Below are 51,443 nucleotides of genomic sequence, written 5' to 3'. Positions count from 1 at the left end.
ATTACATTTTTCTACGTTTTCTTTCTTTCTTCAATAAGGATAATTCTCTACTTGTTTGCCCGGCAACAGATGTATTTTCATCAGCTCTTCTAATTAAATAAGGCATAACATCACGTACAGGTCCAAATGGCAGATATTTAGCTACATTGTATCCATTGGCAGCCAAGTTATAAGATATATGATCACTCATACCGTACAACTGCCCAAACCAAATATGAGTATTATTCTTGGCAATCCCTCTATCCTGCATCAGCTGCATTAATCGGTAACAACTTTCTTCATTGTGTGTACCCGAAAATATTGAAAGTGTATCTAAATGATCAATCATATAAGCAACAGTAGCATTAAAATTATCATCAGTTTCTTGCTTTGTTTTACAAATTGGAGAAGTATAGCCCTTTTCTTTTGCTCGATCATTTTCCTTTTCCATATAAGCACCACGCACAACTTTCATACCTACTAAAAATCCATCATTTATGGCACGTTCATGCAATGACTTTAAATATTGCAAACGATCCCATCTATATGTTTGTAGGGTGTTAAAAACAATACGCTTTTTTTTATTGTACTTACGCATCATGTCTTCAGCCAAATTATCTGCGGCATCTTGCATCCAACTTTCTTCCCCGTCAATTAATAAAGAAACCTCTAAATCATGTGCTTTCTTACATACCTTATCAAATCTATTAATCACACGTTGCCATTCTGCCTCTTCGGCTTCCGTTAGTGTTTTCTTTTCACTAATTTTTTGATAAAGAGCAAAACGACCAAAACCTGTTGGTTTAAAAACAGCATACGGTATAGCCTCTTTCTCTTTTACAAAATCCAAAATCGTCAAAATAATTTCTGTAGCCGTATCAAATGGATCTTCTTCTTCTTTGCCTTCAACAGAATAATCAAGTACCGAACATACTCCTTTCTCCCACATACGATCTACGACCGGCAAACAATCACGCTCATTTACCCCACCACAGAAATGATCAAAAACAGTAGCTCTAATTAAACTTTCAACCGGCAAATGCGCTTTAAATGCAAAATTGGTAATCACAGAACCCATTTTCACCAAAGGTTCATTGGAAATCATTTTAAAAAGAAAGTAAGCTCTTTCTAATTCTGAATCCGTTTTTAAGGCAAATGCAGTTGCAGTATTTTCAAAAATTTGGTCCATTCTTTATAATTTCTATAACGATCAAATATAATCACAGAATTTATAATCCTAAGACTAAAAATAACCTTTATTTTGCGGTAGAATTGCAAACACAAAAAGCCATATTTTCAATGGATTCTATAATTTCAGATTCTTACGCAGTACATTTTAATGAAGCAGCTTTTAAAGCTTTAAATGCTCATTTAGCCGATAAAAAATATTCTATAGTTTTTATTCTGGTTGATGAGAACACCCACGAACTTTGTTTGCCTAACTTCATGGCAGAAATCAACGGGGAATATCAATTTGAAATTATTGAAATAGAATCAGGCGAGATTAATAAAAATATTGAAACCTGTGTTGGTGTCTGGGAAGCTTTATCAGAATTAGGAGCCGACCGTAAAAGCGTTATGATCAACTTAGGAGGCGGAGTTCTAACGGATATGGGCGGATTTATAGCTTCAACTTTTAAAAGAAGCATAGACTTTATTAACGTACCCACTACCCTACTATCTATGGTTGATGCTTCTGTTGGCGGCAAAACCGGCGTAGACCTTGGTACTTTAAAAAATCAAATAGGCGTCATAAACCAACCGGTAATGGTACTTGTAGTTCCTAATTTTCTTGACACACTCGAAAAAAGACAAGTAATTAGTGGTTTTGCCGAAATGCTAAAACACGGACTCATTCAAAATTACAGCTATTGGGAAGCATTGAAAAAAGCTGAAAGTTTAGAGGATATGAAAAATCATATTCTTTCATCAATTCAAATAAAGAATGAAGTCGTATTACAAGATCCTACGGAACAGAACATACGCAAAATTTTAAATTACGGACATACACTTGGTCACGCCATAGAATCATACTTTCTAGAGAGTGAAGCTAAAGAAATGCTATTGCATGGCGAAGCAATTGCCGTAGGTATGATTCTAGAAGGATATTTATCTCATAAACTACTTAATTTACCTAAAGAAGTTTTAGATGATATTAAATCTACTTTTTTAGAAAGATATGATAAAGTTGAGTTTTCGGATATTGATATTGAGAGTATTTTAAAGTTAATGAAATACGATAAGAAAAATTCTCACGGAAAAGTAAACTTTGTACTCTTAAAAGCTATTGGTGAACCAGTAGTTGATGTTGAAATTCCTATTGAATTATTCACTGAAGCATTCGCTTACTACAAAGTTTAAAAACTTCACCTACTAAAAAGAGCACTTTCACAACTCTATTATATGAGATGTAAGTATAATGACTAGTTTAGTTATAGATAATTACAACTCACTATAAATAAAATAGTTATGACAAGACGCCTTATCGATTACCGTAAATTAGACCACCAATTAGCTGCCCTTTTAATAGAAACATACCCTCACGGATATGGTGATGAAGATATCATTTCATTCAAAAACATCAAAGGAGATTTTGTAGAAGCTGTTGAAATTAAAACCGACAACACTTTATACCTAGTTAAAATAAGCAAAAGCCTTTCTAACTTCATAGCAAACTTTGAAGAAAACATTGAAAAAGAGCTAGAATCAAAAACTCCGGAAGAAGTTATGAATTCAGAAGATATGACCAAAGCTCTTTATCTTAATTTTGAAACAGAAACCGAAGAGGAGCTCGATTAATTAAAGTAACGCTCTTGCAGAATATTTTCGTGGTGTTTTTGATGTCCGCTAATTACTAAGCCCAAAGCAGCAACTGACCATGGAATACCACTGGCAGTACCTACACGTCTAAGGTTTTCATCTTGCATTGCATCAAACAAACTTATGGATGCATCACGAACAGAAAGGTATTCTGCTAAAATATCTTCCTTTGTACGTTGATTAGCTTTACTCTCTAAAACAAAGATATCATGATCAAAACCCGGTAAAGGGGTTTTGTCATTTCTAGATATTCTAAACGCTCTATACTGAAACACTCGTTCCGTATCAATTAAATGAACCAAAACTTCGGCAACAGTCCACTTTCCTTCTCCGTAGCTTAATAAAAATTGTTCATCGGTTAAACCATGCACTAAGTCTTCAATACTTTTTCTACCTTTTAATAAAGCAGATTTTAGTTCTTCTTGCTCATCAAGAGTTTTTAAATAAGCACTATAAAAATATTGTAATTCGTCTTCTTGTAAATCTTTAACCGTCATTCTAAAAACTTAAATATTATCAATCAAAAAAGCCCAATCATAAAATATAACCGGGCTTTTTTTTAACTTAGTTAATTAATCTTATTTATAACTCATTAAAAATAGTATGCATCAAACGTTTTTTATCGTTGAAGCTTTCTTCTAATGAAATCATTGTTTCTGTTCTACTAATACCATCTATATCATCAATTTTAAAGATAATGTTTTTAGCATGCGTAGTATCTTTTGCTCTAATTTTACAGAATATATTGAATTTACCTGTAGTTATATGAGCTATGGTTACATTAGGTATTTGATTTAAACGCTCCAACACAAATTTTGTTTGGTGAGTTTTTTCAAGAAAAATACCAACGTAGGCTATAAAAGCATAACCCAGCTTTACATAATCTAAAGTAAGCGAAGAACCTTTAATAATCCCTGCTTCTTCCATTTTCTTTACTCTTACGTGTACCGTACCGGCAGATATAAGAAGTTTCTTTGCAATATCAGTAAAAGGAGTTCTGGTGTTGTCAATCAACATATCCAGAATTTGGTGGTCTATTTCGTCTAATTTGACTTTACCCATAGTTGTACAATTTTTGCCAAAAATAAAAAATAATCACATTAAACTCATTGAATCTTCATTTTTTTTAATGAAACCGTAAACAATTTCATTATTTCAAAGAAATTAGATAACAAAAATCACACAAGTAGATTCAACAAATGATGACTTTTTAGCCATTCTACATCTGTTTCATCATTGCAATTCAAGGTTTTATGCCCAAATATCTCTGCGGGTTCTTTTTCAAACATATGCAAACCTGGCACAAACTCAAGTTGACCTTCATTTAATATCTCTTTATATTGTATAGCCGCAATCTCGCCCTTTGTCAACTTGTTAGCAGCAAAATTTGAATTAAAAACTAAAATATCTACATATTGTTTTCCATTTTCCGGTATAGCTTCATAATCCGTTACCGTATATTCCTTAATTTGATTATATGTTATAGTTTGCAAAGCTTTTAACAATGCTTTGAAAATATAACCTCTAGTTATCTCTCTATTATAATCATCTTTAAAGTGACCAGCTTCAAATAATATTGTTGGCGTTTTCTTCATTTGAAATGCGTCACCAACACAATTGGCATTGAACCCATCATCATATCGCCCAATCTGCCCAGGAATTTCATCTTGTAACGTACTATTCATTGCAGCAATCAGTTGCATACTAATTTCACGTGAAGGTGAATTGTTACGTTCAACATCAAAAGCTGGTGCCAAAAAAGAAACCGTTGCCGGTTTATTAGTGTTGCCTACATTAAATATAGTTCTTTGATCATGTAGATTAAAACAAAAATCAGGTTTGAAATCTTCATATACTCTTTTCAACACACGACTTTCAGGTTGCGTTAGTTCTTGTGCATCTCTATTCAGGTCAATTCTATTTGCATTGACCCTTGTATAGACACGAGCACCATCAGGATTAAGAATGGGGATTATTTTTATAGTACATGCTTGCAAAATTTCATTTACTTCAGAATTTTCATTTTTCAAATAACTCAATAAGTCAATTACAGCTTTAGTAGTTGTAGATTCATTTCCATGCATTTGAGACCACATTAAAATACGCTGAGATCCTTTTCCAAACTCAATACTTTTAATAGACTCACTGCGTACAGATTTACCTTCTACTTTAATTTTAAAATCATTAGGCAGCGCATCTAAAAATTCATTTAGGTGGTCGTAATTAATATATCGTCCAGAAATTTCTGAAACACAAATTTGATTATACATCAATTCTTTCATTGTCAAACATCTTTTATAAAACACAAAAATACTACAGGTAAAGTTTACAATTGTAAACATTAGTTTGTTTAATGATGTAACATTGTTACGGCTCATTGATTACAATTTTAACAAATTACAATATAGATAGTTTAAATAATTATATATCAAGTTATTAAATAAAATAATATAAAGTAAATATTTAACAAATAAGTAATATATAGTAGCAATAAATATTGAAATTAATAATTCTTAATTAAAGAATATATTAACTTTGTAAACATGCTTGACCCCTCTTCTTTTCTTACAAGATTAAAGACAATTTTAGTACACAACGAACTTTCATCTGCTGCGTTTGCAGATTTAATTGATGTACAACGATCTAGTATTTCTCATCTATTAAACGGAAGAAACAAACCTAGTTTAGAATTCATCATGAAGGTAAACGACGCTTTTCCTGAGGTTGATTTGCAATGGTTACTATATGGTAAAGGAAGCTATCCTAAAACTAAAACCAACCCTACTTCCTATCCTAAAATAACCAAAACAGAAAGAGGACAAAAAAGTAAAGACAGAAACTTGGAACGCATAATTATGTTTTATAGTGACGGCACTTTCAAAACATATACCGAATTTTAAGACGAATTTGACAAAACACTATTCTTCTCTTTTTATATCTACTTGATTCCTATTTTCATTATTTTGCAGTATGATGAAAAATATAATTTCTACTATGGCACTATGCCTAATACTTGGGTCATGCTATGAACCTGAACGTGATTGTGAAAAATACAAGACCGGTTCATTTAAGTTTACATATGAAGTTGGTTACACAACTAAAGAAGGAAGGTTTACAAGAACCGAAGATTACAGTGTAGACTACTATGAAAACAAAATAGATAGCGCCACAGTTCGCTGGTTCAATGATTGCGAATTCGTTTTACAAGATATTAATAGCAAGGTAGCCATACATTATAAAATTATTAGCACAACAGATTCCTCATACACCTTTCAATACAAAAGCGCCGTAAAGGACCCTAACAAAAAATTAATAGTAAAAACCGGAACCGCAATTAAGACCAACTAACCATGTTCGAAATTTTCTCTAATCCAGACGCCTGGATTGCATTGCTTACCTTGACTTTTCTTGAAATTGTTTTAGGTATTGACAATATCATTTTCATCTCTATAGCAGCAGGTAAATTAGATCCCACACAACGAAAAAAAGCAACAAATATAGGTTTGGTACTGGCAATGGTTATGCGTATTATTTTATTATTTGGCATAACCCTCCTCACTTCAATGAAAAAGCCATTCTGGGTATTTGATAGTGAATGGATTACCGGTGGAATAAGCGGACAAGGAATTATACTCTTTCTAGGCGGCTTATTCCTACTATACAAGAGCACCAAGGAGATACATGAAAAAGTTGAAGACAGAGGTCACGACGAAAGGGAGGTAAAAAAGGCCAGGTCCACTTCATTGACCAATGCCATACTTCAGATAACAGTTATCAATATTGTATTTTCATTTGATTCTATACTTACTGCAATAGGTATGACTAACGGAATTTCACCAAACCCAAACGATGCACTTGTTTTAATGATAGTTGCAGTAGTCATCTCTGTTGTTATTATGATGTTGTTCGCAAACCCTGTGGGTGAGTTTGTTAACAGACACCCTTCTATACAAATACTAGGTTTATCTTTTTTAATATTAATTGGCTTCATGTTAATTGCAGAATCAGCACATTTATGCCATTTAATAGTTTTTGGTAATGAAGTTGGCACAATACCAAAGGGCTACTTATACTTTTCAATAGCATTCTCGCTAATGGTAGAGTTCTTTGATTTACGAATGAAAAAGAACAAGAAACCTATAACAGAAACAGAAGACTAACACTCTAATATAATTCCAATAAAAAAACCGATCAAGCAAATGCTCAATCGGTTTTTTTATTTGCAAAACTGACTATAGCAATAAATCTAAAGTCAGTTTTATTCGATTAGACTAATCTAATTTGGTCTATCAAAGGAAACACTCGGATTAGCCTCTTTTTGTTCTTTAAACAAGCGCTGTTGCTGTTTAACCGTCATGGTACTACCATCATGACTCCACCCTGGAGGTCCAAATATGTACATCAATTTATGACTTAATTTCTTTGACTTCTTAGTGTCTGCCCAAATATCCTTAAACTCGTGAGTAAGAATAACTATAGGGTTATTAGAGTTAGGGGCATGAATTACACCAAATTTTACATCAATATTTTCATCATACTCTTTCCATGTACCAAAGATTTTATCAAAGAAATTTAAGAATCCGCCGTGGTTTTTATCCAGATACTCAACGTTTTGTGCGTGGTGCACTTGGTGCATGGTATGAGTATTAAATATTTTCTCAATAAATCCCATTTTAGGAACATACTGCGAATGCAATTGAAATTGCCAGAAAGACTCAATAGCCAAACAAACAACCACCATTTCTACAGGGAAGCCGATTATTGGCATCCAAACATAGAAAAAAGGCTTATAAAGTAACGTAAACCACCCATTACGGATAGCAGTACCTAAATTAAAGTTATCTGATGAATGGTGAACAATATGAGCCGCCCATAAAATTCTAATCTCATGATTAGCCCTATGAAACCAATAGTAGGTAAAATCATCTGCCAATTGACAAAGCAACCACACATACCAAGCATACCCAAAAGATTCATAACCCATAATATTGGTTCTTACACCATCTACCATTGGATTAAACAATTCGTAAGCATATTCAAAAAGAACTACTAATAAAATTACTTTAAGCAAAGGACCAATAATTGCTGATCCAATTCCCATAACACTACTTGCCGCAAAATCTTTCCAGTCATAAAGATCATCATCTCCATGAGTTTTGCTGTAGGTTAATTCTAATAAAATAAAGGCAATAAAAGCTGGTGCGCCATACACCAGAGGGTTAGTGAAATCCATTAAATAATTTATTTTTTGTAAAGGTAGTTATAAAACCAATTATTCTTAGAATTTGTCTAATCTTAACATTCTATCTAACAATAAGACTTCTCAATAATTAAACAGATTATTTAGTTTTTATTTTTAAGTATAGCGTTTTGTTCTTGTAATAGTTTTTCCATACTAGAAAGCAAAGCGATATTTTTAGGAGTTTTCACCTCTTTATTTTCAGGATCTTCGGACTTCTCTTTAAATCTATTTATAAATTTCACCATAACAAATATGGTAAACGCTATAATTCCAAAATCAATTAAAGATTCAATAAGCTCCCCATAACCAATTGCAACTTCTTCTACCGATTCTGAGGCTTCACGAAGAACCCATTTTTTATTCGACAGATTTACATCATCGGTCAATAATGAAAGTGGCGGCATTATTATTGCCGAAACAATTGTACTTACCACTTTATTAAAAGCTGTACCAATAATAATACCTACAGCCAAATCTATCATATTGCCTTTTATGGCGAAATTCTTGAACTCTTGGAAAAATTTTTTCATAATAAAGGTTAATCAAATAAAGTTGGTTCATCAGCAGAAGCACCATCTTCACCTTTAGACTTTTCGGTTTCTTCACCAGACGCAACAGACTCTTCATCTACGACTTCCATATTTTCTACTTCCTCAGGAACTTCTGATTGGTAAGGTAAAGGGTCTAGAAGATTTATATTTTTAACCTTTTCTGTAATGAATTGATTGCCTAAAGCTTTAATTCCTTTAATCGATATAAATCCTTCAACATCAACTGATTCATTTTCCTTTGCCTCCTTGCCTCTAGGTTTAGGAAATTCAATTTCAACCATTGGCTTCCAATCTGTAGAAACAAGTTCTAAATATGATTTTGGATGCTCAGAGATAAATAGCTCTTCTTTGTTTTCGTTTTCTATTAAAAACCTTTTGATATAATAGCGCTCTTTTTCACCTTCCCAATATATAGCCGAAATAGGCTTTTCAGGTATCCATTTCTCCAACACTATCATGTCATCATCAAAATGAGAAGTCAGTACCGGTAAAAATGTTTTTACGACTCCTTTTTGATTGATCACTAAGATTAAGTCATCACCTTTAAACTCGCCAAGCAATTCCCCTCTACCATCTACGTTCAATCTACGAACAACATCATCAAACCAAATTTTTCTAGGCTTAAGCGTAGATACTCCTTTTTCTTTTAACTCAATTCTTTTAACAGAGTACTTGGTGACAATATTCCCTTTAGACGCCCTACCCTTAATTAGCACATCTGAAAAGTCAATATCCCATTTCAACTTCTTAATACTACCCACCTGACGAAGTAAAACCGTGATTACTTCAGCTTCCCCATTAGGGTTAGCAGAGAAATATAATACTTGTGATCCAGCCTTACCTGTTGTTAAATCATATTCCCTATCTCTAGTGATACTTGTTACATTAAAACGTTTAATGTATGTAGGACCACCTTTTCCATCTTTATAAACAAGATTATATGTAGTACGTTTATCTTTCTTCTTAAATACTGCAACATGAATAATTCCCTTGCCAACAAATATTTTAGAATCTACTTTTGACACCATCATCTTACCAGAACTGGTTATCATGATAATATCATCAATATCACTACAGTCGGTCACATATTCATCTTTCTTCAAAGATGTACCAACAAATCCTTCTTCCCTATTTACATAAAGCTTTGTATTTCTGATAGCAACCTTAGTTGCCTCTATGTCATCAAAAACACGAATTTCAGTTAATCGACCTCTATCTTTACCGTAAGTTTCCTTTAGGTTCTGGAAGTAATTAATTGCAAATTCAATAAGATTAGCCAAATGATGTTTCACCTCTGCAATACGCTCTTGCAAACTCTCTAGATGCTGCTGAGCTTTATCTAAATCAAATTTTGATATTCTTTTAATACGTATTTCCGTAAGTCTGGTAATATCTTCTACCGTTACGGCACGTTTTAAATGTTTTGTAAAAAGAGCCAAACCTTTATCTATAGCATCTATAACACCTTCCCAGGTTTCCTCCTCTTCAATATCACGATATATACGGTTTTCAATAAAAATACGCTCTAAAGAAGCAAAATGCCATTGCTCTTCAAGTTCCTTTAATTGAATTTCTAGCTCTTGTTTCAATAAATCTACAGTAGAATCCGTAGATCTTCTAAGCATTTCGGTAACACCTATAAACAAAGGCTTGTTATCTTCAATAATACAGCCAAGAGGAGAAATAGACGATTCACAAGACGTAAAAGCGTACAAAGCATCAATGGTTCTATCTGGTGAAATACCAGATGGAAGATGTATCAATATCTCAACATCTGCCGCTGTATTATCCTCAATTTTTTTGATTTTAATCTTGCCCTTATCATTCGCTTTTAGAATAGAATCAATTAAACTACCAGTATTAGTGCCATAAGGTATCTCATTGATTACTAGCGTATTCTTATCTAATTGGGAGATCTTTGCACGAACCCTAATTTTACCACCCCTGAGTCCGTCATTATAATTGGTAACATCTATAATACCAGCAGTTGGGAAATCTGGATATATTTTGAATCGCTGTCCTTTTAAATGTTTTATGGAAGCATCAATAAGCTCTACAAAGTTATGGGCAAGTACTTTTGTCGATAAACCAACGGCAATACCTTCAGCACCTTGAGCCAGCAATAAAGGAAACTTAACAGGCAGATTAACAGGCTCTTTCTTTCTTCCATCATAAGAAGATTGCCACTCTGTAATTTTAGGACTAAAAATAACTTCTAAAGCAAACTTAGAAAGCCTAGCCTCAATATATCTTGAAGCAGCAGCCCTATCACCTGTTAGAATGTTACCCCAGTTCCCTTGAGTATCTATCAACAGGTCTTTTTGTCCAATTTGCACCATTGCATCTGCTATACTAGCATCACCATGTGGGTGATATTGCATGGTATGACCAACTACATTAGCCACTTTATTATAACGACCATCATCTAGCTCCTTTAAAGAATGCATAATACGGCGTTGCACAGGTTTAAACCCGTCCTCTATTGCAGGTACCGCTCGCTCTAAAATCACATAAGATGCATAATCTAAGAACCAATCTTTATACATGCCAGAAACTCTGGTCAGTGCTTCAGAGGAATCTGAATGTTCATTATTCTCTTCAGAAAGGTTTTCGTTTATTTCTTCGTTCAAATCGTCATTTTCTCCCATTCAGAAGCAATCGTATTAATCTAGTTTATACTACTTTATCTTCAATTAAATCTACTTCAACTTTAAGGTTGTTGATAATAAATTTTTGTCTGTCAGGTGTATTTTTACCCATATAGAAACTTAATAGTTCCTCAATGGACATCGCCTTGTCAAGCATAATAGGCTCTAACCTAATATCGTCACCTATGAAATGCCTAAACTCATCTGGTGATATTTCTCCCAATCCTTTAAATCGAGTAATTTCAGGTTTACCGGTTAATTTGTTTATTGCCATTTGGCGCTCTTCATCACTATAGCAATAAATAGTTTCTTTTTTATTTCTAACCCTAAATAATGGAGTCTGCAGAATGTACAAATGATTCTCTTTTATTAACTCAGGAAAAAACTGCAAAAAGAATGTAATCAATAGCAAACGAATATGCATACCATCTACATCGGCATCGGTTGCAATTATGATATTGTTGTATCGCAAATCTTCAATAGACTCCTCTATATTCAATGCGGCCTGCAACAAATTGAATTCTTCATTTTCATACACAATCTTCTTAGACATACCGTAAGAGTTCAATGGCTTACCCTTAAGACTAAATACGGCCTGTGTATTTACATCTCTAGATTTTGTTATAGAACCAGATGCTGAGTCCCCCTCCGTTATAAACAAAGAAGTCTCTAATCTTCTATCTTTCTTTATATCACCTAAGTGAATTCTACAATCGCGAAGCTTTTTATTGTGCAAACTCGCTTTTTTCGCTCTATCACGAGCTAATTTTCGAATACCGGAAAGCTCCTTACGCTCCTTCTCTGCCATCATAATCTTGCGCTGAAGTTTTTCAGCGGTATCGGCATTTTTATGAAGGTAGTTATCTAAATATTTACCAACGAAATCATTAATATAGGTTCTTACTGTCGGGAAATTACCTCCCATTTCCGTAGATCCTAATTTTGTTTTGGTCTGACTTTCAAAAACAGGCTCCATTACTTTAATGGAGATTGCGGAGATTATAGATTTTCTAATATCTGAAGCATCATATGATTTGCCATAAAAATCACGAATAGTTTTTACAATAGCTTCTCTAAAAGCAGCCTGGTGCGTTCCACCATGTGTTGTATGCTGACCGTTTACAAAAGAATGATATTCTTCACTGTACTGTGTTCTACTATGTGTAATGGCAACTTCAATATCATCGCCCTTTAAATGAATAACAGGATAAAGCATATCCTCAACATTGTTATTATCCTCTAGAAGATCCTTAAGTCCGTTTTCAGAATGAAATTTTTCACCATTGAAAACAATGGTCAATCCCGGATTAAGGTAAACATAGTTTTTAAGCATGCGTTCCACATACTCATTTCTATATTTGTAATTTTTGAAAATAGAATCATCTGGAATAAAAGTAACCTTTGTACCTTTTCTTTTACCAGTTTCCTCAGGACCAATTTCTTTCTCTAAGTTACCAGAACTGAACTGAGCCGTTTTTAGTTGATTATCTCTTGAAGATTGAACTTCAAAAAAACTAGATAATGCATTTACCGCCTTGGTACCTACACCATTTAAACCCACAGATTTTTTAAAGGCTCGGCTATCGTACTTACCACCAGTGTTCATTTTAGAAACAACATCTACTACCTTGCCCAAAGGTATACCACGACCATAATCCCTAACCTTGACCACTTTATCCTTAATAGATATTTCAATGGTTTTACCGGCCCCCATAACGAACTCATCAATACAGTTATCGATAACCTCTTTCAATAAAATGTAGATGCCATCATCTGCTGACGAACCATCTCCTAATTTACCGATATACATACCAGGTCGTAATCGGATATGTTCTTTCCAATCAAGCGAGCGTATGTTATCTTCAGTATATTGAGTTGTGTCTTGAGACATTTAAGAAAGTTTAAGAAAGTTGCGTTAAAGATAGCACCACTCAGCAAAAAATAAAACACCTATCTGTTAAAGTAATTAACAATAAATTGATGCTTATTGTTGATAGCCATTACCATAATCACCGTAACCTAAGAATCAATAAAGCTAAAATCTATCATAAACGAGTTACAAATTACTGACAAAAGTCATTGTCGAAAAATTGTTCTTTTTATACCTTTAAAGTAGATTTTTAATAATTATGGAATTTATTGATTACTACAAAATTCTTGAAATTGACAAGAAGGCGTCACAAGCCGATATTAAAAAGGCATATCGAAAATTAGCACGTAAGCTTCATCCAGATTTAAATCCGAATGACAAAACTGCACAGGAAAAATTTCAACGTATTAATGAGGCGAATGAGGTTTTAAGTGATCCCGAAAAAAGAAAGAAATACGATCAATACGGTAAAGACTGGGAACATGCCGATGCTTTTGAAGAAGCAAAAAGAAACCAGCGCAGTTCTTCTAGCGGAAATAGAAGAAGCTATTCTAGCGCTAGCGGATCAAATGAAGATTTTTCAGATTTCTTTGAATCAATGTTTGGTGGTACCGGCGGAGGTTTTAGCAGTGGCGGCAGACAAAGATCAAGTCAGTTTAAGGGGCAAGATTTAAATGCAACTTTAAAATTAAACCTGTTAGACATTCTTGAAGACCAAAAGCAAACTTTAGACCTAGGCTCTAAAAAAATTAGAATAACCATACCGGCAGGTGTTGAGGATGGGCAAACCATTAAAATCTCTGGATATGGAGGCGAAGGTGTAAATGGCGGACCCAAAGGAGACCTCTACTTAACCTTTGAGATTAATAACAACACCAACTTCAAAAGAGTAAAGAGCGATTTGTATAAAAATGAACCTATCTCATTATACGATGCAATTTTAGGTAGCTTAATTGAGGTAGAAACATTGACAGGCAAAGTAAAACTAAAAGTGAAGCCTGAAACTCAGAATGACATTAAAGTAAAGCTAAAAGGAAAAGGTATGCCAGTTTACAAGAAAAAAGGAGCTCATGGAGATTTATATATCACCTACAAGGTTATCACACCAACTAAGCTTTCAGAAAAAGAAAAAGAATTATTTAAACAACTTTCAGAATTACGATAATATGAATTCAGAAGACTACATACAAATAGATATATACTGCCAACAAACTCAAACTCCAATGAAATTCATAGACGACCTTCTTGAATTTGAAATGATTGAAGTACAGCAAATTGAAAATAAAATGTACGTTGAACCACAATTTATAGTGGAGATTGAACGAATATATAGATTACGGGAAGACCTTGGCATTAATATGGAAGGCATAGACACCTTAAACCATATGATAAAAAAAGTCAACCGATTAGAGCAAGAATTAAAACAGCTACGTGACCGGTTGACTATATACGAACATTAAACGTTAAAACGGAAATGCATTACATCACCATCTTTAACGATATACTCTTTACCCTCTACTCTCATTTTACCAGCTTCTTTTACTTTTGCTTCACTACCAAAAGTAACGTAGTCATCATAAGCAATAACTTCAGCACGAATAAATCCTTTCTCAAAATCAGTATGTATAACTCCCGCAGCTTGCGGAGCTGTCGCCCCAACAGGGATTGTCCAAGCACGAACTTCTTTAACACCAGCAGTAAAGTAAGTTTCCAAATCAAGTAATTTATAAGCTCCACGAATTAGTTTAGCAGAACCTGGTTCCTCTAAACCTAAATCTTCCAAAAACATTTGGCGCTCATCATAGGTCTCTAGTTCTGTAATATCAGCCTCAGTACCTACCGCCAAAAAGATAACCTCTGCATTTTCAGCTGCAACTGCTTCTTTTACTTTTTCAACATAGGCATTACCGGAAACAGCGCCATCTTCATCAACATTACAAACATACATCACCGGTTTATCTGTAATAAACTGAAGTGGCTTCACAAATTCTAGTCTAGACTCCTCTTCTATTTCAATAGCCCTAACAGAAGTACCTGCTTCTAACCCGTTTTTCACAGCTAATAATACAGCTTCTTCCTTTTGAGCATCTTTATTACCAGTTCTGGCAGCTCTTTTTACTTTTTCCAATTTCTTTTCCACAGTCTCCAAATCTTTCAACTGAAGCTCCATATCTATAGTTTCTTTATCTCTAATTGGATCTACATTACCGTCAACGTGAACTATATTGTCATTATCAAAACAACGCAACACATGCAAAATAGCATCTGTTTCACGAATATTTCCTAAAAACTGATTTCCTAAACCTTCACCCTTACTGGCTCCTTTTACAAGACCGGCAATATCAACAATCTCCACAGTTGCAGGCAGCACTCTTTCTGGATCTACCAGTTCTTCTAATTTTTTCAATCTTGCATCTGGTACATTAACCACGCCAATGTTAGGCTCAATAGTACAGAATGGAAAATTTGCGCTTTGCGCTTTAGCATTAGACAAACAATTAAAAAGTGTTGATTTACCTACGTTTGGCAATCCTACGATACCTGCTTTCATAATTTAGAATATTTCAAGGATGCAAATATAGTTTTTACTAGTAGATTTTACATTCAAAATTTTACCTAACATTTATGATAGATTTTGTACTGATTATTTAAATATTATGCAATTTTATTAGCTTAACGACAGTTAAACTAAAGTTTTTTAACACATTTTAGGAAATAATTATTACTTTGCTATCAGCAACATGTAATAATATATGGAACTTCATTCTGATGAAACAATATGTTATTTCTTTAAAAAGGGCGAAGCCAATGGCTTTAGTCTCCTTTTTAAGAAGTATTATCCGCAATTATATGTGTATGGCTTAAAATTGAGCAATAACCAGGAATTAACAGAAGATTGTCTTCAAAATTTCTTTATCCAGTTGTTTGAGAATCGAGACAAACAAAATTCAATTAACAATTTAAAAGCATACTTATTTGTATCCTTTAAAAGAAGATTAATAAAGCAATTACAAAAGAATCAAAATAACGTTCCTATTTCAGAAGCACAGCTTTTTAAATCTAATTTCACGTTTTCTGCAGAAGAAATATCTATTCACCAAGAAATACAATTTCTTTGCACCACTACCCTAGCCAACCTTATAAACAAACTATCTCCTAGAGAAAAAGAGGTTTTATACTTAAAATATTATAGTGGCATGAAAAATTCTGACATTGCGGAAGTAATGGATATGAACTACCAAAGTGTTTTAAATGTACTTCAAAAAGCACTATCCAAACTTCGTAAATTATCTGAAAATCAGCACATTAAAAATATTTTGAAAAAAAATTAAAAAAAGTAGGGTATATTTTTAAGAATTAAACCTCTTATAAATGGAATACCATACTAAATGAACAACAAAAACAAATTCAACTTATATTATTTTTTATCTGATTCTTCATTTGAAAATTGGGCAAAAGGTCTAAATAAAAATGATATTACCTACTGGAATAATTGGTTAAAAAATCACCCAGAACATGTAGTTACGGCCGAGAATGCCAAAGACATTATAATAGGTATAAAATTTGATCAAAATTACCCTAGCAATGACAAGGTAAATGAAGCATTATCAAATGTTCTTCCTAAAATAAACCTTAATCTTGAAAATAATACAAACAAAAAGAAAGCACGCACTTTATATAGTACCATATTTACTGCTGCAGCCGCTGTAATACTGGTTTTATTAACCTGGACGAGTTATTCTTATTTTACGAATAACACAAACACTACACATAAGACTAATTTTGGAGAAATCATTGATTTAAAATTACCAGATGGTACTTCTGTAGTTCTTAATGGAAATTCCAAAATTTGGTATGACAATGAAAATCCACGACTTATACACTTGAAAGGAGAGGCTTATTTTAAAGTAAAACCAATACCGAGTACAAATGCAAAATTTTGGGTAATTACAGATGACCTTAAAGTTGAAGTTTTAGGCACACACTTTCATGTAAATACTAGAAAACAAAAAACTAATGTAGTCCTTGACGAAGGCTCCATTCACCTAGAACTTAAAAATGGCGAAATAACCAAAATGATTCCCGGTGAAATAGTTTCATTCTCTAAAGAGAGTAAAAAGCTCACACATAAAAAAGTAGATATAAAAACTCCATATGCGCTATGGCGAGGAGGCACCTATGCATTCAACGAAATTCCCCTGAAAGAAGTGATGTTCAATCTGGAAACCACTTACGGCCTAGAGGTCAAATATGAATCTGAACACTTAAAAGAAATACCCATATCCGGTGGTATTCCTAATCAAAACTTAAAAATATGTATTGCCGCAATTGAAAAAGCAACAGGTACTAGAATTATAAACAAAGAGAACACATTACTAATACAAGAGAACCCTATTATTAACTAAACTATTTATTTATGAGAACAAACAAACTTATGAGATTACTGCTTGCAGTAATGCTTTTTTCAAGCATTACTAGCGTAACAGCAGCTGATGAACTCAAAGAAAATGTAACTCTAAGCGAATTTCTTAACGAAATTAGTGCCAAGCACGAGGTTTATTTTACATACAACCCAGCGCTAGTCTCATCGACCAGCTTAAACCCTGAGGAATACAAATTTCCTGTATTAGATAAAATTATCCACAAACTAGAACGCAAGACTAGTTTTGATTTTGAATATCTAGGCAATAAATATTATGTGGTGTACCATAAAAAGGCGGAAAGAGCTAAAGTTCTTAAAATTAATTCCGCCACTAACGGTATTACCGCAATGACTTTGAATAAAAAAATTCAAAATAGTATTACCGGTACAGTAACTGATGATTCTGGTATGCCACTAGCAGGAGTTAATATTGTAGAAAAAGGAACAACAAACGGCACTACTTCTGATTTCGATGGAAACTATACTATTAACGTATCTAGTGACACTAAACTTGTATTCAGTTATATTGGTTTTGCAACACAAGAAGTATCAACAGCAGGAAAGAAAACCATTAACGTGCAACTCTCTGAAGGTATGCAACTAGATGAATTTATTGTTGTTGGTTCTCGTACAGCACCTAGAAGTAATGCAGATACGCCTTTACCTGTAGATGTTATTGGAGCTAAAGATTTAAGCTCAACGGGTCAAGCAACTTTTGATAAAGCTTTGCAATATAAAATTCCATCTTTTAACACAGTACAAACACCTGTAAATGATGCTACTTCTTTATTGGATCCTTATGAAATTAGAAACATGGGACCATCTAGAACATTGATATTAATTAATGGTAAGCGTAAAAACTTAAGTGCCTTATTATACACACAAACATCTCCTGGACGTGGTGAAACAGGCGCAGATATTTCTGCAATTCCTACAGATGCGATTAAAAGAGTTGAAATACTAAGAGATGGTGCTTCCGCACAATATGGTTCTGATGCCATTGCCGGTGTAATGAACATTATCCTAAAAGATTCTCCCAATGAAGGATCTGCAACAATTAGAACTGGTATTACTTCTGAAGGTGATGGTGAAATGTTTGGCGTAGCTATTAATAATGGCTCCTCCATTGGTGAAGACAAAGGTTTTATAAACTATACCATAGATTTATCTAAAGTAAACCAAGCTAATAGACCAGGCACAGTAGATGCCGCAGGTGAAGCTGCCGATTTTGGGGCAGATATTGCTGATGTTCAAGAATTTTTATCAAGAGTCCCAGATGCAGGTAATATTAATGGTTCTCCTGAAACTGCCGCAGCTAAATTCTCACTGAATTTAGGTTATGAACTAAGTGAAAATACTTCTCTTTATGGTAATGCAGCATATGTTTACAAAGCTGTAAACAGTTTTGCAAACTACAGAACTCCATACTGGAGAACTCTTGATGATGATCCTTATCTAGCAGATTTCTTCCCTGGTAACAACCCAAATAATGCAGGTGGCTATGACGGTTACTTACCAACATTTGAAGGTTTATTAAGTGATTATAATGCTACAATAGGGTTCAAATCGACTATTAATGATTGGAACGTTGATGCTAGTTTTACAACAGGTGGAAACTTACAAACTTATAAAGTAAACAATACACACAATAGAAATGTTGTTTATTCTCCATCAGTATTCATAGATGCAAATGGAAATGGCTCTGTTGATGATGGTGAAATTACGGAAGGATCGGAACTATATAGAGAAAATAGTCAGCAATCATTTGATCCAGGAGGAACAAGATTCTCTCACAATGTAGGAAACATAGATATTTCAAGATTATTATCTGATAAAGTAAGTATTGGTGTTGGTGCCGAGTTCAGAACCGAGACTTTTGAAATCATAGAAGGTGAATTAGCTTCTTATGATGGTGGTGGTGCAGATTCATTTGCAGGTGCTTCCCCTCAAAACTCAGGAAAGTTTAACCGTTATAACATTGGTGGATATTTAAGTTTAGATTATGATGTAACTGATGCTTTCTTATTAAGTGGAACTATTAGAACAGAGAATTACTCTGATTTTGGTAACACATTTATTTATAAGTTTAGTTCTCGTTACAAGTTTAGTGATGCATTTACATTAAGAGGTTCTATATCTTCAGGATTTAGAGCTCCTACCCTACACCAAATCTACACGCAAAAAGCGCAGTATAGCTTTGTACCAGGTCAAGGTATACAAGTTGGTGGTTTAATCAACAATGTATCTACACAAGCTAAATTATTGGGTATACCTCAATTAGATGCTGAAACATCTACAAACTTTACAGTTGGTTTTGGTGGTAAAATATCTAAGTTTAGCTATACTTTTGATTACTATAATATTGCTGTAAAAGACAGAATTGTTTTAGGAAATGAAATTGGAGGTAGCGGAGATGCTACTAATCCGTTAGATATTCTTTTAGCAAACAACAACTTAAGTGATGTTAGTTTCTTTTCTAATGCCATTGATACAAAAACCTCTGGTGTAGATGTAGTTCTTGCCTATAAAGGAATAGAAATTGGAGAAGGTAGTTTAGATTTAAACTTATCTGGTAACTATACTATACAGAATGAACTTGACGGACCTGTAAAGGACATCGATTTAGTTGCAAACTCTGGTCAGTCTGTAGTAAACCAAACACAAGAAGCATTGTTCTTTACTTCAAGACCTAAAACAAAATGGATTTTAGGAGCAAATTATGAAATTAACAAATTCGGTTTCTCTTTAAACAATACGTTATTTGGTAAAACAAGCTTTTTTCAACAAGGTTTAAGTACTGATGCAAATGGTAATTTCAACCTTGGTACTGAATTCGACCCTAAAGTAGTTACTGATTTGGGTGTTAATTTTAGTGCTTCAGAGAAGTTAACGATAGCACTTAACATCAACAACTTGTTAAATGTATTACCTGAGTGGAATTTTGTTTCTCAGAATGCTGCAGGAGATGCTATTTTGGCTGACCCAGCACAGACACAAACACAATCTAACCTGATAACTTTCAACCAACGTTATTCTCAAATGACGTATGATGGTTACCACTTTAGTCAACTAGGTACAATGTTCAACCTATCGTTGAATTATAAATTTTAGTTTTGATTTAGTTTATTTAAAAAAAGCTACCTATTGATTTAGGTAGCTTTTTTCATTTAATATAAGTACGTTAAGTGATTTAAAATCTATTACTGCATATTTAACACAGAACACTATTAATTTCACCTACAGGAAAAGACCAATTCAAAAAAGGTCCTCATAAATACAGTTTACTCCGGGTGCATAAAACGTTGCTTTGCTAAAAGCACTTCTTCGGTTTCTACATTATCATCATCTGGCACACAACAATCTACTGGACAAACAGCAGCACATTGAGGTTCTTCATGAAAGCCCATACATTCTGTACATTTATCTGGTGCTATGTAATATACTTCATCACTAATAGGTTCTTGAACATCGTTGGCATCAACTTCTTTACCATCTGGCAACACAACATTACCATCCAAAGAAGTACCGTCAGCATATCTCCATTCATCTGCTCCTTCATATATTGCGGTATTAGGACATTCTGGTTCACAAGCCCCACAATTAATACATTCGTCTGTTATTATAATTGCCATAATTTCTTCTACGTTAAAATGCCCAAAAAAGAACGGGCATGCTTATTTTTGCACAAAGGTAATTCCTAGTGAACTAGTATACAAATATAATGACCCATAGCAACCCTAGTATAGAAGCTTTTGTTAAACTTGGAAATTTTCTGAGAACATTTTGTGATTTAGTCACAACTAATACCATTTCCGAGCATTTAAATGACAAATGGATTGAACGATTTAAAACTGAAGCCGAAAGAGCACAACATTATAATGGATGGTTTTCAGAAGAAAATTGTATTCATGCCTTTCAAGAATGGGGCAATACGCTCACAAAAGATAGTATAGACAATTGGTTAAGCGGTTATGATTTAGAATCCAATAAAGAAAAGACCGTAGCCTTAATAATGGCAGGTAATATTCCTTTGGTGGGTTTTCACGATCTTCTTTGTGTCTTAATCACCGGAAATAAGGCGCTGGTAAAACTATCAAGTAACGACCAAAAACTTATACCCCTACTTATTGATTATCTAACAGAGATAGAACCTATTTTTAATGACAGGGTGACTTTCACAAAAGAAAAGCTTGAAAATTATAATGCCGTAATAGCAACCGGCAGCAATAATACTGCAAGATATTTTGAATATTACTTTAGTAAAAAACCTAATATTATTCGTAAAAACAGAAACTCTGTAGCGGTACTTAACGGTAAAGAAACAACTGAAGAACTAACAGCTTTAGGTGAAGATATTTTTAGATATTTTGGATTGGGATGCAGAAGTGTCTCAAAAATATATATTCCAACAGATTACACGATAGATACATTCTTTAAAGCAATGTTTCCATATAACGATATTATAAACCATAATAAATATGCCAACAATTACGACTACAATAAGGCGGTTTATTTAATGAGCGAGTTTAAGATATTAGATAACGGTTTTCTTATCTTAAAGGAAGAAGAAAGTTTCGGCTCCCCTATTGCATCGTTATTTTATGAATATTATGATGACATTTCTAGCTTAAAGTCAACTTTAAAAAATCAAGAAGATAAAATTCAATGTATTGTATCTTCAGGCTTTACTGATGGGGAAATTTCATTTGGCAATACTCAAAAACCATCATTAAGCGATTATGCCGATGGTATAGACACGGTTGATTTCTTGTTGAGAACATCGTAGAATTAAATACTGTTACGTATAGACAAATCTTGAAAAAATCCTGACATTTGCATCCTTAATTTACACACAAATGAAAAAACATAATTTTAGCGCCGGTCCTTGTATATTACCAAAAGAAGTATTGTTAAAAGCTTCTGAATCAGTTATGGACTTCAATGGTTCTGGACTTTCACTTGTAGAAATTTCACACAGAAGTAAAGATTTTGTTGCCGTGATGGAAAATGCAAGATCTTTAGCACTAGAACTATTAGATTTAAAGGATAAAGGATATAAAGCACTATTTCTACAAGGCGGAGCAAGTCTTGAGTTTTTAATGGTTGCATATAACTTATTGGAAAAAAAAGCTGGGTATTTGAATACTGGTACCTGGAGTGATAAAGCAATAAAAGAAGCAAAATTATTTGGAGACGTAGTTGAAGTTGGATCTTCAAAAGATGAAAACTTTAAATACATTCCTAAAGGATATTCAGTACCAACTGGTTTAGATTATTTACACATTACCTCTAACAATACCATTTTTGGAACTCAATTTAAGAAATTTCCAAAAACAGATTGCCCGTTAGTTTGTGATATGAGTTCTGATATTTTTTCTAGAACTATGGATTTTTCTCAGTTTGATTTAATCTATGCAGGTGCACAAAAGAACATGGGTCCTGCAGGGACAACATTAGTAATTGTTAAAGAAGACATTTTAGGTCAAGTTTCTAGGAAAATTCCTTCTATGCTTGATTATCAAGTGCATATTGCAAAAGATAGCATGTTTAACACTCCGCCAGTATTTGCTGTATATACATCAATGCTTACTTTAGAATGGCTTAAAAACCTGGGTGGTATTACCGCTATTGAAGAAGTGAATGAGAAAAAAGCTAGATTATTATATTCTGAAATAGATTTAAACCCTGTATTCGAAGGTTTTGCAAATATTGAAGATCGCTCTTTAATGAACGCAACCTTCAATATTACAGATGAGGTTTTAAAATCAACTTTTGACAGTATGCTAAAAGAAGCAGGGATTAATGGCTTAAACGGTCACCGCTCTGTAGGTGGTTATAGAGCTAGTATGTACAATGCCCTTTCATTAGAAAGCGTTGGCGTATTGGTTGATGTAATGAGTGAAATGGAGCGAAAAGGGTAAACAAGTACATTGCAAAACCTTGCAATTACAACCTACTCCACATAAAATTTTAGAATAATATATGAAGATATTAGCAAATGATGGTATTTCTCAGAACGGTATAGCCGCATTAGAGAAATCAGGATTTGAAATTTCAACAACAACTGTTGCTCAAGAACAGCTTGTCAATTATATAAACGAACATAAGATTGACGCCTTATTGGTACGTAGTGCTACTAAGGTTAGAAAAGATTTAATAGACGCCTGCCCTACCTTAAAACTAATAGGTCGCGGTGGTGTTGGCATGGATAATATTGATGTTGATTACGCAAAGGAAAAAGGTCTACACGTTATCAACACACCTGCAGCTTCATCAGAGTCTGTAGCAGAATTGGTTTTTGGTCATCTTTTTGGTGGTGCTCGTTTTTTATACGACGCCAATAGAAACATGCCATTAGAAGGTGATAGCAACTTTAAAGGACTTAAAAAATCATATTCAAAAGGAACTGAATTAAGAGGTAAGACTCTTGGTATTTTTGGTTTTGGAAACATTGGTCAGGCAACCGCAAAACTTGCCATTGGCGCAGGTATGAATGTGTTGTATTGTGACCCTGAAGTGGACCAAACTAGTATTGAACTTTCTTTTTTTGATGGTCAGACAATGACATTCAATTTAAAAAATACAGCAAAAGAAGATTTACTTCAACAAGCAGATTACATATCATTACATATTCCAGGTCAAGACAAGTATGTACTTGGTAAATCTGAATTTGCTCAGATGAAAAAAGGTGTAGGCATCGTAAACGCTGCCAGAGGTGGAGTTTTAGATGAAGTTGCTTTGATTGAAGCTTTAGAAAATGGAACAGTAGCTTTTGCAGGCTTAGATGTTTATGAATCTGAACCAAAACCAGAAATTAAAATATTGATGCATTCCAGTATTTCTCTTTCACCACATATTGGTGCAGCTACATTAGAAGCTCAAGAGAGAATAGGCCTAGAATTGGCAGAACAAATAATATCACTGTTAAAATAGCATCTAAAAAGTCAATATTGTTAACGCTTTTTCGTATTTTACAGCATAAACATTAAATTAACTAATTACAATGGCAGGATTATTAGATTTACTAAATAGCCCAATGGGGCAACAATTAATTAGCGGAGTTGCAGGTCAAACAAATCAACCAGCAGACAAAACTGCAAACGTACTAAGTATGGCTATGCCACTAATACTTGGCGCTATGAAAAAAAATGTTTCTACCCCAGAAGGTGCTCAAGGCTTAATGAGTGCATTATCCAGTAATCATTCAGGTGGTATTTTAGATAACTTAGGCGGTCTTTTTGGCGGTGGCGTTGATGATAGCGTAATGGCAGACGGCGCAGGTATTTTGGGTCATGTGTTTGGTGACAAACAACCTCAGGTAGAAAATGCCCTTAGTGCAAAATCTGGTTTAGATTCTGGATCAGTTGCACAAATTCTAAAAATAGCTGCTCCTATTGTTATGGGAATGATAGGAAAGCAAACTGCTGAAAGTAATGTAAGTGACAGTACTGGCATGAATGCTCTTTTAGGTAGCATGTTAGGTGGACAACCACAAGAAAATCAAAGCTTAATCACTTCTTTGTTAGATGCGGATGGTGATGGCAGTATTTTAGACGATGTTGCCGGTATGGTAATGGGCAGCAATAAAAGTAGTGGCGGTATCGGAGGTCTTTTAGGAGGTCTATTCGGTAAATAATTTTATAAAATTCTATTTATATAACCCGCTTGCAGCTGCAAGCGGGTTTTTTTGTATCTTATATTCTATGAAAAAGACCTGTTTACTATTTCAGAATTTGTTTTTACTTGCTGTGCTTGCATCATGTATGGTTAGTTGCGGATCTACAAAAGAATCATTATCTATATCTAGTGATGAAGAGCAGGCCTTTAAGCAAGTTGAAGGTGACACCATTACCATTTCAAGTAATACTACAGAATACGAAATAATTATTATAGAACCAGGTTTTAATGTCTGGTTAAGCTCGGTTGCAAAACCTGAGGGGTATTATTCTCAAAGCTTTCTTGAGAATAGAAATTACATGATGGTTTTAGAATGGAACAATAGAGTTATACAACCCTCTAGATTTGACCCCAATTTATATGAACTACAAATTGATTATTCTAGCCAAATAGACTATGGGTATGAAGTCAACTATAAATTATATAATTATTTCATCTATTTTCAAAGAAAGTACAATCAACGATTAGGACCTTTTGTACCCCGTATATAAAAAGTATATTTGCGGCATTTAATACATGTCATGCAAAAATTAAAAGAGCGCTGGGGCGTAACCAGCAATTTTCAATTAACCATTATTTTTATTGTATTTGCCATTACAGGATCATCTTCTGTCTTTGTTGCTAAACCTTTTTTAAATTTAATAGGCTTACAACAAGCTAATTTTCCTGATGCATGGTGGGGAACAACAATCTACTGGATTTTACGAATTCTTTTAATTTTTCCTTTTTATCAGATACTATTAGTAATATACGGCTGGTTATTTGGACAATTCAAATTCTTTTGGGCTTTTGAAAAAAAGATGCTAACAAGATTAGGTCTAGGTTTTCTGTTCTAATTAATTTTGTTAGGTTTTATTTAACATTCAATTCTACTTCTTTTAGTAATTTAGCTCTGTGAAGAAATCAATATTTACATATTTTTCTGTGTTTATTTTGTTTTGCCTTATGTTAATTAAGGTGATTTCTTTTCACATTTATACACATCAAGACAATGAGGTCGACTCGATAGAAAATTGCAGCATTTGTGATTTGGCAGTAGAAAATTATAATTCAGATTTTACCTTTGTTGCGACTTTAGTTTTTATCCTATTACCATTAATCGCTTTTACAGGTGAAAGAATATCACCCTTAGTATTTGATGCTCCTTCCTTTTCTTTTAGGCATGCTCTATTTGGCAGACCTCCCCCTTTCCTTAGTTAATACCCTATCTAAAGAACTTATCGATTTACATTTCTGTAACGATATACATAAGCGCTAAACTTATATAATGAAATTATATTTATATGTTTTCGCAATCTTCTGTAGCTCAGCGATGTACGCTCAAGATTGCAATTCAATTTTATTAGGAGAAATAGTTGATTTCCATGACAACAGTACGTTGAGTGGTGCAACTATTAATATCACTGGTAAAAATCTTTCTACAGTTTCTAAAGACAATGGAAAATTTACCTTTAAAAATCTATGTGATGGAGTTATAGAATTAGAAATATCACACCCAGAGTGTACCACCAAATTTGTTACTGTTAGCATAAATGGTAACACCTTTTCTGAGATTAGACTAGAACATCATTTAGAAGAGTTAAAAGAAGTGAAGGTAATTGGCGATATACCTAAAAGTACCAACTCTGCACAAGAAAATGTCTTATCCGTAAAAGATATAGAACGAAACAGCGGTAATAGTTTAGGCGATGCTTTAAAGAAAATTGCAGGTGTTTCAACCTTGAACACTGGTGGAAATATTGTTAAACCAGTAATACAAGGTTTAAACGGTAGTAGAATCTTAATTCTAAACAATAACGTACGCATGCAGGACATGGAATGGGGAGAAGAACATGCCCCTAACGTAGATGTCAATGCTAACCAAAACATTAGCGTTATTAAAGGAGCCGCTGCAATAGAATATGGTGGTGATGCTATTGGCGGAGTAATTGTACTAGAACCATTGCCTGTGGTTAGAACAGACTCTTTATTTGGTAAAACACAATTAAATTTTTCATCAAATGGTCGTGGCGGTAACGTTACATCTTCGCTGACCAAATCATACAAATCTGGGTTATACATAAAAGCCCAGGGATCTTACAAAAAATTAGGAGATTTAGAAGCACCGGATTATATACTTTCAAACACTGGTATTAATGAAAGTGGTTTATCATTAAATATAGGAAAACGTGATTTTGAACAAGGCTGGGAAGGGTATTACTCTTACTTTAATTCAGAAATCGGTATACTGAGAGCCTCACATATTGGTAACGTAGATGATTTAATTAATGCCATCAATAGTGATGTACCTAGTATAATCAATGATTTTACTTATGATATTACCCAACCTTACCAAGATGTTACCCACCATTTAGGAAAACTTAGCTACTATCGTAGGTTTGAAGGATTTGGAAAATGGACTACTCAATATGATTTTCAGCAAAACAGGAGATTTGAATATGATATACGTGTAGGTGATGATGCAGACAAAGCATCGTTAGATTTAAAACTAACAACACATTCTGTTTTAACCAATATTAAACTTGATGCTAAAGAAGGTTTTGACCTCAAAGTAGGAGCATTAGGTAGATATCAAACCAACTTTGCAAATCCTGATACAGGCGTAAGAAGATTGATTCCTGATTATGATAAGTACGATTTTGGGCTTTTCACTATTGGTAGCTATGAACTCAATAATGATTGGACTTTAGATGCTGGGGCTCGTTATGACTTTAGTAGAATAGATGCAAAAAAATTCTATAGAGTTTCCCGTTGGGAAGAACGTGGATATGATGTAGACTTTGCCGATATCATTATTGAAGATTTAGGTACTCAATTACTTGTTAATCCTGTTTTTGACTACCATAATTTCTCTGGCACAGCAGGATTGCATTACAAATTGAATGATAAAGATCATTTACGTCTTAATTATGCTTATTCACAAAGGGCTCCAAATCCGTCAGAATTATTCAGCGATGGTCTACACCATTCTGCGGCACGTATAGAATTAGGCGATTTAAGAATTAAAAGCGAAACATCATCCAAACTTTCAGCATCTTTAGAAAGAAACATCAGTACCTGGGGCTATACTGTTGCTCCATTTCTAAACAGTATAAAAGACTTTATACAAGTTGAACCAACAGGGGTTGAATTCACGATTAGAGGTGCTTTTCCTGTATGGTCTTATAGACAGACTGATGCCGTACTATTAGGTGTAGATGCTTCATTATATAATAATTGGTCATCACATATTAGAACAGATCATAAGTTTGCTTGGGTAAGAGGAACAGATACAGAAACAGATACGCCACTTATAAATATACCTGCTGCAAATTTTACTAATAGTATTAGATATACAAACCCTAAATGGAACAACTTTCTTGTTAGTTTAGAAAGTCAGTATGTATTTGAACAAACAAGATACCCAGATAACATTGAGGTATTTTCTCCAGAACAGCAAGAAAATGTAATATTGGATATCAATACACCACCAGATGCTTATCACCTTTTATCACTGAACACCGAAGCATCTTTTACTATAAAAAATAAAAATGATTTAAATATAGGTCTTAGTGCAAGCAACCTATTAAACACCAATTATCGTGATTATCTAAATCGCCAACGATATTTTGCAGACGATATGGGCAGAAATATAAGTCTCCGCCTAATTTTTAACTATTAATAATAATTACTAACAAATGAAAACAAGTAAAACTATGAAAAGAAACAAAGCATTAAAAACAGTTTTAGCATTGAGCTTAATGGCAACAGTAATGACATCATGTTCTAGTGATGATGATACACCAGAAATTGTAAACGAAGAAGAGATAATTACCACAATGACAGTTACTTTAACTAGTGCTAATGGTACTGCAATATTGAAATCTCAAGATTTAGATGGAGATGGTCCAAATGAACCTGTTATATCGGCAGACAATTTAACAGCAAATACAATTTATTCAGGAAGTATTGAATTGTTGAACGAAACTGAAACTCCTGCAGAAGATATTACTGAAGAAGTAGCTGAAGAATCTGATGAGCACCAATTTATCTTTGGATTGTCTGGTTCTATTGCAGATTTAACTTATTCTGATGAAGATGAAGACGGAAACCCTATAGGTCTTGAATTTGAATTGACTACTGGTGATGCAGGTTCAGGTTTATTAACTATTACACTACGTCATGAGCCAACAAAACCAAACGATGGTACTTTGGCTGATGCAGGTGGAGAAACTGACATTACTCAAACTTTTGAAGTAGTAGTAGAATAAGTATACGCTACCGCTTAACGTAATTAAAAAGCCTTTGAATTTAATTTAAAGGCTTTTTTTTATAACTATTCTTCTAGTTTATACCACTCAACATTTGAAAGCACCACTCTCCTACCTACCTTTTTAGGAGGATAATTTGTCACCAAATAATTAATGATAGTAGCTTCATTCTCCCCTAAATCCCACAAATTCTGGGTTTTCTGCATCCATTTGATGGTTGACTTCCATCGCTCTTCACTCATTCTATTTTGTATAACCAATTTAGAAGAATGGCAATTGGTACAGTTCTGTACGGTCTCTGTCATTCCTGGTGCATCTATAAAACCAGTACTTACGTGAATACCATTTTCTATTCTGTTAAAGTCGTCTTCATCGGGTATTTCAACAATTTCTGTTTCAGGCTCGTTAGATAGATTTAAATCTTTAACAAAATATATCAACGCAGCCACTACAATAGCTAGAATAACACCTACTAACCAAATCTTTCTAAAAAGACCTTTAACATTGTGTTTTACTTTGTCATGATTTTGCTTTTTCATCTAGGTGATTTTTACAGCTATTCTGTGACAAGCATTATTTAAATATCCTTTAGGATTCCATCCTGGCAGCAACATTGGTTGACTTACCCCGTTTGTATCGGTAGCTTTTGCCCAAACTTCATAATACCCTTCTTGCGGAAATGAAATAACTGCAGAGAAATGTTGCCAGGCCAATCTATTGACAGGTTTTTCCATTGTACACGTTTGCCAAGTAGCTCCAAAATCTATAGAATATTCCATTTTAGTAACTTCTAACTCACCTGCCCAAGCATGCCCTCTAATATTTAATATTTTTCCTTTGGATAATGTAGCACCAGATTTAGGATATGTAATTAAAGATTTAACCGGCATTGATTCTATAATACACATATCTTCATCTGCTACTTTTTCTCCGGGGGCTACTGGTTTACAAGGCACTCGATAAGCAGTACCGGTCATTTTGGTACCATCATGCACTATATTTCTAATGCTTATGCGCTGCAACCATTTGCCTGAAACAGATGCTGGCCAGCCACCTGCAATTACGCGCAAAGGATAACCGTGCGCTAAAGGAATATCTTCTCCGTTCATTTTGAAGGCTAAAATGGTTTCATCTTGTAGTGCCTTAGCCATTGGTGCTCCTCTAGAAATGGATTCCTTATTTGGGTCTCTACTAAGGTGAATGTCAGCTGCATGATAACCGAAGTAAACAGCATCATCATTGATACCAACATCTTCTAAAACATCGCGTAGTCTAACACCTGTCCAATTGGCACAATAAACCGCACCTATAGTCCATTGGTTTCCCTTAGCAGGCGGATCAAATTCACTTCTACCATTACCACCACATTCAAGTGTTAATTGATATGTATAATGTTTAAACTTTGATTTTAACTCTGTAAGTGAATATGTTTTTGTTTGTTTTACAGACTCCCCATCAATAGTAAGTGTCCAATTTTCTATATCTATTTCCTCAGGAATGAGTCCGTTATTTCTAATGAAAATAGATTTATTGGGAGTTACTTTATCATCTAAAAGGTGGGCTTGCGCCTCTATATTCCAAGGTTTGTCATTTAAAATGACCATACCTTTATCCTTATCAAATAATTTAAAGGGATCATTATCTTGCAAGGCTACAGGTTTGTAACCTTCTGGCATTAATTCTTTAAAAACGATATCTACTCCTAGTAAAGTAGCTAGACCACCTAAACTAGATTTTGAAACAAAACTTCTTCTCTTCAAAACGCATGGTATTTGAGATAAAGTTAAGTGATTTTATAAAATTAAAAGTATGTTTAGACTTCTATTGTCTGACCTTTTTTAGCACCCTTAAAAACATAGGTATATAACCACATTAAGGTAAATGAAGGTATAACATCAAACCCTGGTATAATCTCTTCTACAAAAGTAAATATACCTGCAGCTTGACCTACCTTACCTTTGTACATACGCGTCATTAACCAAGCGGATAATGGAGCCCAAACAATATCAGAAAATTCACCTACAAAAGGAATGGCAAATGATAGCATACCTATACCATCAAAAAGCAAGCCCATAAAAAGCTGCTTGTATTTTTTATCTTTTAAAATTGACATATTGAAAAATTAGTTATTCTAATCAAAGAATGCAACAAAGATGCCAAATTTTAAAAATTAAATACTACGAGGTATAGAATAGACTATGAAAGTTTAGCACTAATCAGTTTCAAGAATTCGTTTCTAGTTTCAATCTTTTCAAACTGACCTCTAAATCCTGATGTTGTTGTTACCGAATTTTGTTTCTGAACACCACGCATCATCATACACATGTGCGAAGCTTCAATTACAACAGCAACTCCTTTTGGTTTTAGCGTATTATTAATGCACTCCAAAATGTCATGCGTTAACCTTTCTTGCACCTGTAGTCTTCTAGCAAAAACATCAACTACACGAGGTATTTTACTTAGACCAACAATCTGCCCATTAGGTATATATGCAATATGGGCTTTACCAAAAAATGGCAACATATGGTGTTCACATAATGAATATAGTTCAATATCTTTTATGATAACCATATCATCATAGTCTTCTTTAAACATTGCCCCTTGTAATATCTCCACAGCATCTTGTTGATATCCTTGCGTCAAGAAAAGCATTGCCTTTGCAGCACGCTCAGGGGTTTTAACCAAACCTTCTCTAGCTACATCTTCACCAATTTCGTTAATAATAGATGAATATCTGCTTTTAACTTCATCGGTAATTTCAAGATTATATTCTTCTAAATTTTTATAAGGAGACATAAATTTGTATTTGTGTTTAACCTAATTAAGTATAGGTTGAACAAATTTAATATTTTATTCCATCATAAAACGTAAAAATATCATAAATAGTTCATATTGCAGCATTGCTTTATCTAATCACGTTACACTAAATTATATTATGAAAGGAAGTAAAAACGAATAACTATTTTTAACATCATCCTTTTTCGTTAATTTTGAATTTCAATAAATCTGTACCTTAAATACACCCTACCCCATGATAAAAGCTTCTAACATTCATAAATATTACGGAGAATTAGAAGTATTAAAAGGAGTTGATCTTCATATAAAAAAAGGAGAAATAGTTTCTATTGTTGGTGCATCTGGTGCTGGTAAAACAACATTGTTACAAATATTAGGAACGTTAGATGTACAATCTAACAGAAACGATAGCACATTACTTATCAATGATATTGAGACAACAAATCTTAATGACAAAGATTTAGCAAAATTTAGAAATGAACATATAGGTTTCATTTTTCAATTTCATCAGTTATTACCAGAATTTACCGCTATCGAAAATGTTTGCTTACCCGCATTTATAAAAAAAACAACTAAAATAGATGCTGAAGTACGAGCTAAAGAACTTTTAGACTTTTTAGGATTATCTCATCGTTATAATCATAAACCATCAGAATTATCAGGTGGAGAACAACAACGGGTTGCAGTTGCAAGGGCATTGATCAATAACCCATCTATTATTTTTGCTGATGAACCTAGTGGAAATCTAGACTCTGAAAGTGCTGACAACCTTCATAAATTGTTTTTTGAATTACGAGAAAAATTTGGACAAACATTTGTAATCGTTACACATAACAGTGAATTGGCAGAAATGGCAGATCGCAAATTAACTATGGTAGATGGTAAAATTGTAGATAAAGAAATCATTTTAGCCTAACTGATAAAAAATGCTACAAGAACTACTTTTCTTTGCCAAGAATCCTTTTTACGAACAAGATATAACCACATCATTTTCTAACAAATTAAACACCTTTTTTAAGTTATTATTAATAGCATTAGGCACAAGTATGTTGCTACTAATGGTTGCTAGTATAGTTGAAAATATATTGCAACTAGATATGGGCAAACATGCTATGGACGATTTGTTCGAAAACTATTCTGCTTTGCTTATATTTTTTTTAGCCGTTATAATTGCTCCATTTTTTGAAGAATTACTGTTTAGAGGACCTTTAATCTTTTTTAAAAACTCTAAATTCTTCAAACCTATATTTTATCTTTTTACCATTGCCTTTGGGTTCATGCACATTAGTAACTTTGAAATGAATACTCAAGTATTATTGTTTTCTCCACTATTGGTAGCACCACAAATTGGTGTTGGGTTTATCTTAGGTTTTATACGAGTTAAATATGGTCTAGTTTGGTCAATGGCCCTACATGCCTTCTATAATATGGTTTTAGTAATACCTGTATTAATCATGCAATTTTCAGATATTTCCTTTGAATGACAAAAAGTGAATTAAAAGTTTTTTTAGATGAGAAGGTTGTTCAATACAACAATCCTGAATTTTTAGAAACAGACCCTATACAAATTCCACATCTTTTTACGACCAAAGAAGATATTGAAATTAGCGGCTTTTTAACAGCAACTATTGCTTGGGGTAATAGAAAAAGCATCATTAATAATTCTCATAAACTTATGGAAAGAATGGGTCAAAGTCCATTTGACTTCATATTAAATCATACGGATGACGATTTAGAAAAATTAGCGGGCTTTGTTCATAGAACTTTCAATGATATTGACCTAACCTATTTCATTCAAAGCCTTAAAAATATCTACACAAATCATAATGGATTAGAGGGAGTTTTTACAACCCATCAAACAAAGGATAGTCTACAACCTACAATTTCCGAATTCAAGAAAATATTTTTTGAATTACCGTATGAGCAACGTACCACCAAGCATGTTTCTGACCCATTAAAAGGCTCTGCGGCAAAAAGAATAAATATGTTTTTACGGTGGATGGTTCGAGATGCATCTACCAATGTAGATTTCGGTATTTGGAAACATATAAATGCATCAAAACTATCCTGCCCTTTAGATGTTCATTCAGGCAATGTATCAAGAAAGCTAAGTTTGCTGAAACGTAAGCAAAACGATGCCAAAGCACTTGCAGAGTTAGATAAAAATTTAAGAAAACTGGATCCAACGGATCCAGTTAAATATGATTTTGCCTTGTTTGGATTGGGAGTATTTGAAAAGTTCTAATTCAGGTTTTCAAATTGCTTATCCGTAAGTGTTTTCATAAAGGCGATAATAGCCTTAGATTCTATTTCGGTTAAGTTTAAAGAATCTGACGGTAAGGTTTGATGAGGCACATCTAAACCCATACCTAAACCGCCTCCAACATTATAAAACTCCACTACTTCTTCTAAAGTTTTATATACTCCATTGTGCATATATGGACCGGTTAAATCTGCATTACGCACCGTTGCAGTCTTAAAAAAATGTTTCTTTTCAACAACTTGGTACGGGTAATACTGCCCCCAATCATCATCTAAAACAGGATTTTCAAAATTTGCATTTTTAGGAACACCCAAATTCTCAAACTCGCTTTCCATATATTTAGGTGATACAGTACCATTAAAAGCCGGTGGAAAATGACATGTTGCACAAGCTGCTTTACCCATAAAAAGATTAAAACCATTAACTTCTTCTTCAGTCATAGTTTCTTCTAGCCCGTTTATATTTCTATCAAACTTAGAGTCAAAAGTTGCCAAACTTCTAATGTATGTAGCAATGGCGTTACGCACATTCATGTTTGTTATTTTACCATGATACAGAGAATCGAACTGTGCTTTATATTGTGGTTTTTCTTGAATTTTCTCCTCTAATTTATCTAAATCGATATGAAATTCATTTTCATTATTGGTTACACCAACAATTTGATCTTCAAGTCCGTCTGCCCTACCATCAAAAAACAAAGAACGCTGATAAACTGCATAGGTCAATGTAGGTGAATTGCGTTGTAATTCTTTGCCATTTACACCCAATGCTTTTGCATGACCATCAGTAAAAGCCTTTTCTTCAATATGACAGCTAGCGCAACTTATTGTGCCTGAACTTGATAATGCTTTGTCATTAAACAATTGCTTACCTAATGCAATTCTTTCTTCGGTAATTTCAGGAGATCTTTGCATAGAGAACATTTTCATATTAAAAAAATTCTTATCAAATAGATTGGTAACTGTTGGGTCTAATGCTCTAGATTTACTCAATTCAATATTCCAGTCTTTAGCTGTTTTGTCAACTAATACCAATTGATTATTGGTATGTAGCTTTATGAATGAATAGCGATCAAATTCATCAAAACTTCCATTTTTAAGCACATTAATAGTTGTATTGATTTCAGTTTTCCATTGGGTGTACAAATCTTTATTAGCAAAAGCATCCTTATAAATGGTTAAAACATTTAATAAGGTTTCGTAATTGTAAATAGCTTCGTTTAAGGAATTTGCCAACATAGGTGAATCAAAACCAGTTATCCCTTTAGTAGCAATATTAACGACTGCATCTCTTATCATTTTTAGATGATGCCTATCTCTTTGAGAGATAAGAATATGATTATTTCTTATAAACGGTATTCTAATTTTTAAATACTCTAAAACATCATTTAGTTCTTTATTAGAAAAGCCATTTTCATCATAAAGTAATTCTTCTAAAACCTGAAAACTTTTTGGCTTTTGAATTCTAATATCTTGGTGATCATCTATTTCTACTTTCAATAAATTTGGAGCATTCATTGATAAATAATTTTCGTAGTCATATGCTATTAACATAGGTTCTACTCGCTTATACCACTCCCTACTTTTTAGAAATAGACTTTTATTCTTTGACAGCGTATTTAAAGTATCTATCTGTATCATATAGTAAGAAGTACTATCTAATGCCTTAAAATACTGTTCACGAATTTGGTCATTGAACATTGATTGTTCATTCTTATTTATAGCCAAGAGTGGTTCTGTACTATCATTTTTACAAGAAAAAAGAAAACTAATAAGCCCAACAAAAATCCATTTGCAATGAAATACTCTCATGTTACTTTGTAAAATTATATGAATAGAAAAGGTTCCCAATTAAGGGAACCTTTTAATTTGATTAAATAAAACTAATTATCTAGGTAAGCCTGTCAACTTAAAAAGAACAGAACCTTCTAATGAAGCACTACCTTCACTAATTGCAGTTGGATCAACAAATTTAAGTCCGTCAGCCCTTACTGCTGTATCAGGTGTAGTACTAAAATTCCATCCATGTACTTGAGCACCACCAATAAAGGTTGGTTCAGATGCACCAATGATATCAGTAACATCGAATAAACCTGTAATCTCCCACATACTACTGGTATTACCTATACCAACGCTAGATGCAAAAGTTTGATTACACTCCATCACTTCAACAAAATTACCCGTGTTTAAATCTAACTGCCACAACTTCGCAAACCCAGTAATATCCGCGTTTAAGTCAGAATAACCGTTTGGATCTTCTTGAATGTAAGCATAGTTTTCAGTAACAAGGATATTATCAGGAGAATGCATACCATCACCTTTACCACCTTCAACATCACCATCTACAACTACGGTAAGAACAGCGTCTGCTGTTGGATCGTTTTCGTTCAATTCTAATTTATAGACACGACCAAAACCTGTACCTCTTAAATTAAGATCAGGGTTGTCACCGCGGATTCTACCCGTTGCATTAAAGTATACTTCTCTCTGAGCTTCAGCAGAACCTCTTCTCCAATCAATATCTTCAATTCTTTGAAAACCTATAGCTCCTAAATCAATAGCCTCTTGGTTCAGCTCATCAATAGTTCTTTCAGTAACTTCTACCCATTCTACGTCATAGGCAATATCTTCTGACATTCCCATTTCAAATAACTGTCCACCTTCTCCTGGTAGTGACTCCATAGGGTTCTTTCCTCTTAGAACATATAATTTTCCGCCGTAAAGGTCACCTCTTTGACCTACGTACATTCCAAAATGAGCTTGAGGGTACACATTATCGCTATGGTCATCTCCCATAAAAATGACTGTTTGTGAAGTGTAAGCATCCTTACCTATTGCAACAGCGTTCTCTGTAGACCATTCTCCAAGAGCAGGCAATCTCTCTACCTCTACTCTATCTTCTTTTGATCTAAAAGGATTTACCTTGTAAACACCTTTGGCGTTACCGCCCCATTCTCCACCAGAAAGATATAATGGACCAAAACCGTGCTCTTCTACCGTTATGGCAGAACCAGAACACATAGCCGTAAATGCGGTAGCTGTAGAATTAACGATATAATCACCTTGTAAAGGTTGAAGTTCAGAGTTCAACATTATTCTTGCTATGGAATAATCTGCTTCTAAATTATTGATTAAAGCATAGTTACCATCTTCAGCAGGAAAAAGTGCAGCACCGTCCATATAAGATCCGTAAACAAAAGTAGAGTCGGACTCCAATATATCTGCAGAAGACATAATCATGTTAAGCTCGGCAGAACCTGCAAAAGCACCTTTAAGCTCAAATAATTCATTTGGAGTTACAGAAGTAGTTAATGGAATTGATTCTGCCAAAGTTAAATCTTGACCATCTTCTCCGTCAATACCATCGGCGCCATCTACACCATCAATGCCATTTGTTCCATTAATACCATCAGCACCATCTTCTCCTTCACAGCTTATTACTGCAATTCCTAGGCAAGAAAGGAAAATAGCTTTTAATAGTAAATCTTTTGATTTTTTCATTATCAATATAGTTTTTAGGTTATGAATGCCAAAACTATACAGACAAGCTTTTAGAAAGGTTTACTGAAAATTAGCAATAGATGAACAGAAGTTTATGCTTATGTTAAGATGTAAAATTAAGTTGAAATTGAAGTGATCAAAACTTGAATACTATGTTAATTAATTTTTAACCTTCTGATTAAAAGATATTTATGGTACTATTCCTAAATTACCCAATACTAACACCTGTTCTTTACCGCCTTCTGAAATTGATTTATAAATAGCCTCAACAATAATCATATCTCTTTTTCCCATTTCACCGGGAGCTATGTTTTTGGTATTTAACAAAATATGCTTTGCAAAATCATCCATCTGCAATGCTTGTTGTTTCTTAAAAGGAAATTCTAAAATATTTCCGTTAGAAGTTCGCCCACTTATTGGTCCGTAACTATGAGCGGGATCTAGCTCAAACCAACCCATGCTACCATGAACTTTTAACCTATTACCATTTGCATTATGTGAAGTCATCATATGAGCAACCGCACCATTTGCAAACTTGAACTGAGCGGTGATTGTTTCATCGGTGTCCTTAAAATACTCTGGTCGAGTACTAAACTCTTGCGCAGAAACCGAAATAGGATTTTGCCCTGCACCATATATACTAGTTTGTATTGCATAAACACCCATATTCATTAAGGCTCCACCACCTGAAAGAGATTTGTCTAAACGCCATTGACCAGGGTTTCCATTAGAAACGTAACCAGCATCTGAAGAAACAAATAGTACATCACCAAATGTTTTCTCCTTCACATACTTTTTTACCTCATGGGTATAGGGGTCACTTTGCATCCTATAACCTACAGCTAATTTCACTCCATGTTCATTACAAGCATTTATAATAGCATCGCATTCATCTACGTTAACAGCCATTGGTTTTTCACAAATAACATGTTTACCCGCCTTAGCTGCACGAATACAAAATTCGGCATGCAAACTATTAGGTAGAACAACATAAACCACATCAATAGCATCGTTATTTGCTATATCGTCAAAATTCTCATAATTGTATATATTCTTTTTAGGGATGTTGTATTTCTCTTTCCAAACAGATTCTTTTTCTTTTGTGCCGGTTACAATACCCGCTAAATAGCAATGATCAGTTTCTTGTAACGAAGGTGCCAATTGGTATGTACTATAACTACCTAAACCCACCAATGCAATACCCAATTTTTTATTGTTTTGCCCAGGAGTAAACCCTTTTGCAAATGGTATGCTGCCAAGTAATGCTGTGCCTAAAAAACCCTTTGAAGTTAAACTAGTAAAAGAGCGCCTTGTTATATGTTTCATATGTATATTTAATTCTTAAGAAAATTAAATAAAAAACATTGAAGTTCATAATTGCCAACCTCATTTTTACATTAATAATCTACACACCTATTTTATATCTTATTCTTTATAATAATCCACATAAATGATTAATTGATATTAAAACCTTAATCAGATGTTTGAGTACATAAATATGATTGATTATTGTTATTTTCGTTAGACAACAGAACCTTATCAAACCATGAAAAAAATAGTACAATTATCAATTTGCTTGGCGGCTAGCGTTGCCATAGGGCAGTCTAGAGAATTACCTATAGACACTGTAATTACAACACAGCATACGGCCACCATTAATGGATCAACTTTTTCGTACACGGCACAAACGGGCACGCAACCTGTATGGGATGAAAATGCAAAACCTATTGCTTCTTTACATTACACCTATTATACAAGAAATAATATTAAAGATTCGGCCGCAAGACCATTGTTAATATCATTTAATGGCGGACCGGGATCTGGTTCTGTTTGGATGCATCTAGCATATACAGGACCTAAGGTTTTAAAAATTGACGATGAAGGTTACCCAGTACAGCCTTATGGCGTAAGTGCAAATCCGTATTCAGTTTTAGATGTTGCCGATATAGTTTACGTAAACCCTGTAAATACCGGATACAGCCGAACCATACCTGCAAGCGGTAAAGATGTAGATAGAGATAAGTTCTTCGGTATAAATGCAGATATAAAGTATTTAGCAGAATGGTTAAACACCTTTGTAACCAGAAACAATAAATGGCGGTCACCAAAATATATTATTGGTGAAAGTTATGGTGGTACACGTGTTATGGGACTTTCTTTGGCATTGCAGAACCAACAATGGATGTATTTGAACGGCGTAATTATGGTCTCTCCGGCAGATTATAAGGTAATTCGTAATTCAGGACCTGTGGCAGAAGCTATCAACTTACCATATTACACTGCGGCGGCATGGCACCATAAAGCTTTACCTCCTGCGCTACAAAGTAAAGATTTATTGGAAATATTACCTGAATCAGAAGCTTATACCATTGATAAATTGATACCCGCATTAGCAAAAGGCGGTTTCTTAGATACTACTGAAAAAGATGCCATAGCGGATAAGATGGCTTATTATTCAGGATTAGATAAAAAAGACATTTTAGATCAAAACCTGGTAGTGCCAACTTCTTTCTTTTGGAAAAATTTATTAAAAGAAAAAGGTGGTTACACCGTAGGACGATTAGATTCTAGATATTTAGGTATTGATAAGCAACTTGCTGGTATGAAACCAGATTACAATTCTGAAATTACATCTTGGCTGCATAGCTTTACACCAGCAATCAATTACTATCTACAAGAAGAATTGAACTTTAAAACCGATGTTAAATACAATCTTTTTGGTCCTGTACACCCTTGGAACAATGAAAACGATAATACAAGGGATAATTTAAGACAGGCAATGGCTCAAAACCCATACTTGAACGTTATGATTCAATCTGGATATTATGATGGCGCAACTACATATTTTAATGCAAAATATACCATGTGGCAAGTAGACCCAAGCGGACGAATGAAAGATAGGTTTAGCTTTAAAGGCTACAGATCAGGGCACATGATGTATTTGAGAAGAGAAGATTTGAAAAATGCAAATGATGATATTCGTGACTTTATTAAACGCACCATTGCTACGGATAAAAGCGCTAAATATTAACAAGCCTTAGAAAATTATTTTTCTAGAACAGTAGTAGATATTCCCAATACAAGCAATGAATTTGTTTCTGTTGGGAATTTCTTTTGAAATCCAGTATCGGCAGACTTAATTGCATCTCTAAACAATTGCTCTCTTTTACGTTGCTTTTTCTTCTTAAAAATATCTATGGTAACGCCAACTGTAACACCACCTAAAACGGTAGCTAGTAGATCTTCATTACTCCATCCTCCGTATTGGTTTTGGTCAATACCTTCTTTTGCCAAACCTATAAGCAAACTACCCCCTACGGCACCAACAAACGTCCAAGTTCTATCTCCGTCAGAAATTTCGTTTGCAATACCCGCACCAACTAATCCATAAAGATTTCCGCCTAGAAAATGCAGCACTTTATCTTGCTCAAACTGACCATAAGAACTATGCACGTAAAACAGGAAAAGAAGAAGCGCAAGTATTTGTTTCATACAGGGCAAAGATAAAAATTCTGTTAGATGAACAACATGTAAATGGTAATACTAATGAAGGCATCTATTCTGTATGCTTATTATTTATATTATCTTAGAAAATTATATAGCTTATGGATTTAAAGAATTTTATTAAAAGCCTTTCAATTTTACATTTATTACTGTTAGGCGTATTAGTCATTATTACCATTTGGGTGATTTATAAAGTAAACTCATTCAACTCTAATACTGTTATCGAGGGTATGTTACTGTATGTAGTGCCTCTTTTTGCAATGGTAGGATATTTTGGAAGTCAGTGGATCTTTAAAAAAATGATTTCCAGTATTCAAATAGCAACCAAATTAGAAGATAAATTAAGAAAATATAAGTCTGCGTTACAACTTAAATATACATTCATAGAAATACCTGCTTTCATAGGTCTCTTTGCATATAACACTTCTGGTAATGCATTACCATTGGTCATTTCAATCTGTTTAATAGCCTACTTGGCAGTACAACGACCTAACAAAGAACATATTATTAAAAGTATTCCTCTTACCAATGATGAACAAGAAAAAATTCAACTAGCATAAAAAATTTAAAAATGAAGAAAGTAAATGTATTAATTATATCATGTATGCTATCATTATTAGGATTAACCACCATACACGCACAAGACTGGGCAGATTTAAAACATTTTGAAGAAGCGAATTCAAATGTTCCAGAATTACAAGTCAATGAAAATCGCGTTGTATTCATGGGCAACTCCATTACTATAGGTTGGTTAAATAGCCGACCAGAGTTTTTTAAAGGCAAACCATACATAAACCGAGGTATTAGTGGGCAAACAACTCCACAAATGCTAATACGTTTTAGACAAGATGTCATTGAACTACACCCTAAAGTAGTAACTATTTTAGCAGGCACTAATGATATTGCCGGAAATACTGGTCCGTCTACTTTAGAGATGATTATGGATAACATAAAAGGAATGGCAGAATTAGCACATGCAAATGGCATTAAGGTCATTTTATCCTCTACGCTACCTGCATACGATTACCCATGGAAACCAGGTTTAGAACCATCAGGTAAAATTATTGCATTAAATAAAATGATCAAAGCATATGCAGATGCTAAAGGTCATATTTATTTGGACTATTTCTCTGCTATGGTAGATGAGCGTAACGGTCTTCCAAAGAAATATGCTGCCGACGAAGTACACCCAACCGTTGAAGGTTACAAAGTGATGGAGCCTTTAGTAGAAGCTGCTATTGCAGAAGCTCTGAATAAATAAGATATATCAAAATATTTGAATGTAATATCTAGCTATTCATACTAGATAAGATTTGATTATTTTTGAAAAAATTTGATTACTATAAAATGAAAAAAAAACTATTCTTATTGGTCGCTACGGCCATTTCTTGTAATTCTTCTCAAAAAACCGTCAAAGATGTCGCTTCTGAAGCATCAACGGCAGCATCAGAAATTACGTTTGCAGAATCTATCACAGAAATAGAATTAAAGGACCATTTGTACATTTATGCATCAGATGAGTTTGAAGGTAGAGAAACCGGTCAACCTGGTCAGAAAAAAGCAATTGCATATATAAAAGCTGAATATGAAAAATTAGGTATTCCTGCTGCTAAAACAGACGGAAACTATTTTCAAGAAGTACCATTAGAAATCAGTAAACTTCCAAAAGGAAAACTGAGTGTAAACGGTACCGATTTTCCAATTGGTGAGCACGTTTTAACTTTTACCGCTGCAAATACTACAACAGATGAAATAGTTTATGTTGGTTACGGTATTGAAGACTCCAATTACTCTAGTTATAATGATATAGATGTAGCAGGAAAAATTGTTTTATTAAAATCTGGCGAGCCAAAGAAAGCAGACGGTAATTATAGTATTTCCGGAACTACTGAAGCTTCTATTTGGAGTAATATGTCAGAATCAATTACAAAGAGAATACAAATTGCAGTTGACAAGGGCGCAATTGGAGTATTGTATTATGATGCTGACAATTTTAATAGGTTTAAAAGAAGATTTGAATCTATGAAGCAAAATAATAATGGCAGAATGGAAGTCGTTGATAATAACGCACCTGAATTCTATAGTCTATTCATTGATCAAGAGCTAGCTAAAAGTTTACTTTCAAACATAGAAAATGATAGTGAAACCAAAGTACTTTCTAAAAAAGTAGAATTGAGCTTTGAAAGTACTAATGATAAAATTGGATCTGAAAATGTTGCGGCAATGATTAAAGGTTCTATAAAACCAGATGAATATTTGGTGATTTCATCTCACCTTGATCACATTGGTATTACAGGTGACGGAGAAATCAACAATGGCGCTGATGATGATGGATCTGGTACAGTTGCCCTTTTAGAAATAGCAGAGGCATTTAAGAAAGCAGCAGATGCAGGTGTAGGTCCTAAAAGGTCTATTCTTTTTTTGCATGTTACAGGTGAAGAGAAAGGATTATTAGGTTCTCAATATTACACTGACGTTGACCCTATTGTTCCACTTGCAAATACTGTAGCCAATTTAAATATTGACATGATCGGTAGAATAGATCCTGAACGTGAAGGAGATCGTAATTATATCTATTTAATAGGTTCAGACAAATTAAGTATTGAGCTTCATAACCTGTCTGAAGAGGTAAATAAAAAGTTCATGAATATAGAACTTGATTATACATACAACGACGAGAATGACCCTAACCGTTTCTATTACAGAAGTGATCACTATAACTTTGCTAAAAACAATATTCCTATTATATTTTATTTTAATGGCACCCATGATGATTACCACAAACCAGGTGATACGCCAGATAAAATAAACTATGACCTTTTAGAAAACAGAAGTAGGTTAGTTTTCTATACCGCTTGGGAAATTGCCAATAGAGACCAAAAATTAAAAGTAGACTAACTTATCTACTACGTAAATTTAAAAAGCCTAATAGTTTACTATTAGGCTTTTTTTATATACTTAAAATCTAACAAAGAATTCTTTAAAACAAAAAAGTCCTGGAAATAAATCCAAGACTTTTTATCTGCTTTAGGGTGGAAGACCGGGTTCGAACCGGCGACCCTCGGTACCACAAACCGATGCTCTAACCAGCTGAGCTACAACCACCATTTGTAAGCGAGTGCAAAGATAATTTTTTTATACAGTTCTGACAAGTAATAAATTGAATTTTGAAGAAATAATTAATTTTAAGAGTAGTTTATTAAAATAATTTTTAACTTGATGTTTTAAATATCACAACCTACTTATATTATACCTGCAACTTAATGTATTCTATATCAAATTATAAGCATATTTTTTTTCTCTTACCATTGTTTTTTTTTAGCTTTTTTACTGTAGCAGCACAAAAAGATAGTATTAATTATTATCATGAAAAAATTTCAGAATTAACTAAAAGTCCTAATTTTTCTGAGAATGACTTTAAGTACATTGACAACTTAAATCAACTCTCATATTATCAAAGATTAATTGAGCAAGATTCAATGCTAACACATTCAAAAAGAGCACTTGAACTTAGCAAGAAAAACAATTATAAACAAGGTGAACTTGAAGCATTAGCAAATCTTGCAACATTATACCTGTACACTGGTCAAACGGATAAATCTATTGACTTCTCTTTAGAAACTGTAAAAGATCCCGAGCTAAGTAAATTTCCAAAAACTGAAATGAAAATTTATAATGTTCTAGGTCAAGGGTATTATTTTAAAAATGACTACCCATCCACTTATACACATTTTCTACATACTCTTGCTGTTGCAGAAAAAAACAGTGATCAATTTCACTTATTTAGAATGAACATGAATTTAGGCACTATTTTTAGTCGTCTAGAAGATAATGATGAGGCTTTAAAGTATTATGCTGCAGCGTTTAAACACGTTAAAAAATTAAATGACCCTAGTAAAGAAGCTATTATGTTGAGTAATATGGCATACTTAAACATTAAGCTAGGAAATTTAGAACAAGCAAAAATTGAATTGGACGAAACATTAGCACTTTTTGAAAAAAATAATCTAACTACATGGTTAGCATGGACCCATTCTACTTTTGGTTTGTATTATTTGGCATTAAATGATTTTGAAAATGCTTTGATAAATTATCAAAAGGCTTTAGATATACATGAAGGGTTCAATGATGTAAAAGCAAAAGCCGATATTAAATACGGTTTAGCAAAATCTTATTTAGGACTAAATAATTTAGTAAAAGCTGAGGAAATTATAAATAAAAGTATAAACCTTTACGCTTCTTCTGATTATGACAAAGGGCTTGAAAAAGCATATAGAACACTATATGAAATAAGCAAAATTAATGGCAATGTAGCTCAATCTTTAAAATCTCTTGAATTAACCGAAAAACTTTCGAATGATAATTTTAAGATAAAAAACAGACAAAGTTTAATGATGCTCAATGCAAAATTGAAGTTTGACAAAGAGGCAGAAAATATAATAAGCAAAAATGAACTAGCATTAAATGAACAGCGGAAATATGTAAAATGGGCTTTAGCAGGACTTTTTGTTTTAATTATTATCGTGTTTATAATATTAAATGCCAATAAGAGAGAAAAGGTTCTAAATAAAAAATTAGCTAATCAAGCTGAAATATTAAATGAGAACCAAAATAAACTTTCTCAAATAAATGAAAATCAAGACCGACTATTCTCCATTGTTGGTCATGACTTGAGAGGACCGGTAATATCATTAAACGAAATTTTAACACTTTACCTAGAAGATAAAGAAGGCAAAGAGTACTTTGAAAAATTTGCCCCACAATTGAAAGAAGATTTAGATCAAGTACAATTTACTATGGATAACCTTTTGCATTGGGGTAAAACGCAAATGCAAGGCAATACCATTAACATCAAAAGTATTTCAGTTAAATATGAATTAGAAACTATTCTTCAATTATACAGAAATGAAATTAACAAGAAATCAATTGTAATAAATAATCAAGTTTCCACAAATGACAAAGTATTTGCAGATTTACAGCAATTCAATATCATTTTCAGAAATCTAATTAATAATGCCATAAAATTTACTCCTAACAACGGAATGATTTCTATATCTACTGAAATTAAAAATAAAAACTTGGTAATTAAAATTTCCGATACAGGTGTTGGTATGACAGAAGCAGATGTATCAAAACTATTTAGTAATACAGAAAATTTCAGTAATTACGGTACAAATTCAGAAAAAGGTACTGGTTTAGGTTTAAGGTTGGTTAGAGCCATGGTTATTAAGAATAACGGAGATATTATGGTTAAAAGCCAACCTAATAAAGGAAGTCAATTTATTATTGAATTACCAGTTGACATAGTATAAGAGCCGCGTAAAATATTCGTGTTAATTAACTTACCGTTTACTTTCTATTTATTTAAAACTTTAAAAAATAAATCGTTGCCATTAGATTATTAATCACTTCTAATGTAGTTAAATCATCGACAAACTACCTATTTAGAACGTTGAAACACACAATAAATAGCATTTCACAACATTTATTATAAATAATTACTCTTCTAGATTAATTTTAGAATCGCATTATTGAGCGACTTCTATGAAAATCAAAATTTTAAAACAACATAAACAAAATAACCTTGCGAAAGGTTGTATGCTTCTATGCCTGTTTTTTAGTTTCTATATGAAATCTGCAAAAGCTCAAGATTCTAATCGCGACACTTTAATAAACGAGATTGAACAAATAAAAGAGTCTGAGAAATTTAGTACCAAAGACACTATTTACATAAATAGCTTAATAGCCTTAGCCAAAGAATATCGATTTCACAATTTAGACAGCTTACTAATTTTAGGTAAAGAAAGTCTTGACCTAAGTAAAAAAGCAAAATTTAAAAATGGAGAAATCAGTTCTTATCATGCTTTAGGTGGTTATTATTCTGACAAGGGTAAGACAGACCAAGCAATTGAATATTTCATTAAGGCATCTAACCTTGCAGATAAAATTGGAAATCATTTTTTAGAGGCTAGAACTTTAAACGATTTAGCTAAAGAATATTGGTATAAAGGCGAATATTCAAAAGCTTTAAAATGGTATTTAGCAACAATGGAAATTGCAGAAAAATACGATTTTAAGAATATTATATCGATAGTAAACGACAATATTGCACATCTCTATCTTGAACAACAAGATTACGAGCAAGCAATGGTTTTTTTACAAAAATCTAAAAGTATTCATGAAGAGATAGGTAATCCTGTTTTTTTAGCTGAAACCCTCAGTAATATAGCCTCTACATATGCAGATATGAACGAGTTAGACTATGCTATGTATAATATTAATGTTAGTATAGCAACATTTGAAAAAGAAAGAATTCTAGAATGGCTAGCTTTTTGTTATGAAATAAAAGGTAAAATTTACCTCAAAAAAAACAAAAATACCTGGGCTCTTTATTGGTATAAACAAAGTGAATTATTACATCAAGAAATTGAAGATGATCGTGGCAAAATAGATTTACTAAATGGAATGTCCGAAGCTTACTTAAATCTTGAAAGAGACAGCATAGCTGAAGTCTACGCTTTAAATGCATTTGATTTATCTAAAAAAATAGGTTTAAGATCAGGAATTAAAAATAGCACACAAAAATTATCTAAAATTTTTAAAAACAAAAAAGACTTTGAAAAATCCTTATGGTATCATGAGGTTTATCAGGCAACTTATGAATCTCTTTCTGCTACTAGTAATGAAAAAGCCTTGAACATGCTTAAAACTAGAGTTGAATACGACCAACAAAAACAACAATTAATATTAGATAATAAGAAGGCGCTCGCGAAACAAAAAATATACATTTATGTATTTATTGTTATCCTATTCATTTTCGCTATTATTACCCTTATTATTCATAGAAATGAACAGGAACAGAAAAAATTAAATCTAGAACTTAGAAATAAGAAAAATGATTTAGAAGAAAAGCAGGCGTACCTAAATGAATTAAATCAGACAAAAAACAAATTATTCTCTATCATCGGTCATGATTTAAGAGGACCAATTGGAGCTTTTCAAGGACTATTAAAATTATTTAAAGAAGGTGAAATGACTAAGGACGAATTCCTAAATTTTGTTCCTAAGTTGAAAGTTGATATTGACACTATATCTTTCACTCTCAACAATTTACTGTCATGGGGGCAAACACAAATGAACGGGTCTATTACCAAGCATGCAGTAACCAATTTAGATTGTATTGTAGAGGAAAATATGGCATTATTATCTGAAATTGCCGAAGCTAAATCAATTTCTTTAATTAATAGAGTTGAGCCAAATTGTCAAATCTGGTCAGATCCCAACCAAATAGATATTATCATTAGAAACTTATTAAGCAACGCTTTAAAGTTTACACCAAACAATGGGCAAATAGTTATTGGCGCCATACAAAAGATTAAAACTTGCGAGATATACGTGAAGGATAATGGTATGGGTATGAGCGAAGATATTATTAATAAATTATTTGAAAAGGATTCAAATCATACAACCTACGGTACCAATAATGAAAAAGGAACTGGCTTAGGACTTTCGTTATGTAAAGAAATGGTAGAGAAAAATAATGGCAAAATATGGGTTCACAGTGCCGTAGGTAAAGGATCAAGCTTTTACTTTACCATACCACGTATACAAAATAGATATAAAGAATCTGCTTAAATTAAGTGATTAAGAGAGTCTACAGCTACCATTCTTTCTACAGTAAAACCTTCAGCATAGTCAACACCCACCAATCTACCTAAATCTTTTGCCCTGTAGTGTACACTTTCAATAAAAGTCTTACTACTTATTGGCGTTTCTGGTTCATTACTATTAGGATCATGAAATTGAGAGCTATATGCTAAAATAGCATCTGTCTTGGCGTCTATATAACTACTAATATCAACAACAAAATCTGGAGTTATATTCTTCCATTGAATATAATGATACACTAATTTTGGTCTCCATTCTTGTTGGCGCTCCTCTCCTATTTTAGTTTCAATACGTCTTAATCCACTTAGAAAACAGGCATCGCTAACAAGTTTACTACCTTTACCATGATCTATATGCCTATCATCAATTGCATTACACAAAACCGTATTAGGTCTGTATTTGCGAATCATTTTGATAATCTCTAATTGGTGAGACTCGTCATTGATAAAAAAACCATCTCTAAATCTTAAATTTTCACGTACCGATACACCTAATAGCTTACCAGCCGCAGCTGATTCTTTGTCACGTATCTCTGCAGAACCTCTTGTTCCTAATTCGCCACGTGTCAAATCAACTATACCAACTTTTTTACCTAAAGCAATTTCTTTGGCAATAGTACCACCTGCACCTAGTTCCGCATCATCAGGGTGTGCTCCAAAAACTAAAATATCTAACTTCATATTATACTAATTCTTATGGATATTCCTATTTTATCTGCGCTATAGCCTGTAAAATATCTTGCTTTAAATCCTCTACTTCTTCAATACCAACAGAGAAACGAATTAATCCGTCCGCAATACCTTGCTCTTCCCTTACTTCTGCGCTCATTAAAGCATGCGATGTTTGCGTAGGCGAAAGAACAGTGCTCTCTACCCCTGCCAAACTCATTGATGGCTTGATTAACTGTAAGGCTTTCTGAAATTGAGATGAATTCAAATTTGCATTCAACTCAAAAGATAACATACCGCCAAATCCTTTCATTTGCTTTTTAGCAATATCATGATCTGGGTGCGTTGGCAAACCTGGATAATATACTTTTTCTATATCTGCTAAACCATCAAGAAAATGCGCCATTGCCATTGCATTTTCATTTTGTGCCCTAACACGAATACCCATAGTCTTCATGCTTCTTTCCAATAACCAAACCGTATAATCACTTAAACTACCACCAAAGTTCTTAGCTAAATGAAAAATACGTTCCATATTCTCTGTAGTAGATGCCACGGCACCAGCACAAATATCTGAGTGACCACCCATATACTTTGTTGCACTATGTATAACCACATCTATACCAAAATCTACAGGGTTCTGGTTTACAGGGCTGGCAAACGTATTATCAATTAAAGTAACAATACCGTGCTTTTTAGCAATAGTGGCAACAGCCTCTAAATCTGTAATAGTAAGTAGAGGATTAGACGGGGTCTCTATATAAATAACCTTTGTATTCTCTTTAATTTGAGCCTCAAAAGCATCTGCCTGCCATCCGTTAGTAAATGAATACTCAATTCCGTATTTAGAAAACTCTTCATTTACTAAATTATATGTTCCTCCATACAGCGTTTGTTGCAGAACAACATGATCACCGGCATTTAAAAATGCCAATAAAGCAGTGCTTACAGCTGCCATTCCACTACCAAAAATAAGAGCAGATTCCGTATGCTCTAAAGCTGCAACCTTCTTACATAAACCCTCTTGGTTAGGTGTATTAAAGTATCTTGGGTAACGTTTTACATCAACATCTTCATAAGCATATGATGTACTCATGTACAGAGGAGATACCGCTCCTCTATGCTGTTTATCTTCTAATTCACCCACGTGGGTACATATGGTGTTCAAGCCTTTTTTATTCGAATTCATGTGCAATTAATTATAGAAAATAAAGGTAAGGAATTAGAATGATAATGAATCTTTTTCAACTTAACAGATACCTTAATTATAGATACTTTATTTATGTCTTAAAATTAGCGAGAACCTTTCAAAAAATGTATCTAAAGAATACTTCAAAAAATGAATACAAGTTTTAAGAAATATTGAATACTTTGAAATTTCAGTACTAAACATAAAGGCAATCCAATTTTTGTTGATAGATTTATTGAACAAACAACAGAACATTATTTCAAGAATATTTAATAAAATGAGAAAACTTCTATACTCCGTATTACTTATCATCACCATAATATCCTGTAAAAATCAAAAGCCGGTTACTAAAGGCTATCAAGGTCAAGGTAAAAATGCCGTTGTTTCTACAGTAT

At 33.4% G+C, this 51,443-nt stretch carries 47 protein-coding genes and 1 tRNA gene; 27 read left to right on the top strand and 21 right to left on the bottom strand.

Going from position 1 to position 51,443, the window contains the following annotated elements; genetic code table 11:
* Position 1 precedes the first annotated feature (1 nt).
* Positions 2–1,168, bottom strand: coding sequence for a proline dehydrogenase family protein (locus ABJI11_RS09705; protein WP_348351633.1), 1,167 nt, complete (start codon positions 1,166–1,168; stop codon positions 2–4).
* 110 nt (positions 1,169–1,278) lie between these two features.
* Here ABJI11_RS09705 and aroB point away from each other — a divergent pair, with 110 nt between their 5' ends.
* Positions 1,279–2,340, top strand: a complete 1,062-nt coding sequence (gene aroB / locus ABJI11_RS09700; RefSeq protein WP_348351631.1) for a 3-dehydroquinate synthase — start codon at positions 1,279–1,281, stop codon at positions 2,338–2,340.
* 108 nt (positions 2,341–2,448) lie between these two features.
* A complete protein-coding gene (locus ABJI11_RS09695) occupies positions 2,449–2,778 on the top strand; it encodes a hypothetical protein (RefSeq protein ID WP_348351629.1) in 330 nt (109 codons plus the stop codon).
* On the opposite strand, the gene ABJI11_RS09690 is transcribed toward ABJI11_RS09695, so the two are convergent.
* The 3 genes from ABJI11_RS09690 to ABJI11_RS09680 all read right to left on the bottom strand — a co-directional run bounded on the left by ABJI11_RS09690 (position 2,775) and on the right by ABJI11_RS09680 (position 5,081).
* Positions 2,775–3,296, bottom strand: coding sequence for a DinB family protein (locus ABJI11_RS09690; protein ID WP_348351627.1), 522 nt, complete (start codon positions 3,294–3,296; stop codon positions 2,775–2,777). The genes ABJI11_RS09695 and ABJI11_RS09690 overlap by 4 nt on opposite strands.
* A gap of 85 nt (positions 3,297–3,381) precedes the next feature.
* Positions 3,382–3,861 carry a winged helix-turn-helix transcriptional regulator gene (locus tag ABJI11_RS09685; protein WP_027066901.1) on the bottom strand — a complete coding sequence of 160 codons (480 nt, stop codon included), beginning with the start codon at positions 3,859–3,861 and terminating at the stop codon, positions 3,382–3,384.
* Positions 3,862–3,977: 116 nt separating this feature from the next.
* The gene (locus tag ABJI11_RS09680) at positions 3,978–5,081 is read right to left on the bottom strand and encodes a M14 metallopeptidase family protein (RefSeq protein ID WP_348351625.1); all 1,104 of its coding nucleotides are present in this window, start codon (positions 5,079–5,081) and stop codon (positions 3,978–3,980) included.
* 261 nt (positions 5,082–5,342) lie between these two features.
* On the opposite strand from ABJI11_RS09680, the gene ABJI11_RS09675 reads away from it, so the two are divergent.
* The 3 genes from ABJI11_RS09675 to ABJI11_RS09665 all read left to right on the top strand — a co-directional run bounded on the left by ABJI11_RS09675 (position 5,343) and on the right by ABJI11_RS09665 (position 6,959).
* On the top strand, positions 5,343–5,699 hold the full coding sequence (locus ABJI11_RS09675; protein ID WP_348351623.1) for a helix-turn-helix transcriptional regulator: 357 nt from the start codon (positions 5,343–5,345) through the stop codon (positions 5,697–5,699).
* Between the two features lie 70 nt (positions 5,700–5,769).
* On the top strand, positions 5,770–6,147 hold the full coding sequence (locus ABJI11_RS09670; protein ID WP_348351621.1) for a hypothetical protein: 378 nt from the start codon (positions 5,770–5,772) through the stop codon (positions 6,145–6,147).
* Between the two features lie 2 nt (positions 6,148–6,149).
* Complete coding sequence (locus tag ABJI11_RS09665; protein WP_348351619.1) at positions 6,150–6,959, top strand: TerC family protein; 810 nt, start codon at positions 6,150–6,152, stop codon at positions 6,957–6,959.
* A gap of 116 nt (positions 6,960–7,075) precedes the next feature.
* On the opposite strand, the gene ABJI11_RS09660 is transcribed toward ABJI11_RS09665, so the two are convergent.
* The 4 genes from ABJI11_RS09660 to ABJI11_RS09645 form a co-directional block, all read right to left on the bottom strand.
* A complete protein-coding gene (locus tag ABJI11_RS09660) occupies positions 7,076–8,032 on the bottom strand; it encodes a sterol desaturase family protein (protein ID WP_348351617.1) in 957 nt (318 codons plus the stop codon).
* A gap of 110 nt (positions 8,033–8,142) precedes the next feature.
* Complete coding sequence (mscL, locus tag ABJI11_RS09655; protein ID WP_348351615.1) at positions 8,143–8,571, bottom strand: large-conductance mechanosensitive channel protein MscL; 429 nt, start codon at positions 8,569–8,571, stop codon at positions 8,143–8,145.
* Between the two features lie 8 nt (positions 8,572–8,579).
* Entirely contained in the window at positions 8,580–11,240 is a 2,661-nt protein-coding gene (locus ABJI11_RS09650) for a DNA gyrase/topoisomerase IV subunit A (protein ID WP_348351613.1), read from the bottom strand.
* Positions 11,241–11,265: 25 nt separating this feature from the next.
* The gene (locus tag ABJI11_RS09645) at positions 11,266–13,131 is read right to left on the bottom strand and encodes a DNA topoisomerase IV subunit B (RefSeq protein WP_348351612.1); all 1,866 of its coding nucleotides are present in this window, start codon (positions 13,129–13,131) and stop codon (positions 11,266–11,268) included.
* A 238-nt stretch (positions 13,132–13,369) separates the two neighbouring features.
* On the opposite strand from ABJI11_RS09645, the gene ABJI11_RS09640 reads away from it, so the two are divergent.
* Positions 13,370–14,275, top strand: a complete 906-nt coding sequence (locus tag ABJI11_RS09640; protein WP_348351611.1) for a J domain-containing protein — start codon at positions 13,370–13,372, stop codon at positions 14,273–14,275.
* 1 nt (position 14,276) lies between these two features.
* On the top strand, positions 14,277–14,570 hold the full coding sequence (locus tag ABJI11_RS09635; RefSeq protein ID WP_348351610.1) for a chaperone modulator CbpM: 294 nt from the start codon (positions 14,277–14,279) through the stop codon (positions 14,568–14,570).
* On the opposite strand, the gene ychF is transcribed toward ABJI11_RS09635, so the two are convergent.
* On the bottom strand, positions 14,567–15,661 hold the full coding sequence (gene ychF / locus ABJI11_RS09630) for a redox-regulated ATPase YchF (protein ID WP_348351609.1): 1,095 nt from the start codon (positions 15,659–15,661) through the stop codon (positions 14,567–14,569). The genes ABJI11_RS09635 and ychF overlap by 4 nt on opposite strands.
* 202 nt (positions 15,662–15,863) lie before the next feature.
* On the opposite strand from ychF, the gene ABJI11_RS09625 reads away from it, so the two are divergent.
* The 3 genes from ABJI11_RS09625 to ABJI11_RS09615 all read left to right on the top strand — a co-directional run bounded on the left by ABJI11_RS09625 (position 15,864) and on the right by ABJI11_RS09615 (position 20,644).
* Positions 15,864–16,442 carry a sigma-70 family RNA polymerase sigma factor gene (locus tag ABJI11_RS09625; protein WP_348351607.1) on the top strand — a complete coding sequence of 193 codons (579 nt, stop codon included), beginning with the start codon at positions 15,864–15,866 and terminating at the stop codon, positions 16,440–16,442.
* A gap of 57 nt (positions 16,443–16,499) precedes the next feature.
* Positions 16,500–17,516: a FecR family protein gene (locus tag ABJI11_RS09620; protein WP_348351605.1), complete on the top strand. Its 1,017-nt coding sequence runs from the start codon at positions 16,500–16,502 to the stop codon at positions 17,514–17,516.
* Positions 17,517–17,881: 365 nt separating this feature from the next.
* Positions 17,882–20,644, top strand: a complete 2,763-nt coding sequence (locus ABJI11_RS09615) for a TonB-dependent receptor (protein WP_348351635.1) — start codon at positions 17,882–17,884, stop codon at positions 20,642–20,644.
* 170 nt (positions 20,645–20,814) lie between these two features.
* On the opposite strand, the gene ABJI11_RS09610 is transcribed toward ABJI11_RS09615, so the two are convergent.
* Positions 20,815–21,165 (bottom strand): 4Fe-4S dicluster domain-containing protein, encoded by a 351-nt coding sequence (locus tag ABJI11_RS09610; protein ID WP_276493100.1) that lies wholly within the window; start codon positions 21,163–21,165, stop codon positions 20,815–20,817.
* An 89-nt stretch (positions 21,166–21,254) separates the two neighbouring features.
* Here ABJI11_RS09610 and ABJI11_RS09605 point away from each other — a divergent pair, with 89 nt between their 5' ends.
* The 8 genes from ABJI11_RS09605 (at position 21,255) to ABJI11_RS09570 (ending at position 29,460) form a co-directional block, all read left to right on the top strand.
* Positions 21,255–22,319, top strand: a complete 1,065-nt coding sequence (locus tag ABJI11_RS09605; RefSeq protein WP_348351603.1) for an acyl-CoA reductase — start codon at positions 21,255–21,257, stop codon at positions 22,317–22,319.
* A gap of 70 nt (positions 22,320–22,389) precedes the next feature.
* Positions 22,390–23,454, top strand: coding sequence for a 3-phosphoserine/phosphohydroxythreonine transaminase (gene serC / locus ABJI11_RS09600; protein ID WP_348351601.1), 1,065 nt, complete (start codon positions 22,390–22,392; stop codon positions 23,452–23,454).
* 61 nt (positions 23,455–23,515) lie between these two features.
* Positions 23,516–24,466, top strand: a complete 951-nt coding sequence (locus ABJI11_RS09595) for a D-2-hydroxyacid dehydrogenase (RefSeq protein ID WP_348351599.1) — start codon at positions 23,516–23,518, stop codon at positions 24,464–24,466.
* Positions 24,467–24,536: 70 nt separating this feature from the next.
* Positions 24,537–25,169 (top strand): DUF937 domain-containing protein, encoded by a 633-nt coding sequence (locus ABJI11_RS09590; RefSeq protein WP_348351597.1) that lies wholly within the window; start codon positions 24,537–24,539, stop codon positions 25,167–25,169.
* Between the two features lie 67 nt (positions 25,170–25,236).
* Positions 25,237–25,701, top strand: a complete 465-nt coding sequence (locus ABJI11_RS09585) for a DUF6146 family protein (RefSeq protein ID WP_348351595.1) — start codon at positions 25,237–25,239, stop codon at positions 25,699–25,701.
* A gap of 30 nt (positions 25,702–25,731) precedes the next feature.
* The gene (locus ABJI11_RS09580) at positions 25,732–26,046 is read left to right on the top strand and encodes a DUF6787 family protein (RefSeq protein ID WP_348351593.1); all 315 of its coding nucleotides are present in this window, start codon (positions 25,732–25,734) and stop codon (positions 26,044–26,046) included.
* A 431-nt stretch (positions 26,047–26,477) separates the two neighbouring features.
* Positions 26,478–28,871: a TonB-dependent receptor gene (locus ABJI11_RS09575; protein WP_348351591.1), complete on the top strand. Its 2,394-nt coding sequence runs from the start codon at positions 26,478–26,480 to the stop codon at positions 28,869–28,871.
* A gap of 34 nt (positions 28,872–28,905) precedes the next feature.
* A complete protein-coding gene (locus ABJI11_RS09570) occupies positions 28,906–29,460 on the top strand; it encodes a type 1 periplasmic binding fold superfamily protein (protein WP_348351589.1) in 555 nt (184 codons plus the stop codon).
* Between the two features lie 65 nt (positions 29,461–29,525).
* Here ABJI11_RS09570 and ABJI11_RS09565 read toward each other — a convergent pair whose 3' ends face one another.
* From ABJI11_RS09565 to folE, 4 genes are all read right to left on the bottom strand, one after another.
* Positions 29,526–29,999, bottom strand: coding sequence for a monoheme cytochrome C (locus tag ABJI11_RS09565; RefSeq protein ID WP_348351587.1), 474 nt, complete (start codon positions 29,997–29,999; stop codon positions 29,526–29,528).
* A complete protein-coding gene (locus ABJI11_RS09560) occupies positions 30,000–31,220 on the bottom strand; it encodes a sulfite oxidase (protein WP_348351585.1) in 1,221 nt (406 codons plus the stop codon).
* A 53-nt stretch (positions 31,221–31,273) separates the two neighbouring features.
* Positions 31,274–31,573 (bottom strand): hypothetical protein, encoded by a 300-nt coding sequence (locus ABJI11_RS09555; protein ID WP_276493111.1) that lies wholly within the window; start codon positions 31,571–31,573, stop codon positions 31,274–31,276.
* An 83-nt stretch (positions 31,574–31,656) separates the two neighbouring features.
* A complete protein-coding gene (gene folE / locus ABJI11_RS09550; protein WP_276493112.1) occupies positions 31,657–32,256 on the bottom strand; it encodes a GTP cyclohydrolase I FolE in 600 nt (199 codons plus the stop codon).
* Between the two features lie 235 nt (positions 32,257–32,491).
* On the opposite strand from folE, the gene ABJI11_RS09545 reads away from it, so the two are divergent.
* The 3 genes from ABJI11_RS09545 to ABJI11_RS09535 are packed head-to-tail and all read left to right on the top strand — an operon-like array spanning position 32,492 to position 34,501.
* Positions 32,492–33,172: an ABC transporter ATP-binding protein gene (locus tag ABJI11_RS09545; protein WP_348351583.1), complete on the top strand. Its 681-nt coding sequence runs from the start codon at positions 32,492–32,494 to the stop codon at positions 33,170–33,172.
* Between the two features lie 10 nt (positions 33,173–33,182).
* Positions 33,183–33,740 (top strand): CPBP family intramembrane glutamic endopeptidase, encoded by a 558-nt coding sequence (locus tag ABJI11_RS09540; RefSeq protein WP_348351581.1) that lies wholly within the window; start codon positions 33,183–33,185, stop codon positions 33,738–33,740.
* Positions 33,737–34,501, top strand: coding sequence for a TIGR02757 family protein (locus tag ABJI11_RS09535; protein ID WP_348351579.1), 765 nt, complete (start codon positions 33,737–33,739; stop codon positions 34,499–34,501). Before ABJI11_RS09540 ends, ABJI11_RS09535 begins: the two co-directional genes overlap by 4 nt.
* Here ABJI11_RS09535 and ABJI11_RS09530 read toward each other — a convergent pair.
* The 3 genes from ABJI11_RS09530 to ABJI11_RS09520 all read right to left on the bottom strand — a co-directional run bounded on the left by ABJI11_RS09530 (position 34,498) and on the right by ABJI11_RS09520 (position 39,345).
* Entirely contained in the window at positions 34,498–36,330 is a 1,833-nt protein-coding gene (locus tag ABJI11_RS09530) for a cytochrome c peroxidase (protein WP_348351577.1), read from the bottom strand. The two genes, ABJI11_RS09535 and ABJI11_RS09530, sit on opposite strands and share 4 nt — an antisense overlap.
* A 75-nt stretch (positions 36,331–36,405) precedes the next feature.
* Positions 36,406–38,019 (bottom strand): alkaline phosphatase PhoX, encoded by a 1,614-nt coding sequence (locus tag ABJI11_RS09525; RefSeq protein WP_348351575.1) that lies wholly within the window; start codon positions 38,017–38,019, stop codon positions 36,406–36,408.
* 189 nt (positions 38,020–38,208) lie between these two features.
* The gene (locus ABJI11_RS09520) at positions 38,209–39,345 is read right to left on the bottom strand and encodes a Gfo/Idh/MocA family oxidoreductase (RefSeq protein ID WP_348351574.1); all 1,137 of its coding nucleotides are present in this window, start codon (positions 39,343–39,345) and stop codon (positions 38,209–38,211) included.
* Positions 39,346–39,565: 220 nt separating this feature from the next.
* Between ABJI11_RS09520 and ABJI11_RS09515 the strand changes: the two genes are divergently transcribed.
* Entirely contained in the window at positions 39,566–41,050 is a 1,485-nt protein-coding gene (locus tag ABJI11_RS09515; RefSeq protein ID WP_348351572.1) for a carboxypeptidase, read from the top strand.
* 14 nt (positions 41,051–41,064) lie between these two features.
* Here the strand turns inward: ABJI11_RS09515 and ABJI11_RS09510 are convergent, their stop codons facing one another.
* Positions 41,065–41,511 (bottom strand): hypothetical protein, encoded by a 447-nt coding sequence (locus ABJI11_RS09510; RefSeq protein WP_348351570.1) that lies wholly within the window; start codon positions 41,509–41,511, stop codon positions 41,065–41,067.
* Between the two features lie 113 nt (positions 41,512–41,624).
* Here ABJI11_RS09510 and ABJI11_RS09505 point away from each other — a divergent pair, with 113 nt between their 5' ends.
* The 3 genes from ABJI11_RS09505 to ABJI11_RS09495 all read left to right on the top strand — a co-directional run bounded on the left by ABJI11_RS09505 (position 41,625) and on the right by ABJI11_RS09495 (position 44,421).
* Positions 41,625–42,083 carry a hypothetical protein gene (locus ABJI11_RS09505; protein ID WP_348351568.1) on the top strand — a complete coding sequence of 153 codons (459 nt, stop codon included), beginning with the start codon at positions 41,625–41,627 and terminating at the stop codon, positions 42,081–42,083.
* Between the two features lie 11 nt (positions 42,084–42,094).
* Positions 42,095–42,784, top strand: coding sequence for an SGNH/GDSL hydrolase family protein (locus tag ABJI11_RS09500; RefSeq protein WP_348351566.1), 690 nt, complete (start codon positions 42,095–42,097; stop codon positions 42,782–42,784).
* 86 nt (positions 42,785–42,870) lie between these two features.
* Positions 42,871–44,421: a M28 family peptidase gene (locus ABJI11_RS09495; RefSeq protein WP_348351564.1), complete on the top strand. Its 1,551-nt coding sequence runs from the start codon at positions 42,871–42,873 to the stop codon at positions 44,419–44,421.
* A gap of 132 nt (positions 44,422–44,553) precedes the next feature.
* Here ABJI11_RS09495 and ABJI11_RS09490 read toward each other — a convergent pair.
* Positions 44,554–44,629, bottom strand: a tRNA-His gene (locus tag ABJI11_RS09490).
* 373 nt (positions 44,630–45,002) lie between these two features.
* On the opposite strand from ABJI11_RS09490, the gene ABJI11_RS09485 reads away from it, so the two are divergent.
* A complete protein-coding gene (locus ABJI11_RS09485) occupies positions 45,003–46,835 on the top strand; it encodes a tetratricopeptide repeat-containing sensor histidine kinase (protein ID WP_348351562.1) in 1,833 nt (610 codons plus the stop codon).
* A 316-nt stretch (positions 46,836–47,151) separates the two neighbouring features.
* A complete protein-coding gene (locus tag ABJI11_RS09480; protein ID WP_348351560.1) occupies positions 47,152–49,158 on the top strand; it encodes a tetratricopeptide repeat-containing sensor histidine kinase in 2,007 nt (668 codons plus the stop codon).
* Here ABJI11_RS09480 and bshB1 read toward each other — a convergent pair.
* Together bshB1 and ABJI11_RS09470 are read right to left on the bottom strand one after the other, a co-directional pair.
* Positions 49,155–49,871, bottom strand: a complete 717-nt coding sequence (gene bshB1, locus ABJI11_RS09475; RefSeq protein WP_348351558.1) for a bacillithiol biosynthesis deacetylase BshB1 — start codon at positions 49,869–49,871, stop codon at positions 49,155–49,157. The two genes, ABJI11_RS09480 and bshB1, sit on opposite strands and share 4 nt — an antisense overlap.
* A gap of 25 nt (positions 49,872–49,896) precedes the next feature.
* Positions 49,897–51,048 (bottom strand): PLP-dependent aspartate aminotransferase family protein, encoded by a 1,152-nt coding sequence (locus ABJI11_RS09470; protein WP_348351556.1) that lies wholly within the window; start codon positions 51,046–51,048, stop codon positions 49,897–49,899.
* Positions 51,049–51,443 lie beyond the last annotated feature (395 nt).

The organism is Maribacter sp. (assembly GCF_039968975.1).
GTDB lineage: Bacteria > Bacteroidota > Bacteroidia > Flavobacteriales > Flavobacteriaceae > Maribacter.
Note: the sequence above shows the minus strand (reverse complement) of the source record. Positions and strands in the feature narration are given on the sequence as shown.

Bases quoted from the DNA above. Each gene is read 5' to 3' on its own strand.
- ABJI11_RS09690 (WP_348351627.1), bottom strand. From the start codon at position 3,296: ATGACGGTTAAAGATTTACAAGAAGACGAATTACAATATTTTTATAGT.
- ABJI11_RS09665 (WP_348351619.1), top strand. From the start codon at position 6,150: ATGTTCGAAATTTTCTCTAATCCAGACGCCTGGATTGCATTGCTTACC.
- ABJI11_RS09510 (WP_348351570.1), bottom strand. From the start codon at position 41,511: ATGAAACAAATACTTGCGCTTCTTCTTTTCCTGTTTTACGTGCATAGT.
- bshB1 (WP_348351558.1), bottom strand. From the start codon at position 49,871: ATGAAGTTAGATATTTTAGTTTTTGGAGCACACCCTGATGATGCGGAA.
- ABJI11_RS09625 (WP_348351607.1), top strand. From the start codon at position 15,864: ATGGAACTTCATTCTGATGAAACAATATGTTATTTCTTTAAAAAGGGC.
- ABJI11_RS09585 (WP_348351595.1), top strand. From the start codon at position 25,237: ATGAAAAAGACCTGTTTACTATTTCAGAATTTGTTTTTACTTGCTGTG.
- ABJI11_RS09525 (WP_348351575.1), bottom strand. From the start codon at position 38,019: ATGAAAAAATCAAAAGATTTACTATTAAAAGCTATTTTCCTTTCTTGC.
- ABJI11_RS09495 (WP_348351564.1), top strand. From the start codon at position 42,871: ATGAAAAAAAAACTATTCTTATTGGTCGCTACGGCCATTTCTTGTAAT.
- ABJI11_RS09520 (WP_348351574.1), bottom strand. From the start codon at position 39,345: ATGAAACATATAACAAGGCGCTCTTTTACTAGTTTAACTTCAAAGGGT.
- ABJI11_RS09660 (WP_348351617.1), bottom strand. From the start codon at position 8,032: ATGGATTTCACTAACCCTCTGGTGTATGGCGCACCAGCTTTTATTGCC.
- ABJI11_RS09670 (WP_348351621.1), top strand. From the start codon at position 5,770: ATGATGAAAAATATAATTTCTACTATGGCACTATGCCTAATACTTGGG.
- ABJI11_RS09545 (WP_348351583.1), top strand. From the start codon at position 32,492: ATGATAAAAGCTTCTAACATTCATAAATATTACGGAGAATTAGAAGTA.
- ABJI11_RS09605 (WP_348351603.1), top strand. From the start codon at position 21,255: ATGACCCATAGCAACCCTAGTATAGAAGCTTTTGTTAAACTTGGAAAT.
- aroB (WP_348351631.1), top strand. From the start codon at position 1,279: ATGGATTCTATAATTTCAGATTCTTACGCAGTACATTTTAATGAAGCA.
- ABJI11_RS09595 (WP_348351599.1), top strand. From the start codon at position 23,516: ATGAAGATATTAGCAAATGATGGTATTTCTCAGAACGGTATAGCCGCA.
- ABJI11_RS09675 (WP_348351623.1), top strand. From the start codon at position 5,343: ATGCTTGACCCCTCTTCTTTTCTTACAAGATTAAAGACAATTTTAGTA.
- ABJI11_RS09485 (WP_348351562.1), top strand. From the start codon at position 45,003: ATGCTAACACATTCAAAAAGAGCACTTGAACTTAGCAAGAAAAACAAT.
- folE (WP_276493112.1), bottom strand. From the start codon at position 32,256: ATGTCTCCTTATAAAAATTTAGAAGAATATAATCTTGAAATTACCGAT.
- ABJI11_RS09620 (WP_348351605.1), top strand. From the start codon at position 16,500: ATGAACAACAAAAACAAATTCAACTTATATTATTTTTTATCTGATTCT.
- mscL (WP_348351615.1), bottom strand. From the start codon at position 8,571: ATGAAAAAATTTTTCCAAGAGTTCAAGAATTTCGCCATAAAAGGCAAT.
- ABJI11_RS09515 (WP_348351572.1), top strand. From the start codon at position 39,566: ATGAAAAAAATAGTACAATTATCAATTTGCTTGGCGGCTAGCGTTGCC.
- ABJI11_RS09650 (WP_348351613.1), bottom strand. From the start codon at position 11,240: ATGGGAGAAAATGACGATTTGAACGAAGAAATAAACGAAAACCTTTCT.
- ABJI11_RS09590 (WP_348351597.1), top strand. From the start codon at position 24,537: ATGGCAGGATTATTAGATTTACTAAATAGCCCAATGGGGCAACAATTA.
- ABJI11_RS09500 (WP_348351566.1), top strand. From the start codon at position 42,095: ATGAAGAAAGTAAATGTATTAATTATATCATGTATGCTATCATTATTA.
- ABJI11_RS09540 (WP_348351581.1), top strand. From the start codon at position 33,183: ATGCTACAAGAACTACTTTTCTTTGCCAAGAATCCTTTTTACGAACAA.
- ABJI11_RS09615 (WP_348351635.1), top strand. From the start codon at position 17,882: ATGACTTTGAATAAAAAAATTCAAAATAGTATTACCGGTACAGTAACT.
- ychF (WP_348351609.1), bottom strand. From the start codon at position 15,661: ATGAAAGCAGGTATCGTAGGATTGCCAAACGTAGGTAAATCAACACTT.
- ABJI11_RS09640 (WP_348351611.1), top strand. From the start codon at position 13,370: ATGGAATTTATTGATTACTACAAAATTCTTGAAATTGACAAGAAGGCG.
- ABJI11_RS09685 (WP_027066901.1), bottom strand. From the start codon at position 3,861: ATGGGTAAAGTCAAATTAGACGAAATAGACCACCAAATTCTGGATATG.
- ABJI11_RS09470 (WP_348351556.1), bottom strand. From the start codon at position 51,048: ATGAATTCGAATAAAAAAGGCTTGAACACCATATGTACCCACGTGGGT.
- ABJI11_RS09505 (WP_348351568.1), top strand. From the start codon at position 41,625: ATGGATTTAAAGAATTTTATTAAAAGCCTTTCAATTTTACATTTATTA.
- ABJI11_RS09645 (WP_348351612.1), bottom strand. From the start codon at position 13,131: ATGTCTCAAGACACAACTCAATATACTGAAGATAACATACGCTCGCTT.
- ABJI11_RS09480 (WP_348351560.1), top strand. From the start codon at position 47,152: ATGAAATCTGCAAAAGCTCAAGATTCTAATCGCGACACTTTAATAAAC.
- ABJI11_RS09635 (WP_348351610.1), top strand. From the start codon at position 14,277: ATGAATTCAGAAGACTACATACAAATAGATATATACTGCCAACAAACT.
- ABJI11_RS09555 (WP_276493111.1), bottom strand. From the start codon at position 31,573: ATGTCAATTTTAAAAGATAAAAAATACAAGCAGCTTTTTATGGGCTTG.
- ABJI11_RS09535 (WP_348351579.1), top strand. From the start codon at position 33,737: ATGACAAAAAGTGAATTAAAAGTTTTTTTAGATGAGAAGGTTGTTCAA.
- ABJI11_RS09575 (WP_348351591.1), top strand. From the start codon at position 26,478: ATGAAATTATATTTATATGTTTTCGCAATCTTCTGTAGCTCAGCGATG.
- ABJI11_RS09695 (WP_348351629.1), top strand. From the start codon at position 2,449: ATGACAAGACGCCTTATCGATTACCGTAAATTAGACCACCAATTAGCT.
- ABJI11_RS09610 (WP_276493100.1), bottom strand. From the start codon at position 21,165: ATGGCAATTATAATAACAGACGAATGTATTAATTGTGGGGCTTGTGAA.
- ABJI11_RS09705 (WP_348351633.1), bottom strand. From the start codon at position 1,168: ATGGACCAAATTTTTGAAAATACTGCAACTGCATTTGCCTTAAAAACG.
- ABJI11_RS09530 (WP_348351577.1), bottom strand. From the start codon at position 36,330: ATGAGAGTATTTCATTGCAAATGGATTTTTGTTGGGCTTATTAGTTTT.
- ABJI11_RS09565 (WP_348351587.1), bottom strand. From the start codon at position 29,999: ATGAAAAAGCAAAATCATGACAAAGTAAAACACAATGTTAAAGGTCTT.
- ABJI11_RS09680 (WP_348351625.1), bottom strand. From the start codon at position 5,081: ATGAAAGAATTGATGTATAATCAAATTTGTGTTTCAGAAATTTCTGGA.
- serC (WP_348351601.1), top strand. From the start codon at position 22,390: ATGAAAAAACATAATTTTAGCGCCGGTCCTTGTATATTACCAAAAGAA.
- ABJI11_RS09570 (WP_348351589.1), top strand. From the start codon at position 28,906: ATGAAAAGAAACAAAGCATTAAAAACAGTTTTAGCATTGAGCTTAATG.
- ABJI11_RS09580 (WP_348351593.1), top strand. From the start codon at position 25,732: ATGCAAAAATTAAAAGAGCGCTGGGGCGTAACCAGCAATTTTCAATTA.